Raw genomic sequence first — 57,671 nt, 5'->3', positions numbered from 1 at the left:
GATTCACGGCGCAGGATGGCGACGGTGCCAACAGCCCCTTTACCGTGGCGCTGTCGAAGCATCTGACGACGCCGGGCCTCGACGTCCGCCGCGCCTTCGGCTTCGTGCGCGACGACGTGCTCAAGTCGACAGGTAACAAGCAGGAGCCGTTCGTCTATGGCTCGCTCGGCGGCGAGGACGTGCCGCTGGTGCCGGTCAAGGTGACCGCTGCGGCTGCCGCTGCGCCCGCGCCGAACCCGCAGGCCGATATCCGCCGCGATTACGAGCTCGCGCTCCAGGTTGGCAACAGGCCGGCGTGGGATGCGTTCCTCGCCCAGCATCCCGACGGCTTCTATGCGAGCCTCGCCAAGCTTCAGGTCGAAAAAATCGGCGCCGAGCAGGCTCATGCGGCGGCCACCGAGAAGGCGAAACAGGCCGAGGCCGAGCGCGATCGTCTTGCCGCACTTGGCGCGCAGAAGGATACGCAGGCCAAGGCAGCCGCCGATGCGAAGGCCGCAGAGCAGGTACAGTTTGCCGCGCAAAAGGCCAAGGAGCAGGCGCAGCAGCAGGCGGCCGCCGCCGAGCAGCAGCGCGTCAATCTCGCCGCCGCGGCGCCGGGTGCAGCGCCAGCCAGCACGGCGAGCCCAGCCGGTACCAACGTCGCGTCGCTGACGCCGGCCACCGCGCCGGCCGATCTTAGCCGCTCGGTGCAGACCGAACTCGGCCGCGTCGGCTGCTTCTCCGGCGCCGCCGACGGCAACTGGACGACGTCCGCGCAGCGCTCGTTGTCACAGTTCAACCGTTACGCCGGCACCAAGCTCGACGTGAAGGTGGCGAGCACCGATGCACTCGACACGGTCAAGTCGAAGCAGTCGCGCGTCTGCCCACTGGTTTGCGAGCACGGCTTCAAGGCCGACGGCGACAAATGCACCAGGATCGCCTGCCGTGATGGCTATGCGCTCAATGACGACAACGAGTGCGAGAAGCAACGCGCCGCCAAGCCCGCCAAGCCTTCGACTGCAAAGCGTGAGGACGGTGAGGAACGTCCCGCACGGCAGCGTCGTCAAGCCGGCGGTGAAGCTGCCGGAGCAGCGAGCGGCTTTGGCGGCGCTGCCGGCATTGCGGCTGCCGCTGGCGCTAGCCGTCGCTCGAGTGGCGGACAGCTATTCTGCAATAGCGGCGGCTGCCGTCCGGTCAACCGCGGCTGCCATCTCGAATATCGCGGCGGCGGCGGCCCCGGCAACGATGCCAATGCCGAGGTCTGTAATTAACTCCCAATGTCGTCCTGGCTTTCGCCAGGACGACGACTACGTCGAGATCGCGCTCGCCGCGATGTTGACCGTCAGCGCCAGCAAGGCCGTGTTGTAGATGAATGAGATGATGCCGTGCGCGGTGGCGGTGCGGCGGATGGTCTTGCCGGAGATGCCGACGTCGGAGACCTGCGCGGTCATACCGATCACGAACGAGAAATAGACGAAGTCCCAATAATCCGCGTGGTCTTCCTTGTCGCCGCTGGGAAACTGAAGGCCGCCCGGCGTGGCGTGCCGGTAATAATCATGCGCATAATGCAACGCGAAGATCGTGTGCACGGCGGCCCATGACAATACGATGGTGGTGATTGCGATGCTCAGCTCCAGGACGCCGCGATGCGGCGTTCCAAGCTCGGAGACGATCGCGGCGATGCTGGCGAAGGCGCCGATCGCCGTCACCAGCAGGATCACGAAGCGACCGTCGTCCTGCATCGCTGCGGCGCGGCGGATGTGCTGGTGGTCGTTGCACAGCATCATCGCGTAGACCAGCACCAGATAAACGGCGATCAACGCATCCCAGCCGAACAGAAGCCGGGTGACCAGCCGGTGCGAACCCGGGATGAGCAGGCAGACGATAATACCAACGGCAAGCGACATGAACGTTCGCGGACGCGCATAAATCAGCCGCATCGGCCGCGACATCTTGCGAAAACGGGCGAGGGCGGGGTCTTCCTTGTTGCCGCCCGCCATCGCGCTATCAGCTCTTCCGTTCGGCCACGAACCGCGCAGCCGCTTGCAGCACGGCGGCGCGATCGCCGAAAATCGAGACCGCGCCGTCGGCGCGCGCGAGCAGGTCGCGCACGCGCTGCTTGGCGCCTTCGATGCCGAGCTGGGTGACGAAGGTGGTCTTGCCCAGCGCAGCATCGGCGCCGGCAGGCTTGCCGAGCGCGGCGGCATCGCCTTCGACGTCGAGCAGGTCGTCGGCGATCTGGAAGGCTTCGCCGAGCGCGCGGCCGTAATCGTCGAGCGCCTGATATTCCTTTTGCGAGGCTTGGCCGAGGATCGCGCCGGCGATGCAGCCGTAGCGCAGCAGGGCACCGGTCTTCATCTGCTGAATGCGGGCGACGTCGATCGGCTCGTTGCCGCCAAAGCGGCCTTCGCCGGCGAGGTCGAGAATCTGGCCGCCGACCATGCCGCCGATGCCGGCGCAGCGCGCCAGTGCGCGGGTCAGCAAAAGCCTGACATTGGCGTCGCGATGGATCTCGTCGCGGGTGATGATGTCGAAGGCGAGCGTCAACAGGCCGTCACCGGCGAGGATCGCGGTCGCGTCGTCGGTCTTCTTGTGCAAGGTCGGACGGCCGCGACGCAGGTCCGAATTGTCCATCGCCGGCAGATCGTCATGGATCAGCGAGTAGCAGTGGATGCATTCGAGGGCGGCGCCCACGAGCAGCGCGGCTTCGCGGGGAACACCGAACACCGCCGCACTCTCGACCACTAGGAACGGCCGCAGGCGCTTGCCGCCATTCAGGCTCGAATAGCGCATTGCGTCCATCAGTCGCTTGGGCCGGGCGATCTCATCGGGCAGGATGTCGTCCGACAGCAGGCGCCCGAGCAGCGCCTCGGTGTCATCAGCGGTCTTGTCCAGACGTTTGGCGAAATCGGACGGGGACGTGCCGGTCATCAAGAAGGGCTCCAGAACTAAAATTCGGCGGGACAATCCTTTATGCGCCCGCCTCAGTCAATCGTTTGGAAGGCCTAAAAAGTGCTGGAAAAGGCCCGAATTATCACAGACTTAATGCCGGGCCCGTGGCCGCGTTTCGTTCTGCGCCGGAAAGGTTGATTTGCGCGTCGTCAAAACCCTTCTCCTGGTGCTCGCGGTCGCGGCTCTCGCGCCCTATGTCGTCGCGCCGTTCTACCGCACCGGTCATCCCGTTTCGACGCTGATGATCTGGCGCTCGCTTCGGGGTGCGCCGATGCAGCGGGAATGGATCGATCTGGCGGCGATGTCGCCCTCGCTGCCACGCTCGGTAGTGGCGGCCGAGGACGCCCATTTCTGCAAGCATCACGGTATCGACTGGGGGGCGCTGCGTGAGGCGGTCGACGATGCCCGGGAGGACGGCACCCCGTTCCGGGGCGCTTCCACAATCACCCAGCAGGTGGCGAAAAACCTGTTCCTCTGGCAGGGGCGGGACTTCGTCCGCAAGGCGCTGGAATTCCCGCTGGCGCTGTGGATCGATCTCGTCCTGCCCAAGGCACGGATCCTGGAGATTTACCTCAACATCGCCGAGCTGGGGCCACAGGGCCAGTTTGGGGCCGAGGCGGGCAGCGCCTATGCCTTCGGCAAATCGGCGGCGAACCTCTCCCCCCGGGAGGCGGCGCTTCTGGCCTCGATCCTGCCGAATCCGGTCAAACGCAGCGCCAGGACGCCGGGACCGGGTGTCCGGCGGCTGGCCGGGACCTATGTGGCGAGGGCGCAGGCCAGCTCGCTTTCGACCTGCTGGCGGGAGAATCGCTGATTTCGGGTCCTTTTCGGGCGCATTTTCCGGCCCCAGAGCCCTAGATTTAAGGCAGGCCTTCCTCTATAAGCCCGGCCTTGACCGGCATTCAGCTCGCCTCGGTTTGCGGGTGCTGAGCCGTCCCTCCGCGGACGATGCCCTGATGACACCAATCCCTAGAGGATACTGAAATGGCCGTTCCGAGAAGAAAAACCTCGCCGTCGCGCCGTGGCATGCGCCGCTCGGCTGACGCCATCAAGAAGCCGACCTATGTGGAAGACAAGGATTCCGGCGAACTCCGTCGTCCGCACCATCTCGACCTCAAGACCGGCATGTACAAGGGTCGTCAGGTCCTGAAGAAGAAAGAGTCCTGAGTTCGGGACCTTTCTTTGGGCAGGACGATCGGGCCTGCCTGATTTCGGCCAACCCATGAGATATGACAGTGACGGCGGCGGAGCGAATGCTTCGCCGCCGCATTGTCCTGTCTGGATATCTTGATCGAGAAGGCATTTCGCCGATGGTCGGTTTCCCGCTGCTCCTGATCCCGCTCGCGGTCTACAACATCATCGCCTTCCTGATGCCGAGCGTGTCCTTTACGGACGTGCTGTTCAGGGTGCCGATGATCACGGGGGAGGCCTGGCCGGTCACGCTCGCCGACGTGATGCTCGCGCTAGGTGTCGTGCTGCTGCTGCTCGAGGTGGTCAAGGGCGCGCGGCCCGGCTCGAAATTCCTGATGGATCATTTGCTGTCGCTGATCGTGTTCGGCGCGGCTGCGGCCGAATTCGTGATGTGGCCCAAATTCGGCAACTCCACCTATTTCCTTCTGGTGCTGCTGGCGATGGCCGATTTCCTCGGCGGCATCGCCCAGCGCACCCGCCGCCGCGTCGCTTATGTCGCCGAAACGACGGTGCCAGCGCCGCGCAAGGCCAAGCGCCGGGCCGAGACGCCGGCGGATGAGTTCGAGCCCAAGTTCGAGCCAGTGTCCCCTCCGCAACCAGCTCCGGCAGAGCCGCCCGCGCCCACGGCGCAATCGGTCGCCGAATCCGTGCTGATGGATCACCCGGCGCCGAAGCCTGTGAGTACGCCCTCGCCGGAAATCCCCTCGCCGCATTTGCAGCCGGGCAACGGCACCCAGCCGTCTCCCGACGCGCCGCGCTGATCTACTTCAAGCCAGCTGCCGCGTGCGCGCGGTGACGCTCGGAAGCGTGCGCTTGCTGCCATAGGCGACCTGCGCATCCTCGGAAGACACGCGGCGGAGCCGGCTCGTCTGGGGCAGGTGCTCGGCATTGGCGATGAGCTGGGCGACGAAGCTCGGATCGGGGCGCGGCAGCGGTGCCTTGTGCACCCACTGCAAAACCGGCATCAGCGGCACCAGGGCCGAGCCTGTGCCGTTGTCCGCCACGTCCAGTTGATCCGTACTCAACATCGCAATCACCGTTGACCCGGCCTGGATTGTCGCGTTTCGAGACGCTGGCGCCGGTGCGTGTCATGTACTCGCAAGGCCTATGCCGGGCAGGCCGGTTTGGTTCCTGCGAGTGAGGAAACGTGGTTTCCAAATTGTTTATCAACTTTGCCTAGGGTCAATGGCGAATCTGGCTTTATCCTGTGCCGACTCAGGACTCCCCGCTGTCCCGAAACGAGGCGATTTTGACCCCCGCATTGCCGCAAGCCTCCGACATCCTGGCTGCCCTCGGCCAGGCCGTGTTCGCCTGGGACATCGCCAGCGATGCCATCGTCTGGGGTGAGCAGGTCGGCGCCATCTTCCCCGGGATTCCCACCGAACGGCTGGCCACCGGCGCCGAATTCGCAAAGCTGATCGAGCCCGCGCAATCGCTGCGGACCGCCGCGCTGGCGCAGACCTCGGCCGTGCATGGCGCCGACGGCACGCCCTATCGGGTCGAGTACGGCGTGCGCATGAGCGCCGCCGATCCCGTGGTCTGGATCGAGGAGACCGGCCGGTGGTTCGCCGGCCCCGACGGCCGCCCGGTGCGTGCGATCGGCTCCGTCCGCATCAACAATGAACGCCATGCCCGCGACGAGGAACTGACGAAGCTCGCCCGGCTCGATCCGCTGACCGGCGAGCTCAATCGCTCGCATCTGATCGCCGCGCTGGCCGAGGCTATCGAGGAGACGACCCGTTTCCGCTCGACCGCGGCCTTCATGCTGGTCGGCATCGATCATCTCGCGCGTGTCAACGAGGCCTTCGGCTTCGACGTTGCCGACGCCGTGATCCTCGACGTCGCCACGCGCATTCGCGCGCGCTTGCGCGGCGGCGACGTGCTCGGCCGCTTCTCCGGCAACAAGTTCGGCCTGATCCTGAAGAACTGCACCGTCGACGACATGAACGTCGCCGCCGAGCGCTTCCTCGCCGGCATCCGCGACGAGGTGGTGCCGACCAAATCCGGCCCGGTGTCGGTCACCGCCTCGATCGGCGCGGTCAGCGTGCCGCGCTATGCCCGCAACACCGATGAAGCCGTCAATCGCGCCCACGAGACCCTGGACACCGCGAAACAACGCCGCGTCGGCTCGTTCGCAGCCTGGCGCCCGGATGCCGCGCGCGACGCCCAGCGCCGCGTCAACATCCGCGTCACCGACGAGATCGTCACCGCATTGAATGAGCGCCGCATCAAGCTGGCCTATGAGCCGGTGGTTGCCGCCCTCTCGCGCGAGTGCGCTTTTCACGAATGCCTGGTGCGGATGGACCAGGGCGACGGGCAGGTGCTGCTCGCGCCCGACATCGTGCCGGTCGCGGAACGGCTCGGCCTGATCCGCCTGGTCGATCACCGCGTGCTCGAGCTCGTGGTCGCGGAGCTCGCGGCCGCGCCCGACATCTGCCTCAGCCTCAACATCTCCCCCGACACCACCATGGACCCGGATTGGTGGGCCGGAATCGAATCGCTGATGCGTGCCCATCCCGGCGTCGCCGAGCGGCTGATCGTCGAGATCACCGAAACCGTCGCGATCCAGGACATCGACGACGTGCGCGGCTTCGTCACCCGGCTGAAAAATTTCGGCAGCCGCATCGCCATCGACGACTTCGGCGCCGGCTACACCTCGTTCCGCAATTTGCGCAAGCTCGGCGTCGACATCGTGAAGATCGACGGCGCCTTCGTGCAGAACATCACCCGTTCCGCCGACGACCGCGCCTTCGTGCAGACCTTGATCGACCTCGCCCGCCGCCTCGACATCAAGACGGTGGCCGAATGGGTGCAGGACGAAGAAGCTGCGAACATGCTGCGCGACTGGGGCTGCGACTACATCCAGGGCCGCCTGATCGGGCTCGCCTCAGCCGACCGCCCCTGGGGCGCGCCGCCGGACAGCGCGCTGCCCGCGGCAGGCTAAGACACCCTGCCAACCCCTCACGCGCCCTCATCCAGCGCCACGAGCTCGCGCTTCTTGCGCAACGCGGGTAATAGCGGCGCTATCAGCAGCACCAGCGCGAGCGCAAGACACGCCGCCGAGATCGGGCGCTGCACGAATGTCCAGAGGTCGCCCTGCGACAGGATCAGCGACTTGCGCAGATTGTTCTCCATCATCGGTCCCAGCACGAATGCCAGCACCAGCGGTGCGGGCTCGAAGCCGAGCTTGCGCATGAAATAACCGATGATGCCGAATGCGATCATCACATAGACGTCGAACACGTTGTTGCTTGAGCAGTAGACGCCAAGGATCGTGAACAGGATGATCAACGGAAACAGGATGTTGTAGGGCAGCTTGAGTAGCTGCACCCACATGCCGATCAGTGGCAAATTGAGGATCAGCAGCATGACATTGCCGATATACATGCTGGCAACGATGCCCCAGAACAGGCCGGGGTTTTGCGTGATCAGCAGCGGTCCCGGTTGCAGGCCGTGGATGACAAAGGCGCCGAGCAGCAGCGCCATCACCACGTTCGGGGGGATGCCCAAAGTCATCAGCGGAATGAACGCGCCGCCGGCCGCCGCGTTGTTGGCGGATTCGGGACCCGCTACGCCCTCGATTGCGCCATGGCCGAAGCGCTCGGGCGTTTTCGACAGGCGCTTCTCCAGCGCATAGGACGCGAATGAGGCCACCACTGCGCCGCCGCCCGGGAGAATGCCGAGCAGGAAGCCGAGTAACGTGCCACGCGCCACCGGGCCGGCGCTCGCTTGCCAATCGGCCTTGTTGGGCAACAGCTGGGTGATCTTGGCGTTGATGATGTCGCGTTTGATCGCCTGCTCGGTATTGAGCAGCACCTCGGCGACGCCGAACAGGCCCATCACGACGGGCACGAGTCCGATGCCGTCGATCAGTTCCATGCGGCCGAACGTCAGCCGCGGCTGCGCCGTGATGCTGTCGAGGCCGATCAGTCCGAGCACGACGCCGATACATGCCATCAGAAGCGCCTTCGGCATCGATCCCTGAGTAAGGAAAGTGAGTACGATGAGGCCGAGCACCATCAGGCTGAAATATTCGGCTGGGCCGAACGCGATGGCGATGTTGGCGAGCCGCGGTGCCACCAACATTAGCGCAACGAGCGAAAATGTGCCGGCGATGAAGGAACCGAAAGCGGAGATGCCCAGCGCAGGGCCCGCGCGGCCCCGCTTCGCCATCTGGTGACCGTCGATACAGGTCACGACGGAAGCTGCCTCGCCGGGAATGTTGACCAGGATCGAGGTGGTCGAGCCGCCATACATCGAGCCGTAATAGATCCCCGCCATCATGATGATGCCGGATTCCGGCGTTCCTGACAGTGTCACCGGAAGCAACAACGACATCGCCGAGATCGGTCCGATGCCTGGCAGCACGCCGACTAACGTACCGATGAAGACGCCGATGAAGCAGTAGAGCAGGTTGATCGGTAGGAGCGCGATGCCAAACCCGTGCGCGACGTTGACGAGCGTATCCATGCGATCAACCGATCCCGAACAGGCCCGAGGGCAGCTGGATCAGCAGCAGCCGCTTGAGTACCCACCACATTCCGAGGGGCACCAGCACTGCGACCGGCATCGCCAGTGTCCAGCGCACCGGATCGATCAAGCGCAACAAAAGCAGCATGAGCGGGATCGACGACAGCAGGAATCCCAGCGGCTCGAGGGCAAAGGAGAACGCGGTGAGGCAGGCGATGACGAGAAGCGGCTTGCTCCAGCTCACATTGTCCCAGCGCGAAGCCAGCGTCGGCCCGCCCTCGGTGATGGCCGAAATGATGATGCTGGCCGCGAACACGCACATCAGGATGCCCGTGTAGAACAGCACGTAGCCGGAGCCGGGGTCGTTGATGGTGCCAAGCTTGAGCTTAACGCCCTGCCAGATCACGAAGCCGCCCAGCGCGAGCCCGATCAAGCCGCCCCAGAGTTCGGAGTTGTTGAGACGGAGTTTGACGGTGGTTTGGTCGTTCATCGATACCCTCTCGGCCGTGCCCCGGACGCTACGCAGCGCGACGCGGTGCGCTGCAGATCCGGGACACGAAAGTGGCTCAATCCTACTTCTTCGCAAGCCCGAGCGTGTCGATCACCTTGCGCTCTGACTCCGTGACCTCGACGACGAACTTTTTGTAGTCCTCGGTATTCTTGTAGCTCGGCACCATGTCGTATTTGGCGAGCGTGGCGATCACCGCGGGGTCTTCGACCGCCTTCTTGAAGGCGTCGTGCAATTTGGCGACGATCTTGGGATCCATGCCCTTGGGTCCTCCGATGCCGAACGGGGAATCGTAGACCATGGGATAGCCGAGTTCCTTCAGCGTAGGCACGTCAGGATAGTTCGGCGATCGCGCGCCGGTCCACACCATAAGAAGCTTCAGCTTGCCGGCGTCAACCAAGGGCCGCCAACCGGTGGAGTCGGCTTGCAGCATGGTGTGCTGGCCGAGTACCGCGGCGTTGGTTTCCGCCCCGCCCTTGAACGGCACCTGTGTGAGCTTGATGCCGGACATCGCGGCGATCTGCTCCATGCCGATATGAAGCGAGGTGCCGGTGCCCGGCGTCGCGTAAGTCACCTTGCCGGGATTTGCCTTCGCGAACTCGACCACGTCCTTCCAGGACTTGAACTGCGACTCCGCGCTGGTGGTTACGCCGAAGGTGTAGCCGGTGAGATGAATGATGTAGGTAAAATCCTTTGTCGGATCCCAGGACACCTCCTGCATCAGGGGCAGGCGGAAAACGGTGATCGGAAGCTGTGAAATGGTGTAGCCGTCCGGCTTCGCGGCCGCGGCCATGGTGGCAGGTCCAACCGTGCCGCCGCCGCCGGCCTTGTTGTCGATCACGATCGGCTGCCCCAGGACCTTGGAGGCGCTATCGGAGATCGCGCGCATCGAGATGTCGGTCGACCCGCCGGCCGGCCACGGCACGATCAGCGTCACCGGTTTGGTGGGATAGTCCTGCGCACCGGCGGCAGTCGAGAGCAACGCGCCCACGACATGCATGGCGGCAAAGGCGATTGTCTTCAGCCCGTATCGCGACATCGAAACTCCTCCCTCGCGGTGGCCTCGTGCGGGCCGCCGTTTTCTCATTGTTATGACGGGATTGTCCCCGAATTCATGGGAGAAGAAAAGCGCATTGCGCGGCCGCTCCGCGGAGGCGAGACGGTGATCCCGCCGAAAAACGCACGTGCGACAATTAGTCGTTTGGAAGCGTGCCGAGATACGGAATTTGCCTTCGGCTGAGCCCTTACGCGACGCGGCGGACTGCGCCCAGCGTCTCGATCATGCGTCCGACCTCCGCGGCTGGGCAGGGCTTGCCGAAATAATATCCCTGCACGGCGGTGCAGCCGCATTCGCGGACGAAGTCGAGTTGTTCGATCGTCTCCACGCCTTCTGCCGTGGTCTCGACGTTGAGCACCGAGCCGAGGCTGGCGATGGTGCGGACGATCGCCATACTCTCAGGGCTTTCACCGAGCGTGCCGACGAAGGAGCGGTCGATCTTGATGCGATCGAACGGAAATCTGCGCAAATAGCTCAGCGAAGAATAGCCGACGCCGAAATCGTCGAGGCTGACGCGCACGCCCAACGCACGGAGCTGGTGCAGGATCTCGATCGTCGCTTCGCTGTCGTCGAGCAGCGCCGTCTCGGTGAGCTCGAGCTCGAGCCGATGCGGCGGCAGGCCGGCCTCCGCAAGCGCGCTCGTCACCATCGTCACCAGCCCGCGCGAGCGGAATTGCACCGGCGACAGGTTCACCGCGACGGTGAGATCGGGCCAGGTCGCGGCGGTCGCGCAGGCCGTGCGCAGCACCCACTCGCCGATCGGAACGATCAGGCCGTTCTCTTCCGCAATCGGAATGAATTCCGCCGGTGAGACGAGGCCGCGCGTAGGATGCTTCCAGCGCAGCAGCGCCTCGAAGCCGGTAAGTTCGGTGGTGTCGAGCCGCACCTGCGGCTGGAATGCCAGGTGGAATTCACGGGCCTCCAGCGCGCCGCGCAGATCGTGCTCGAGCGCGTGCCGGCTGCGAGCCTCTTTCTCCATTTCGGGCTCGAACAGCTGATAGGCGCCGCGCCCCTTGGCCTTGGCCTGGTACAGCGCGAGGTCGGCGCATTTCATCAGCTCGTCGGCATCGAGCCCGTGATCGGGCGCGATTGCGATGCCGACGGAGACGCCGACATGCATTGACTGGTGCTCCAGCGGCGGCGGGTGACCGATGATCTCGACCAGGCGGCGCGCGAGCCTTTCCGCCGATTGCGGCTGCGGTCCGCGCTGGAGAATCGCGAACTCGTCGCCACCGAGCCGCGCGACGGTGTCGTGCTCGCCGACATTCTCCTGCAGCCGCGCCGCGACCCAGCGCAACAGCCGGTCGCCGGCCGCGTGGCCGAGGCGGTCGTTGACGGTCTTGAAATTGTCGAGGTCGAAGCACAGCACGGCCATCGCGCCGCCGGCGATCGCGACCTGGTTCAGTCCCTCGCCCATCTTCTCGCGGAACAGCGTGCGATTGGGCAGGTCGGTGAGTGAATCGTGCCGCGCCATGTGCGCCACGCGGGCCTGGGCCTTGTGACGTTCGGTGACATCCTCATAGGTGACGACCCAGCCGCCATGCTCCATTCGCTTGTGATTGAGCTTGATGATGCGGCCGTCGCCCAAATAGCGGTGCAGTGTGTGCTCGCCCTCGCGCAGCCTCTCGACATAGTCGGCATAGAGCCGCGCGGCGGTGGTGTTTGGATGGATGCCGAGCTCGCAGCTGTGCTCCATGATCTCGCGCATCGACACACCCGGCTTCACCAATTCGGGAGATAGTCCGTACATCTCGATATAGCGCCGATTGCAGACGATGACGCGCAAGCTCGAATCGAGCATGCACAAGCCCTGGCTCATGTTGTTCAGGGCCGCGTCGAAGCGCCGATACTGCTCGCTCAGCTCCTCGACTGCGTGCTCGCGCTCGGTGATGTCCTCGTAGGTGGCCACAAAACCACCCTCGGCCAGGGCGCAATAGCGCACCGAAATCGTGGTGTCATTCGACATCCGCCGGCGCATCGGCGAGGAGTTGCGGTCGGCAATCCTTGCGCTGGCGGCTTCCAGGAGTTGTTGCGGACTATACTCGGACGAGAACGCGCCGTTTGCCATCGAGCGTTCGATCAGTTCGCCGAGATGCGTGCCTGGCTTGGCCTCCTCTGGCGACAGCCGATAGATCTTTCGGTAGGTGGTGTTGCAGACGCGCAGGCGCATGTCGCTGTCGTAGAAGGCGAGCCCGTGCGCCATGTTCTCCAGCGCCGCATCGAGCATGAAGTTCTGCTGCCTCAGCATCTCCTCGTATTGCAGCCGCTCGGTGACGTCTTCGTGCACGGTCACCCAGCCGCCGTCGGGCAGAAAGCGGGAAACCACCTGCACCATCCGTCCGTCGTAGCGCATCACCAGCAGGGTTTTCGTCGTCCTGGTGCGCACGTCCTCCAGCCTGGTGTCGTGGAATTCGTCGGCCGACATCCCCGGCAGGTTGCCGCGCGAAAGCCAATGATCGATGGTCGCGCCGTGCGTGACGCCCGGCTTCACGATGTCCGGGTCGAGATTGTAGAGCTTCAGGAAACGTTCGTTGCAGACGACGACGCGGCTGTCGGCATCGTACATGATCAATCCGTGCGCCATGTTGGCGAGCGCGTGCTGGCTGCGCTCGGTCTGCACGCGCAGCTCCGCCTCGACCCGGGCGAGGCGGCTGACGTCATCGCAGATCGTCATCCAGCCGCCGCCGGGAAGCGGCTTTAGCTCCAGCGCCATGACCAGGCCGCTCGCGAGCGTCTGCTGAGTCCGGAACGGCTGGCCGGCTGCGATCCGCGCCATGCGCGCGGCATAGAGTGCGTCGACTTCCCCCGCAGGGATGTTGCCGAGGGCCACGCTGTGGGCGAGCACGTCACGGTAGCTCGTGCCGACCCGCACTTTCTCGGCCGACATGTTGAACAGGCTGAGGTAGCGCTGATTGACCAGCACGATCCGGTTGCCGGCGTCGTAGACGCAGACGCCTTGCTCCATGTGGTCGAGCGCAAGCTGGCTCAGCCCGACCAGGGCCTTCGGGCCCTGCTCGCGGCGTGCATCAAGCTCGTTGTCGCGGATCGACGTCATGGGGCGGCGGGGTCTCGGCGGGTAATAGACCTAACGCAAGGTAATTCGGTCGCCGAGGCTAGCGAAGATGCGGGAAAATTCCCTTAAGCGCCGTAGTTTACGGAGGGTGACCGGCGATGCAGGGATGCTGCCAATGTGAAGGGGGGCAATGTACCGTCGCGCCGGTCGGCCTGCGCAATTGCGCGTCAGGCCCCGGATGACATCGAATGTCTGGCCCAAACGGGGCCTACGGCCCGTACAGCACGAGTTCCGTGTCCGTGAGATCGGCGAGCTGCGGCCGGTGCGGGCCCTTGAAATATTTGCGGCCGCGACGCTCGGTATAGATGCCGACCAGGCCGGGAACCGGGCCGTTGGAATCGACGGCGACCGCGATCTTGCCGAGCCGCAGCAGCAGCCGGCCGATGCGGCCCGCGCATTCGGTGTATTCGGCCGCGTTGCGGCAGTAGATCAGCTTCATCGCGGGTGGCGCAATGATGCCACGGCGGATGCGCACCGGTTGCAGGATGAAGGGGAACGTTCCCTTCGGCGTGCGGCAGACCAGGCTGAGGCAATTGTAGCGCGCATGCCGCGTCAAGAGCTCGGTCTCGGCATCGGAAAGCCCGTCGATCGTCTTGGCGTGCTGCGAGATGACCTCGATCTTGCTCCAGCGTGGGACGCGCGCCAGCGCAGGCACCGAGAAGAATATACCCCTGCAATAGGCGCGAAAGCCCTGCGTCTCGATGATCGGCCAAGTCCACGGCGCCGGGCTGATGTTGAGATAGGTGACGTCCTTGTGGCGCTGCGCGATCTTGGTCAGGAGCGGGGCGTAGTTGCGGTAGGCCGGATCGACGTACCAGCTCGACAAATTGCACTGGATGGCGGTCTCATCGCCGTCCCTGCGCGCCGTGTAGATTAGCAGCAGCACGCCGACCGGCGTGCCGTCATTGTCGAGCATGTAGCCGAAGCGCGGGTAGCCTTCCGGTACGGGCCTGAAGGCCTGCCGGCGCAGGCCCTGGATCCAGTAGCTGTGCGAGCGGCCGACAAAGCCGCGCGTCAGCAAGTCCGCGACCGCATCGACGTCGGCCTCGGTGATCTCGCGGCATCGGACCTTGGTATGGATCACGCTCGTCTTTCCCGTGGAAATGACCGGCCTCGTTCCGTTAGCGCCAGCCTTCGCCGTGGGCATCGGCCGCGATCTGCGGCTGCAGGCCCATGATCTCCTGCACCTTGGCGGGCCAGGCGGAAGGGTCGGTGCCGTGGGTATGGAACATGGCGACGGCCAGGCGGTCCATGCCGAAGGCGACGCAGCCGGTGTGGGCCGGCTCGCCATTGGCGTCCTTGATGTCCCAGGTCGTGCCGAAATGCTCGCGGTGATAATTGAAGCTCATGCAGGCCGTCGGCTGCTCTTCCGAGCGCAGCGGGATCAGCAGTTCGAACTTGAGCTGCTGCTGCTTCTGACTCACCGCCTTCATCTGACCGACGCGGCCGAAGAACGGATCGCTGGCATAATCGACGCGGAAGGTGAGACCGAGATCGGTCGCAATCGCCTGCGCGCGCACCATCCAGCGCTCGCGGAAATCGGCGACGTCATCGGGGCTGCCGATGCAGACATATTCCCGCATCCGGAACGATTGCAGCCGGTCGAGATGTTTTGACGGTTCACGGCGGAAGCAGTCGGCGGCGACGTCGAAGCGCAGGCCGCCCTTCGGCAACTGGCCGCGGCTCGCCGCGATCGGATAGACGGGATAGCAGGCCGCCGGCGACAGCACGAGGTCTGCCGGCGAGAGCGAGCTGGTCCAGTCACCGCCGGCATCGAAGCGGCTGACCGCGGCGTTGATCTCGCGCTCGGTGCCGTGCAGGCCGCAGACGCAACCGAGCAGGTTCGGAAAGCTCTTCAGGTAGCCGGATTTTTCCAGCTGAAACCGGCTCATCACCGGCGGGAAGCGCATCACCTCAGTGCCGGCCTCGCGATGGCTCGTGATCAGCGCAGCGAGCTTTTCGACGATGCCCTCATAAAGCGCGGTCCGGGCATAGACGCCGTCCGAGCCCATGGGGTGGAACAGCTTCTCGGCGAGATGATCCAACGGATCCGCGATCTGCGGCGCGGTCTCGGGCGAGTTGGGGAGAACAGCAATGTTCATGTTCGGCTTCCTGCTATCTGAAATTATTCTTATTGAACGAAGGCACGTCGGTCTCGAAAGCTCGTCAGTCCCGAAGGCTTGTCGGCACGCCGCTCATCAGGGTCGACGTCGCGGCATTGGCCAGAATGCGGTCGTTGTTGATCATGATCGGCGACGACAGTACGTCGCGCAGGTGGCGACCCATGGTGAACTCACCGTCGTTGCGGTAGCCGGAAAGGCCTGCGGTGCGCATCGCATGCATCACGGTCTCGACCGCGAGCTCCGAGGCCTGCACCTTCAGAAGCGTGATCGAAGACTGGAAGTCGAGCGAGCCGAGCGCGCGTTCGTCGTGCTCGGCGCGAGCAAAGGCGTCGATATTGGCTGATATCAGCGCCCGCAGCTTGGCCAGCGACATCTTGGCGGCGGTGAAATGCGCAGCTGCCGGGGGCATCTGGCCTCCTGAGCTGCGGGCCGCCTTGCGGACGAAGGCCTGCGCACGGGTGACGGCGGCTGCAGCGATACCAGCCCAGGCCGAGGACCAGCACAGATGCGCGAACGGCGTCATGGTCTGGGCGTGGATCTTGTCGTAGGATTCCGGGAAGACGCGGTCGGTCGGGCAGTCGACCTTCAGCTCGAAGCCGGTCGAGCAGGTGCCGCGCATGCCGAGCGTTTCCCAGCCCAGCGTCCGCTTCAGCGAATAATCGTCCTTGGCGAGCGCCAGAAGCACCTGGTCGGACGCAGAAGCGTCGGTGGCGCGGCGGGCGATGGTCACGAGGCCGTCGGCCTCGGCGCCGTAGGAGATCACGGTGGCGTCGCGCAGCAGCGAGACAGTGTCGCCGGCGACGTCGACGGCGGCGGCGCTGGCGCGGATGTTGCCGCCGTTCTGGCCTTCGGTGGTGGAGGAGGCGAGCAGCCACTGGTCGCGCGCGACCCGGCGCATCATGGTTTCCATCCATGGGATGCCGTGACCGTGCCTGACGACGCAGGCGACCTTTGTCGTGTGCATCGCGTAGATCATCGCCGTGGAGGCGCAGGCGCGTCCGAGCGTGTAGCAGACGTCGGTGACGTCGTGGATCGAGGCACCGAAGCCGCCGAACTCGGCCGGGATCATGACGCCGAGCAGCTTCTGCTCACGCGCAACCTCGAAAGCCTTGTGAGGGAAGCGGGCATCGCGATCGACCCCGTCGGCGTCGGCTGCCGCCACGGTGGCGGTCCGGGCGGCGCGCTCAATGAGAGAGGGACCATGCTCGAGAAAGCTCGTCTGCGTCTCGTCGACAGTGAGGACTGCTTCACGCACGTTCATACTCGTCCGCCTCCGGTTTGCCGTTCAGGATCGCCGGCATCATTCGCGATGCCGCTTGAGCGATCCTTCGACCATCTTTGCTTATGAGATGAGGCTACGGATTTAATTCAAATTCGTCGATGAAATAGAGGGTAAACAAAGCCCAATTCCGAACGAACAGTTAAGTTCGGGTTGTTTGCATCGCCCGGATTCCCGCGATCGCGTTAGGGATCTGTAAGAAGCCGGAAATCCAGACAATCTGAGTCATCGTTTACTAAGAAACGCGAAGTAATGGTGGCATCCATTGCGGGATCGGCCCGCCGTGCCCATCGTAGCCGGCAACCGGTCCGACCTTTGTCGACAGATGGGAATTTACCGATGCAGGCTTTCGATACCGAGTTGCGCAATCGCATCATCAAGCTGGTGAAGGGCATCCTCGCCCAGAACGCGCTCTCCGCCGAGGTCACGCCGCAGGCCAAGCTCGTCGACGTCGGCCTGACCTCGATGGACATGGTCAATCTGATGCTCGGCGTCGAAGCCGAGTTCGACTTCACGATTCCCCAATCCGAGATCACACCGGAGAACTTCCAGTCGGTCGAGACGCTGGAGCGTATGGTCGCGACCCAGCTGCAGTCGGCCGCAGCGGCTTAGTAGAATCTATTTGGGTCGTCCTGGCGAAAGCCAGGACCCATTACCCCGGGAGCAGTTTGACGAAGACTGCCCGTCCGGGACTAACAGCATTCGCCATCGACAGACCTCGCGGTATGGGTCCTGGCCTTCGCCAGGACGACAGCCAGGCTGTGGTGGACGTGTCGTTTTCCTTACGACATTCCCAGCCCCGCCACCCCGTTTCAAAACGACCGCAAAACTGGCATAGCTTAACCATGTGGCACGTGGCGCACGAGGTGGAGCAGGCATGACGCAGGCTGTATTGGGCATCATCGGCGGCTCCGGCATCTACGATCTGCCGGGGCTGGAGGACGCTCGCGAAGAGGTGATCAAAAGCCCCTGGGGCGAGCCGTCGGCGCCGCTGCGGCGCGGCTCCATTGCCGGCCTGCCGATCGTGTTCCTGCCGCGCCACGACAAGGGCCACCGGCTGTCGCCCTCCGACATCAACTATCGCGCCAATATCGACGTTCTCAAGCGCGCCGGCGTCACCGACCTGATCTCGCTGTCGGCCTGCGGCTCGTTCAGGGAGGAACTGCCGCCGGGAACCTTCGTTCTCGTCGACCAGTTCGTCGATCGTACCCACAAACGCGAGAGCTCGTTCTTCGGGAGGGGATGCGTCGCACATGTCTCGATGGCGCACCCGGTCTCGCCGCGCTTGCGCATCCATCTTGCCACGGCGGCCGAAGCCGAGGGCATCGCGTTTGCGCGCGGCGGCACCTATGTCTGCATGGAGGGACCGCAATTCTCGACCTATGCGGAAAGCATGACCTACAAGACGCTGGGCTATTCCGTGATCGGCATGACCAACATGCCCGAGGCGAAACTCGCGCGTGAGGCGGAGCTTTGCTACGCCACCGTCGCGATGGTGACGGATTTCGATTGCTGGCATCCGGATCACGACGCCGTCACCGTGCAGGACATCATCCGCGTTCTGAGCTCGAATGCCGACAAGGCAAAAGCGCTGGTGGCGCGGCTGGCGAAAGACTTCCCGCGCGAGCATGAGCCGTGCCCGATCGGCTCGGACCGCGCGCTCGATACCGCATTGATCACCGCGCCCGAGGCGCGCGATCCCGAGCTCTTGAACAAGCTCGATGCGGTGGCCGGGCGCATCCTGCGAACGTGATGCGAAAGGCAGAATGCCATGAAGGTCGACGGCAAGCATTTCCGCAGCATCTGGCGTGAGCGCGACGGCTGGTCGGTCGGAGCGATCGACCAGCGCCGGCTGCCGCATGAGTTCATCGTTGCGAAGCTGACCTCATGCGAGGACGCGGCCCTCGCCATCCGCGACATGCTGGTGCGCGGTGCGCCGCTGATCGGCGCGACCGCAGCCTACGGCATGGCGCTGGCGATGCGCGAAGACGCCTCCGACGCCGGCCTGAAGCGCGCCTACGACACGCTCGTGGTGGCGCGGCCGACCGCGATCAATCTGAAATGGGCCCTGGACGAGATGCGCGCGAGCCTCGCGCCGATCGATCCGCTGGAGCGCGCCGAAGCTGCCTACGCGCGCGCCGACGAGATCGTCGAGCAGGACGTCGAGATCAACCGCGGCATCGCCGGCAATGGCCTGAAACTCATCGAGGCGATCGTCGCAAGGAAGAAGCCGGGCGAGACCGTCAATGTGCTGACCCATTGCAATGCAGGCTGGCTTGCGACCGTCGACTGGGGCACGGCGACGGCGCCGATCTATCTCGCGCACGAGCGCGGCATCAAGGTCCATGTCTGGGTCGATGAGACGCGTCCGCGCAATCAGGGCGCCTCGCTCACGGCCTGGGAGCTCGGCCATCACGGCGTGGCGCATACGGTGATTCCGGACAACACCGGCGGGCATCTGATGCAGCACGGCATGGTCGATCTCGCCATTGTCGGCACCGATCGCGTTGCCGCCAATGGCGACGTCTGCAACAAGATCGGCACATATTTGAAGGCGCTCGCCGCTCACGACAACAACGTGCCGTTCTATGTCGCGCTGCCGTCGCCGACGATCGATTTCGCCGTTGATGACGGCGTCCGCGACATCCCGATCGAGCAGCGCAGCGGCACGGAGGTCACCGACATGACCGGCCGCACTGCGGACGGAAGGCTTGAGACGGTACGCATCGTGCCGGAGGGCTCGCCGGTCGCGAATTATGCCTTCGACGTCACCCCGGCGAGGCTCGTCACCGGCCTCATCACCGAGCGAGGCGTGTTGAAAGCCGATCGCGCGTCACTGGCGGCTGCGTTTCCCGAGCGTATTGCCGCCGCTGCGGAATAATCAGTTCGCCATGCGAGATTTTTCACGCCGTCATTGCGAGCGCAGCGAAGCAATCCAGAATCCCACCGCGGAGGCGGTCTGGATTGCTTCGCTGCGCTCGCAATGACGGAGAATGATGTTCTAGCTCAGCTTCAATCCCGTCGCGGCCTCGAGCTCGGCGATCGCCTGGGCGCCGCTGGTCACCTTGATCGTGGTCATGCCCATCTCGCGCGCGGGCTTCAGATTGACGCCGAGATCGTCGAGATAGATGCAATTCTTCGGATCGATGTTCAGCGTCTCGGCCATCAGCTGGTAGATGCGCGGGTCGGGCTTGCGCAGGCCGATCTTGGCGGACTCGATCACATGGTCGAACAGCACCATCACCTCGGCGACATAAAGTGAGCGCCCGGTCATGCTGCCGATCGCATTGGCCGGCAGATTGTTGGTAATGCAGCCGGTCTTGAATTGCGCCTTGATGCGCTTCAGCGCTTCGACCATCTCGGGGCGCAGATCGCCCTGAAGCAGCGGCAGCACATCGCGGCCGCGCACCTCCGCGCCGAGCGCCAGCGACTCCGTCGCGAACAGCTTATCGAACGTGTCGATGTCGACCTCGGCGCGCTCGAACCTGGCCCAGGCATTTTCCAGATGATTGGCGGCATTGGTGCGCCGGATGATGTCGATGGGCAGGCCACGTTCTGTCTCGAACCGCGTGAACGCCTCAAATGGCGAACTCGTCAGCACGCCGCCAAAATCAAAAATCACAGCCTCGATCGTCAAGGTCCCGCCCTCGTCAATTCCTTTCCAAGAGCGCTAGCATGCGCTATCGGCAAGGGCCAGTCCGAAGCCACCCCACCGCCGTCACCGATGCCGAAGCGTGTTCCCATGAAAAAGCTTGCAACCATCATTACAGCCGCGCTGCTGCTGGCCACGCCCGCTTATGCCATCGTTGGCGGCGGCACGCCGCAGACCGATGGCGTCGCGCGCGCCGTCGTCACGATCGTCGGCTCGCGCGGCAATTTCTGTACCGGCACCCTGGTTGCGCCAAGGCTGGTGCTTACCGTCGCCCATTGCGTGCAGCCCGGCGCGGACTACAAGATCGTCGATCGCGGCACTGACGGGCAGCCGCAACTGCTGAATGTCCGCACCGTCGCGATCCATCCGAGTTTCAACATGCAGGCGATGCAAGGGCATCGCGCTACCGCCGACCTGGCACTGCTGCAACTGGAAATTCCATTGAAGGGAAAATCGACGGTGCCGGTCGGTGCGCCCAATATTCCGATCCAGGTCGGCAGCCGCTTCGTCATCGCCGGTATCGGCGTCACCGTGCGTGGCGACGGCAAGAGTGGCGGCGCGACGCGCGTTGCCGGTCTCGTCGCGACCGGTCAGCCCGGCACGCTCCAGATCCGGCTGGTCGACCCCGTAACCAACGGTGTTCGCGACGGAATTGGCGCCTGCACCGGTGATTCCGGCGGTCCCGTGTTCGAGGACAAGCCGACCGGATCCGTGCTCGTCGGCGTGATCAGCTGGTCCACGGGGCCGAACGGAGCCGCCGGCTGCGGCGGGCTGACCGGAGTCACGCCGCTCACGCTCTATCGCGACTGGATCTTGCAGACCGCGCGGAGCTGGGGTGCGGCGCTGTGATTTGACCGCGTCCCGATCTATGTCATCTTGAAGCGGAAGCGCGATGGGCAACCATGTCCGTCGCGGGGGAAACGCGTCGCCCAACCAAGGGCGGCCATAAAAACAAGCAAGGCATAGAAGCAACAATGAATGTCGCTGTTCGCAGTCACGCCACGGCCAAACAGGCTTCTGAACATTTCGACGTGCTGATCGTCGGCGCCGGTATCTCGGGCATCGGTAGCGCCTATCACATGACCAAGCAGCTTCCGGGTGCGAGCTTCGTCATCCTGGAAACGCAGGCGACGTTCGGCGGCACGTGGACGACGCATCGCTATCCCGGCATCCGCTCCGACAGCGACCTCCACACCTTCGGCTATAGTTTCAAGCCCTGGGTCGGGCCGCCGATCGCGACCGCCGACGAAATCCTCGCCTACATGAATGAGGTGATCGACGAAAACGATATCGCGCGGCATATCCGCTACAAGCACAAGATCAATTCGGCGAGCTGGTCGAGCGAGCAAAACCTCTGGACCATCGAGGCGGTGACGACCGACACTGGCGAGCCGAGAACCTTTACGGCGAACTTTCTCTGGATGTGCCAGGGCTACTACCGCCATTCGGAAGGCTATACGCCGGAATGGAAGGGGACGGATCGCTTCAAGGGCCGCATCGTTCATCCGCAGACCTGGCCTGATGATATCGACCTCGCGAACAAGAAGGTCGTCGTGATCGGCTCCGGCGCGACGGCGGCGACGCTGGTGCCGAACATCGCCGACAAATGCGCGCATGTCACGATGCTGCAGCGTTCGCCGACCTATTTTCGCCTTGGCCGCAACGCCATCGAGATCGCGGAGGAGCTGCGCAGGCTTCAGGTCGACGAAGCCTGGATCCACGAGATCGTTCGACGCAAGATCCTGTTCGAGCAGGACGCGTTCACCAAGCTTTGCTTGTCAAAACCCGAGCAGGTGAAGCAAGAGCTGATCGGCCAGATCAGCGCGGTGCTCGGTCCGGAGTACGATGTCGACACCCATTTCACGCCGAGCTATCGGCCGTGGCGGCAGCGCATCGCCTTCGTGCCCGATGCCGATCTGTTCAAGGGCATCGCCAGCGGCAAGGCGTCCGTCGTCACCGATGAGATCGAGTGCTTCGTCGAGAACGGCATCCAGCTCAAATCCGGCAAGCTGCTCGAAGCCGACATCATCGTCACCGCAACCGGCTTCAATCTCGCGGCGCTCGGCGACATCGCCTTCGAGGTTGACGGCAAGCCGCTCGCCTTCGGCGACACCGTCACCTATCGCGGCATGATGTTCACGGGCGTGCCGAACATGGTCTGGGTGTTCGGCTATTTCCGCGCCAGCTGGACGCTGCGCGTCGACCTCGTCGCCGACTTCGTCTGCCGTCTGCTCGGTCACATGAAGGCCAAAGGCAAGAAGAAGGTCGAGGTGAGCTTGCGCGCCGAAGACCACAACATGCCGATCCTGCCCTGGATCGATCCGGAGAACTTCAACCCCGGCTACATGATGCGCAACATGGACCTGCTGCCCAAGCGCGGCGACAAGCCGGAATGGCAGCACAGCCAGGATTACTGGACCGAAAAGGACGAGATCCCGAAGACGGATCTGGATGGCGGGGAGTTTGTGTATGGGTGAGGCGCGGCAGGAGGCGCTACAAACTTCTCCGTCGTCCTGGCGAAAGCCAGGACCCATTACCCCAGGGAGAAGTTGCGACGCTAGCTTGTGATCCAGAGTCTTCGCCAAACCACGTACTGTGGTAATGGGTCCTGGATCGGCGCTCCGCTTCGCTGCGCTTGTCCAGGACGACGGCGGTGGGGGCGTCAGGAATTCCTTCTTGTCGCATTCGTTGCAATCGCCGCAGCCGCAGTCCGGTTCTCGACCCCGAGCTTGGAGTAGATCTGCTCGAGATGCTTGTCGACCGTGCGCGGGCTCAAGCCCAAAATCTGCGCGATGTCACGGTTGGTTTTGCCCTTGCTGAGCCAGGCCAGCACCTCGCCTTCGCGGGTGGTGAGGCCGAGCTCGCTGGTGAATTCGGGTGGCGGCGCGGTGCCGGATTCCCTGGACAGCCGCAGCAGGAACTCGTTCGGCGCGGTCTCGCCCATGTAGTACAGCCGGAGTTGAGGATTGTCCGGCAAGGACGCTGCCTGAGACTTCGAGCTGCCCTTGCCCTTCGCCTGCTCCAGCCATTGCAGCAATGGTACTGGCAGGACGAAGTCGTCGTCGGCCTGCGCGCCGTGGTGATCCGCCAGCAGCTTCTGCGCCTGCGGGGTCGCCCACAACAATTTGCCCTGGCGGTTGACCGCGAACAGGAATCGGCCGGAGACGTCGAGCGCGGCGCGCGCGCTCTGCGTCAGCCGCGCATTGCCGAGATGAACACGGATGCGCGCCAGCATCTCCTCGATCACGATCGGCTTGGTCACGTAGTCGACGCCGCCGGCCTCCAGCCCGCGCACGATGTGCTCGGTCTCGGCGAGCCCCGTCATGAATATCACCGGGACATTGGCAAGGCCCGCATCGCGCTTGAGGCGGCGGCAGGTTTCGAACCCGTCCATGCCCGGCATCACCGCGTCGAGCAGCACGATATCAGGCGTGATCTGGTCGACGATGCGCATCGCGGCCGCGCCGTCGAGCGCCACCATCACCGTCATCCCTGCGCTGTCGAGCGCATCGGTGAGCAGCCGCAGCGTCTCCGGAGAGTCGTCGACAACGAGCGCGACGTCGCGCTTTTTCGACTCAGTGCTCATACGCATGCAACGTCTTCAATGTGGCCATGTACTGGTCGAGATCGAAGCGGTCGATCAGCGACCGCATTTCGGCGACGAAGTCGGCATGTTCAGGATGCTCGCTGCCGATCTCGTCCAGCTTCAACTCGATAGCCTTAACGTAGCCGATCTGACCGAGCCCGATCAGCGCCTCGATGTGTCGTACAGGTGGCCGCGAGCCGCTCTCCGGCCGCCATAGCGGCACGGCGATCTCCTCCGAGCCGTATTGCCATTCGATCTTGAGAAGCTGGCGGATGCTTTCCAAAAGCCTGGGAATGTCGATCGGCTTCATCAGATAGCCGTCGTGGAAGGGCTGCGCCAGCGGTGTGCCGTGCGCCTCGAGCGCGCTGGCCGACACCATCAGGATGCGCGCCTGGTGGTGGCCGCTGGCGCGTAGCGTCTCCGCGACCGTCCAGCCATCCATGCCAGGCATGGAGATATCGAGCAAAAACAGATCGGGCCGGCAGTGCTGGGCCAACGCCAGGCAACCAGGTCCGTCGGGCGCGCTGAGCAGGATGAAGCCGAGTGGTGTCAACACCTCACGCAGGAGGTCGCGATGCACGGGATCATCGTCGGTGATGAGGATGGTCTTGCGCGCGCCGTGATAGCCGGAGATCGGGGCCTCCACCGGCGCAATACGCTGCGGATTGGTGACTTCCGATAGCAGCATCTTGACCTTGAACGTGCTGCCGCTGCCGACCGTGCTCAAGACCTTGATGTCGCCGCCCATGACGCCGGCGAGCAGCCGGCTGATGGTCAGGCCCAGCCCGGTGCCGGTCTGCGGCTGCGAGACACCGAGCGCGCCGCGTTCGAAGGGTGCGAAGATGCGTTCGAGATCGTCGCCCTGGATACCGGGGCCGGTGTCGATCACCTCGAACTCCGCGACCGAGCTGCGATAGTGCACCACGAACTGCACACTGCCGGTCTGGGTGAATTTGATCGCGTTGGACAGCAGATTGATCAGCACCTGGCGCAGCCGCTTCTCGTCGGCATAGACCACGACCGGCAAATGCGCCGGCCGCCTGAACACGAAGTCGATGCTCTTGGCCGCGGCCTGAAGGCGGAACATGCCGACGAGCTGGTCGAGGAATTCGCTCAAGCGCACCTCGTCGCGCGACAGGTACAGCCGCCCCGCCTCGATCTTGGAGATGTCCAGAATGCCGTCGATCAGGCCGGAGAGGTGATCGGCGCTGCGGCGGACGACGCGGACCTGGTCGCGCGGCTTGGTGTTGAGCGTCGTATCCTGCTCCAGGAGTTGGGCATAGCCGCTGATCGCATTCAGCGGCGAGCGCAGCTCGTGGCTCAGGCCCACCACGTAGCGGCTCTTGGCGAGATTGGCGGATTCGGCGATTTCCTTGGCGCGCTGGAGCTCGGCGTCGGTGCGCTTGTGGGCGTCGATCTCCTGGATCAGCAGCGTGGTCTGGCGCCGGGTCTCGGCCTCGGCGGCCCGTCGGCTCTGCTGCGCCAGCACGAACAGCCAGGCCACCACGCCGATGATGATGCTGAGCGAGAAGAACACCTTCCAGAGCACGTTGGAGACGAGCATGTTCTCGCCGGGCACGCTGACCGAGGTCTGGAGGTAGATCAGCCCCAGTACCAGCGCGACGAGGCCCGCGGAGACCACGAACACACCGATGTAGTGGCCGAACTGCGAGTTGATCCGCTGATAGATCGCCTGCGGCAAGATCCTGACAAGCGCGTCGGCGAACTGCACCTGCGCGCGCGCATGCGGTTTGCACAGATCGTGGCAGCGTGCATCGAGCGAGCAGCATAGCGAGCAGATCGGGCCCGCATAGGCGGGGCAGGAGGTCATGTCCTCCGGCTCGAAATGGTGCTCGCAGATGCAGCACTGGATCGATTCGATATTGGCCCAGCTCTTCTTCGGCTTGCGCGCGATGTAGTATTTTCCGTCGGTGAGCCAGGCGATGACGGGTGCGGTGACGAAGGCGACCGTCAGCGCGACAAAGGCCGCGAGCGCTTTCATGGTCGAGCCGAACAGGCCGTAGAAGGCCGCGATCGAGACGATGGTCGCGATCGTCATTGCGCCGACGCCGACCGGATTGATGTCGTAAAGATGGGCGCGCTTGAACTCCATCTGCGGTGGGCGCAGGCCGAGCGGCTTGTTGACCACGAGATCGGACACCAGCGCACCGACCCAGGCGATCGCGACATTTGAGTAGAGCGCGAGCGTCTGCTCCAGCGCCTTGTAGACGCCGATCTCCATCAGCAGCAGCGCCACCATCACGTTGAACACCAGCCAGACGACCCGGCCGGGATGGCTATGCGTCAGACGCGAGAAGAAGTTCGACCAGGCGATCGAGCCTGCATAGGCGTTGGTGACGTTGATCTTGAGCTGCGACAGGATCACGAACGCGCCGGTGAGTGCCAACGCCATGTCCGGCTGCGACAGCACGTAGCGAAACGCTTCGAGATACATGTGCGCAGGCTCGGCCGCCAGCTCGCTGGAGAGACCGTGGCTCAGCGCGAAGAAGGCGAGAAACGAGCCCAGCAGCAGTTTCAGCGCGCCGAAGATGATCCACCCGGGCCCCGCGATCAGCAGGGCGGCCCACCACGACGTTCGCGACGTGCGGCGGTCGCGCGGCAGAAACCTGAGGAAGTCGACCTGCTCGCCGATCTGGGCCACCAGCGAAAACACCACGGAGGATGCGACACCGAACAGCAGCAGATCGAAATGTCCGCTGGGGTCGCCGTGCTCGCCGGCGAATTTGCGCCACTCCGTGAAAGAGTAAGGATTGGCCCAGGCGATCGCCGCGAAGGGCAGGATATGCAGGATGATCCAGATCGGCTGCGTCCAGAGCTGGAAGCGGCTGATCAGCGTGATGCCGTAGGTGACAAGTGGGATGATCGCGACCGCGCTGATGAGGTAGCCGATCGGGCGGGGAATGCCAAAGCACATCTCGAGCGCCGTGGCCAGGATCACCGCCTCGATGGCGAAGAAGATGAAGGTGAAGGAGGCGTAGATCAGCGAGGTGACGGTCGAGCCGATATAACCGAAACCGGCGCCGCGGGTGAGCAGGTCAATGTCGATGCCGCATTTGGCGGCATAATAGGCAATCGGGACGCCGCAGCAGAAGATGATGGTGGAGACGACGAGGATCGCGGCGGTGGCGTTGGTAACCCCGTAGTTCAGGGTGATGGTGCCGCCGATCGCCTCCAGCGCGAGAAAGGAGATGGCGCCCAGTGCAGTGTTGGCGACGCGGGCGGCGGACCACCGGCGCGCGCTCTTGGCGGTGAAGCGCAGCGCGTAGTCTTCCAGCGTCTGGTTGGCGACCCATTGGTTGTACTGGCGCCTGACGCGATCTATTCGCTGCCGCCCTGCCACTTCAGCCCCACTCCTACTCCCGAACGCGCCGGACCCCTCGCAAAACCCGTACCAAAAGCCTACGTCGTCATTTTGCGGTGCAGTATACGCGATCTTGCGTATGCTTGCAGTGCACAAATTCGAGCCATCCTCACGGCACCAATCGCGTGTCCTCGAACAACAGTGGGGTGCTCATGTCAGACGAAGCGAACAAGGGCCTGTTATCGCCGCTCCGGCGCAAATTATTGATGGGAATGGCGGCCGTGCCGGCCATCACCATGCTGCCGCGAGCATCTTTTGCGCAGGCCCCGGCGACCTCGGCGGTCAATACCACGGGCCTCGCAGTCACCGACACCGAGGTGACGGTCGGCATCCTGCATTCGGCGACCGGCACCATGGCGATCTCCGAGACCGGCTCGATCGAAGCCGAAAAGCTCGCCATCGAGCAGATCAATGCCATGGGCGGCGTGCTCGGGCGCAAGATCAAGTTCATCCAGGAAGACGGCGCCAGCGACTGGCCGACCTTTGCCGAAAAGGCCAAGAAATTGCTGGTCAACGACAAGGTCGCGGCGATCATGGGCTGCTGGACCTCGGCGTCCCGCAAGGCCGTGCTGCCCGTCATGGAGCAGTACAACGGCATGCTCTACTACCCGACCTTCTACGAAGGTCTCGAGCAGTCCAAGAACGTGATCTATACCGGCCAGGAAGCCACTCAGCAGATCCTCGCCGGCCTGAACTGGATCGCCAAGGAGAAGGGCGCGAAGTCGTTCTTCTTCATCGGCTCTGACTACATCTGGCCGCGCACCTCGAACAAGATCGCGCGCAAGCACGTCGAGAACGTGCTGAAGGGCAAGGTCGTCGGCGAAGAATATTATCCGCTCGGCAACACCCAGTTCAATTCGGTCATCAACAAGATCAAGCTGACCAAGCCCGACGTGATCTTCACCGACGTCGTCGGCGGCTCGAACGTCGCGTTCTACAAGCAGCTCAAGGCGGCCGGCATCGACCTCTCCAAGCAGGCGCTGCTGACGATCTCGGTGACCGAAGACGAGATCGACGGCATCGGCGGCGAGAACATCGCGGGCGCCTATGCCTGCATGAAGTACTTCCAGTCGCTCGACAATCCGAACAACAAGACCTTCGTCCCGGCGTTCAAGAAGATGTGGGGCGAGAAGACCGTGATCGGAGACGTCACCCAGGCTGCCTATCTCGGCCCGTGGCTGTGGAAGTTGACGGTGGAGAAGGCGGGCTCCTTCGACATCGACAAGATCGCGGCGGCATCGCCAGGCATCGAGTTCAAGGGCGCTCCGGAAGGCTATGTGCGCATTCACGAAAATCATCACCTCTGGTCGAAGACCCGGGTGGGACGCGCCAAGCTCGATGGCCAGTTCGAACTGATCTACGAGACCGCCGACCTGGTCGAGCCGGATCCGTTCCCCAAGGGCTATCAGTAAGACGAGAGCTATCAGTAAGTCACGGCGTTCGTCGCCGTTTCCCTTCCAGACAAAACCTCTCCCTGGCGTGGACCGCAATCCACGCCCAAGACCCCCGCGTCGCGAACCTGCTCGCGACGCGGGACCCTTTCCCGACGGAGGACATCGATGTTCGGCGACTACTCGCTTGGTGACCTTGGCTCCATCTTCGTCATGCAGGGCTTTGCAGGACTGATCCTGTTCTCCGTCTACGTCCTGATGGCGCTGGGTCTTGCGATCATCTTCGGCCAGATGGGCGTCATCAACATGGCCCATGGCGAATTCATGATCCTTGGAGCCTACGTCACCTGGATGACCTCGAGCTTCTTCCAGTCCTATTTGCCGAGCCTGTTCAGCGGCTACTTCTTCCTTGCGATGATCCTGGCCTTTGTCGCATCCGGTGCGCTGGGGATGCTGGTGGAGTGGGTGCTGATACGGCATCTCTACAAGCGCCCGCTCGACACCCTGCTTGCGACCTGGGGCCTCAGCCTGATCCTGCAACAGGCCTATCGCTCCGTGTTCGGCGCGCGCGAGGTCGGCGTCGAGCTGCCGCAATGGATGCTTGGCTCGCTGCACGTCACCGACAGCATCGAAGTGCCGATCAACGGCGTCTTCGTGATGTGCCTCACCGTCCTGATCACCGTGGGCGTCGCCTACGTGATGTACAAATCGCGCTGGGGTCGGCAGGTGCGCGCCGTCGTGCAGAACCGCATCATGGCCGGAGCCGTCGGCATCAACACCGAAAAGGTGGATCGCTACACTTTCGGCCTCGGCTGCGGCATTGCCGGTGTCGCCGGAAGCGCCTTCACGATGATCGGCTCGACCGGGCCGACCTCCGGACAGCTCTACATTGTCGATACGTTCCTCGTGGTCGTGTTCGGCGGCGCGGCAAGCCTGCTCGGCACCATCGCATCGGCCTTCTCGATCTCGCAGACCCAATCAACCCTCGAGTTCTTCCTGTCGGGCTCGATGGCCAAGGTGCTGACGCTGCTTGCCGTTGTCGGAATCCTGATGCTGCGGCCGCAGGGTCTCTTCGCCCTCAAGGTCCGCAAATAACAAGAAGCAGGCAAGTCATGGTCATCAACTCACGCTTCTTCAATCGATCCGAGCTCATGGGCTTCCTCGTGCTGGCCGCCGTACTGTTCGTGATCCTGCCGCTCTCGCTGGATGTGTTCCGTCTCAACCTCGTGGCGAAATATCTGACCTATGCCTTCGTCGCGCTCGGCCTGGTGCTGTGCTGGGGCTACGGCGGCATTCTCAGTCTGGGGCAAGGCGTGTTCTTCGGCCTCGGCGGCTATTGCATGGCGATGTTCCTCAAGCTGGAGGCCTCCAGCGTCGAGAATACCAAGATCCAGTCGACGCCAGGCATCCCGGACTTCATGGACTGGAATCAGATCACGTCACTGCCACTGTTCTGGCAGCCGTTTCACAGTCTCACCTTCACCATCCTCGCGATCATCCTCGTCCCCGGCATCTTCGCGCTGATCATCGGCACTGCGATGTTCAAGCGCCGTGTGGGCGGCACCTACTTTGCCATCATCACCCAGGCGGTGGCGGCCATCCTCACCATCCTGATCGTGGGCCAGCAGGGCTACACCGGCGGGATCAACGGGATGACCGACCTGCGCACCCTGAAGGGTTGGGACATCCGGCCCGACCACGCCAAGGTCATCCTGTACTTCGTCGAAGTGGTGCTGCTGTTCGCCTGCATCGGCATCGCGCAGTTCATCCGCCTGACCAAACTCGGCCGCATCCTGGTGGCTATGCGCGAACAGGAAGACCGCGTCCGCTTCTCCGGCTACAGCGTCGCCAACTTCAAGATCTTTGCGTTCTGTATGGCCGCAGTTTTCGCCGCGATCGGCGGGGCCATGTTCGCGCTCAATGTCGGTTTCATGTCGCCGTCCTTTGTCGGCATCGTGCCGTCGATCGAGATGGTGATCTACACCGCGGTCGGCGGACGGATGTCGATCTTCGGCGCGATATGGGGGGCCATTCTGGTGAACTTCGCCAAGACCAGCCTGTCGGAATCCTTCCCGCAACTCTGGCTGTTCGGTCTCGGCGCGCTGTTCATCGCGGTCGTGCTCGCTTTCCCGAACGGCCTGTCGGGGCTCTGGGCCGACTATGTGCAGCCGCGCATCGACCGCCTGTTCACCTCGCGCAAGAAGCCGGGCTGGACCGACAATTCGGTTGCCGACGGCGCACCGGCAGAGTGAGGAGATCATCATGCTTGTTGGACATCAGCCGAAGGAATTCCTGCTCGCGGTCTCCGGGCTGACGGTTTCCTTCGACGGCTTCAAGGCGGTCAACGATCTCTCGTTTTACGTCGAGGAGAACGAGATCCGCGTCATCATCGGCCCCAACGGCGCCGGCAAGACCACGGTGCTCGACCTGATCTGCGGCAAGACCAAGGCGACCGAAGGCTCGATCCAGTTTCGCGGCACCGAGCTGACCAAGCTCAAGGAGAACGAGATCGTCAAGGCCGGCGTCGGCCGCAAGTTCCAGACGCCGTCGGTGTTCGAAGACCTCACCGTGTTCGAAAATCTCGAGATCTCGTTTCCGCGCGGTCGCACCGTATTCGGCTCGCTCACGTTCCAGCGTGACCAGCCGGTGAGGTCACGCGTCGGAGAGGTCGCCGAGATGATCTTCCTCAAGGACAAGCTCAACACCTATGCCTCCGAGCTCAGTCATGGCCAGAAGCAATGGCTCGAGATCGGCATGCTGCTGATCCAGGACCCGGACCTCTTGATGCTGGACGAGCCTGTCGCCGGCATGAGCGTGTCCGAGCGCGCCAAGACCGCCGAGCTGCTCAACCGCATCATCAAGAACCGTTCGGTGCTGGTGATCGAGCACGACATGAAGTTTGTCGAGGACATCGCGCACAAGGTCACCGTGCTTCACCAGGGCCAGATCCTCTCGGAAGGGACCATGGAGAAGGTGAAGAACGACCCCAAGGTCGTCGAAGTCTATCTCGGTCACTAAGGAGCGCGACGATGCTGGCTATTTCTGATCTTCACGTCGCCTACGGCCAGAGCGAGGTGCTGCACGGGCTCAACGTCAAGGTCGCGCCCAACGAGATCGTGGCGATCATGGGCCGCAACGGCATGGGCAAGACCACGCTGATGAAATCGCTGATGGGCATTTTGCCTACGAAGAGCGGCTCGGTGACCATGGACGGCGCCGAGCTCGGTGCCTTGCCGAGCTACGCGCGCGTCGCCAAGGGCCTCGCCTATGTGCCGCAGGGCCGCATGATCTTCTCCACCATGACGGTGAAGGAGAACATCGAGACGGGCCTCGTGGTCTCCGGCGGAACCGAGGTGCCCGGCGACATCTACGAACTGTTTCCGGTGCTGCTGGAGATGAAGGATCGCCGTGGCGGCAATCTCTCCGGCGGCCAGCAGCAGCAGCTCGCGATCGCTCGCGCGCTGGCGACTAAGCCAAAAGTGCTGCTGCTGGACGAGCCGACCGAAGGCATCCAGCCGTCGATCATCAAGGAGATGGCGCGCACGCTCAAGCGCATCCGCGACGAGAAGGGGCTTTCGATCGTCGTGTCCGAGCAGGTCCTGAGCTTCGCGCTCGATATCGCCGACCGTGTGCTGGTGATCGAGAACGGCGAGATTGTCCGCGACGATCCGCGCGACGCCGTCGATGCCGCGCAGGTCTCGAAATATCTGTCCGTCTAACCAACCGTGTAAAAGGGGAGCATCTCGATGCCAGAGACACTGATCAAGGTCGATCTCACCAAGTCGGCCTATGAAAATGACATGGTGCATAACCGCTGGCACCCCGACATTCCGATCGTAGCCTGGGTCAATCCCGGCGACGACTTCATCATCGAGACCTATGACTGGACCGGCGGTTTCATCAAGAACAACGATTCCGCCGACGACGTGCGCGACATCGATCTGTCGATCGTGCACTTCCTCTCCGGCCCGATCGGCGTCAAGGGCGCCGAGCCCGGCGACCTGCTCGTCGTCGACCTGCTCGACGTCGGCCCGATGAAGGAGAGCATGTGGGGCTTCAACGGCTTCTTCTCCAAGCAGAATGGCGGCGGCTTCCTGACCGACCATTTCCCGCTGGCGCAGAAGTCGATCTGGGACATCAAGGGCCTCTACACCTCGTCGCGGCATATTCCGGGCGTCAACTTCGCCGGCCTGATCCATCCCGGCCTGATCGGCTGTCTGCCTGATCCGAAGATGCTGGACACCTGGAACAAGCGCGAGGCCGAGCTGATCGCGACCAACCCGACCCGTGTGCCGGGCCTTGCCAATCCGCCGTTCGCGCCGACCGCTCATGGCGGCCGCGCCAAGGGCGACGTCAAGGACAAGATTGGCGCTGAAGGCGCGCGCACCGTGCCGCCGCGTGAGCATGGCGGCAATTGCGACATCAAGGATCTTTCGCGCGGCTCCAAGATCTACTTCCCGGTCTATGTGCCGGGCGCCGGTCTCTCGATGGGCGATCTGCACTTCAGCCAGGGCGACGGCGAGATCACCTTCTGCGGCGCGATCGAGATGGCCGGCTGGCTGCATCTGAAGGTCGAGGTGATCAAGGACGGCATGGCGAAGTACGGCGTCAAGAATCCGATCTTCAAGCCGTCGCCAATCACACCGAACTACAAGGACTATCTGATCTTCGAAGGCATCTCGGTCGACGAGGCCGGCAAGCAGCACTATCTCGACGTCACCATTGCCTATCGCCAGGCCTGCCTGAATGCGATCGAGTATCTGAAGAAGTTCGGTTACTCCGGCGCCCAGGCCTATTCGATCCTCGGCACAGCACCGGTTCAGGGCCACATCTCCGGCGTGGTCGACGTGCCCAACGCCTGCGCCACGCTATGGCTGCCGACGGAAATCTTCGACTTCGACGTGATGCCGTCGTCGGCCGGACCGATCAAGCACATCAAGGGCGATATCCAGATGCCGATCTCGCCGGACAAGTAATCCCTGCGCGACCGGATGCGGGACGGCGTATCTGCCGCCCCGCATCCGCCGCGGCAGTTCTCTCACAGACAACAGCGTAGGGATGATGCGATGCCGGTCTATGAATATCTCTGTGACGATTGCGGCCCGTTCAAGGATATGCGCCCGATGGCCGAATTCGACGATCCGCAGGTCTGTCCGCAGTGTGAAATCATGGCGCCGCGGGTGATCCTGACCGCGCCGAATTTCTTCTGCATGCCCTCGGAAAAACGAAAAGCTCACGCCGTCAATGAGCGCAGCACCCACGCGCCGCAGACGCTGGCGCAATACAAGGCGTCGCACGGTCCCGGTTGCGGCTGCTGCTCCACGGGAAAGAACTCGTCGGACAAGAGCTCATCGGACAAGAAGAAGCCGGCGCGCCTGGTGACCAAGACCAGAAGCGGCGCCAAGGGTTTTCCAACCGCGCGGCCCTGGATGATCAGTCACTGATTCACGCGGCAATCTCAAACAGGGTAGAGGAGCAATTCAAATGCTTCACGGTGACATCTCCAGCAGCAACGACACCGTCGGCGTCGCGGTGGTCAACTACAAGATGCCCCGCCTGCACACCAAGGCCGAGGTGCTCGATAACGCCCGCAAGATCGCCGACATGGTGGTGGGCATGAAGACCGGTCTTCCCGGCATGGATCTGGTGATCTTCCCGGAATACTCCACCCAGGGCATCATGTACGACTCCAAGGAAATGTATGAGACCGCTTGCGCGGTGCCGGGTGAGGAGACCGCGATTTTTGCGGAGGCCTGCCGCAAGGCCAAGGTATGGGGCGTGTTCTCGCTCACCGGCGAGCGCCACGAGGAGCATCCGAACAAGGCGCCGTACAACACCCTGATCCTGATGAACGACAAGGGTGAGATCGTGCAGAAGTACCGCAAGATCATGCCGTGGGTGCCGATCGAAGGCTGGTATCCCGGCAACTGCACCTATGTTTCCGACGGCCCGAAGGGGATGAAGGTCAGCCTGATCATCTGCGATGACGGCAACTTTCCGGAGATCTGGCGCGACTGCGCCATGAAGGGGGCCGAGCTGATCGTACGCTGCCAGGGCTACATGTATCCGGCCAAGGAGCAGCAGATTCTGATTTCAAAGGCGATGGCGTGGGCCAACAACGTCTATGTCGCGGTCGCCAACGCTGCCGGCTTCGACGGGGTCTATTCCTATTTCGGTCACTCCGCGATCATCGGCTTCGACGGCCGCACCCTCGGCGAGTGTGGCGAGGAGGACTACGGCATCCAATATGCTCAGCTGTCGAAGCATCTGATCCGCGATGCACGCCGCAACGGCCAGTCGCAGAACCATCTCTACAAGCTGGTCCATCGCGGCTACACCGGCATGATCAATTCCGGCGAAAGCCCGCGCGGCGTCGCCGCCTGTCCCTATGATTTCTACAAGAACTGGATCGCCGATCCCGAGGGCACAAGGGACATGGTCGAGGCGATGACGCGCGCGACGCCCGGGACCGCCGAATGCCCGATCGACGGCATCCCGAATGAAGCGGCGCCGAGCAACTACTGAGCCATGGCTGGCATCAGCCATCCGCTCCTGCACCGGCAAGGGCGTCGTGCACTACGCGTGATAAGGGTCTAGCGTTTCTGCTGCGCCGGCTTGCGCGGCGGGCGCGGAGCGGCGGCCGGGGTGGGTGTCCCGCTCATCTTGTTGGCGGCCTCGCTGACGTCGAGCAGCGAGCGACGGATGTCTTCGAGGAAGTTCGCCGATTTCTTCCTCATGGTGTCGGCGAGCTCGTGCAAACCCTGAATCTTTTCGAACAGCTCATCCGCCTTGCCGTCGGCAAAGCCGGGCACGACGCCTTCGATCTTTGTGACCGCCTTGTCGAAGCCCGCGAAGGCGCTGTCGACCTTGGCCATGACGGAATCGATTTCGCCGCCCTTGCTCCGGAGATCGGCGGTGTAGTTCTCGAACGTGCGCAGGCCCTCCTTGATCGCCGGGGCGTTGCTGACGATGGTGCGGTCGACACTATGCAGGGTGTCGACGATGGATTCGGCGTCACTGAGATCGGCGGTCAGCACGGGGACGCCGTCCGAGTCCAGCGGCACTGGCGGCGCCGAGGGGGCGCCGCCGATCAGCGAGACCGCGGCGACGCCGGTGAGACCCTGAAACTCGATGCCCGCGACGGTGTCCTTGCGGATTGGCGCGGAGTTGTCGAGCATCACCAGGGCCACGACCTTGCGCGGATTGTCCAGCTTGATCGACAGGATCTGGCCTGCGGGGACGCCGTCGAAATTGACCGGTCCGCCGCGGCGCAATCCGCTGGCCGAGCCGCCCTCGAATACCACGCGCAACTGGCTGCGGCTCTGGAGGGTGCGCCATTTCTGCACGCCGAGCACGCCGCCGAACGCCACGGCGATCACCGCCAGCGTCGCCGTTCCGATCACCAGATTGCTCGCGCGTGCCATGCCGGGTGATTTTACGGCCAATCGAGGGAAGTTGGAAGGAGCTGCAATGGTACGTAGGGCGGGTTAGCGAAGCGTAACCCGCCAACGCCTCGTGCGGCCATGGACCGATTTGGCGGATTACGCTGCGCTAATCCGCCCTCAGCGACATCAATGTCCGGCGGCGCGTTTTGCCGCAGCATTGTTCAGCACAATGAGGGCATCGACGGCAACGCCTGTTTTGGCATTGATCAGGAACGGATTGACGTCGATCGAGGCGATCCGGTCGCCGGCATCGGCGATCAAGTTGGACAGGCCGACCAGGGCCTTCACCGCGGAGGCCTCGTGCAAAGCCGGCTTGCCGCGATAGCCGCGCATCTTGATGCCGGCCTTGGTGCGGCCGATCAGAAGTCGCGCCTCCGCCTCGTCCAGCGGCGCACCGGCGAGCGCGACGTCCTTCATCAGCTCGATGTCGATGCCGCCGGTGCCGAACAGCACGACCGGGCCCATCTCGGCATCGAGGGAGGCGCCGACCACGAGCTCCAGATCGGCCTTGACCTGTTGCGCGATCAGGATCCCATCGAGCTTCGGCTTGCCCTTCAGCTTACTCACCCGCGCGGTGATGTCGGCGATCGCCTTTTTCACTTCGGCTGCGCTGGTGAGATTCAGCACCACGCCGCCGATATCTGATTTGTGCAGGATCTCGGCGCTGACGACTTTGGCCACGACAGGGAAGCCGATCTGCTTGGCGATCTTCACGGCCTCGGCTGCCGTCTGTGCGATTGCCTCCTTCGAGGTCGGGATGCCATAAGCCTTCAGGAGCTTCTTCGAGGCGACCTCGTCGAGCGCGGCGCCGGTTGCCGATTTCAGCGCCTTCTCCAGCACGGCACGCGCGCCAGGCTTCGAGCTCGAGACGATATCGGGCACTTCCTTGCGCAGCTTGGCGTAGTCGAGCAGCGACTTGATCGCAGTTACCGCGCGATCCATGCCCTGCATGACCGCAAGATGCGGCAGCGACTTGCGCAAGGTCTTGGTGAACTCCGTGAAGCCGATCGACATCGCGCTGATATAGATCACCGGCTTGCCGGCCCGGCTCGCCATCTCGTCGACGATGCGCAGATTGCGCTCGCGCAGCTCGTGCGGCGCTTTCGGCAGCTCGGCATCGATGATGACGATGTCGATATCGGGGTCGTCGATCATCAGCCCGATCGTTTTCATGTAGACGGAGGGATCGACCACCGCGGCAAAGCCAGCGTCGAGCGGGTTGCCGACGATCGAGCCCGGCCCGAGCATCCTTGCCAGCTCCGAGCCGACATGCGAGCTGAGTGGTGCAAAATTCAGGCCCTCTGCATCGAAGGCGTCGATCAGCATGCCGCGCTTGCCGCCGGATAGCGTCACCGCGGCGAGCCGGTCGCCCCTGGGCACAGCGGCGTGGACGAAGCATTCGGTGGTCTCGATCAGTTCGTCGAGCCCGCCGACCCTGATGACCCCTTCGCGCGTAGCAATGGCGTCGAATGTCTCGATCGAGCCCGCGAGCGCGCCGGTGTGCGCCATCGCCGCCGCGCGGCCACCCTCGGACGCCCCGAGCTTGAGCGCGATCACCGGTTTGCTCGCGGCGCGCGCCGCCTTGCAGGCGTCCCGGAATGCCTTGGTGTTGCGCACGCCTTCGAGGTACACCACGATCACCTTGATGCTCGGATCCTCGGCGAAATAGCGCATCAGGTCCGGCGTCTCGAGCCCGGCCTCGTTGCCGGTCGTCACCATGTAGCCGACCCCGACGCCGCGATCTTCCAAAGCCTGGCGGATCGCCATGACGATGGCACCGGATTGTCCGGCAATCGCCACCGCGCCCTGTTCCATGGTGACGATACGGTCGTCGATATTGGTGAAGAGCTTTTCGCCGGCGCTCAAATTGCCGAGGCAGTTCGGGCCGGTGACCGCCAATCCCGTCTCGCGGACGGCCGCTTGCAGTTCGGCGGCGAGCTTCTGGCTCTCCTCGTCCTGCAATTCGCTGAAGCCCGAGGTGACGATGGTGGCCGAGCGCGCGCCGGCCGCGGCGGCATCGCGGATCACCTGCACGGCAAAGCGCGCCGGGACCAGCACCAGCACGTGGTCGGGTTTTTCCGGGAGGCTTGCAAAGTCTTTGTAGCAGGGGACACCCCAGACGGTGTCGCGTTTGGCATTGACCGGATAGAGCCCGCCTTCGTAGCCGTATTTGACCAGATTGTTCCAGATGCGCTCGGCATAGTTGCCGGGCTTGTCGGTCGCGCCCACCAGCACGATGTTGCGCGGATGCAGCATGGCGTGGATGCCCTTGACGATGTCGCTGGCATCGGGCGGCGGAGACCATGGGCGCGATGAAGCGGAGGCGGTAGATACGCGAGCTTCCATGGTGTGACCTCACCTGTTGTTCTTGTTGGCGGTGCGTCGCTCTGTTCTATGGCGAGTTCTTCGGACTGGCAACCACGTGGGCGGGCATGCCGTGCGGTGGAATGAGCGCGCATCAAACCCTGGTGATCCGGGATCTCCGGATCACTGCTCGCGCGGTCGTTCAATATCTCAGCATGCCGAGCTTGTAGGCGTAGTGATAGGCCAACTGCTTCGCCAGATAAGGAGCGACGGCGCGCCGGATCTGCATCTGTGTCGGTTCGAAGCCGAGAATGCGTCGCCGCAGGACGCCCATCTCCCTGACGCCGACCGCATAGGTGGACGCCGTCTTTTGTGCGTCATGGATTCGGAAGCAGGCGAGAAATCGCGGCAGGCGTGCGAATTTGAATCCCGCGGCTTGCGCTCGCAGGATGAAGTCCCAGTCCATCGCGTAGTGCAAGCTCTCGTCGATCGGCCCGATCCTGTCCCACACGCGCTTGCGCCAGAACATCGTCTCTTGCGGAATGTAGTCGGCATATCGCAACGCCTTGCCGTCATGGGGCGGCAGCACGGCGCGGCCGACCTCGAGTCCCTCGCGATCGATGAAGACACGATGGCCATAGACGACGTCGACACGCGGATGTGCGATGAAGTAATTTGCGACATAGGCAAGCGTCCCGGGCAGCAGGATGTCGTCGCTGTTGAGATAGGCCATGATCTCGCTCTCGATGCCGGCGAAGCCGAGATTGATGGCGCTGGATTGCCCCTTGTCCGGTTCGCTGCTCCAGCTGAGGCTATCGCCGCGCCTCTTCAAGAGATCGAGCGTGCCGTCGATCGAGCCGCCGTCCTGCACGTGATAATACAGGTCCGGATAGTTCTGGCTGACGACGCTGTCGATCGTGGCGCCGAGATATTGCGCATGGTTGTAGCTCGGCGTGACCATCGCGATTCGGGGCGCGCCCGGATGGATCGCAGGTGCTGGCGGGAAAGCCGTCAGGTTGAGCAGGCGCGGCGGATATTGCTCGAAGGTCCACATCGGCGGTCGGCGCCAGAGGCTCCGAAGCGAGGAGCGTCTTTGCCCGGCGGCAATAAGATCCTGGTTCCTCTCCAGGAGCGCGACGCGGTTCTCGAGCTGTTCGAGACGCTGCCTGAACTCCTCATCCATCACCGTTATTCTCGCAAATTGCAGCGAAAATGCTCAATGGGCCGTTCTGATAGGTCTCCGGTCGACGGCGCCGGTTCAGCGGTTCCATCAAGCGGGATTGTCCCTACAGGTCGGGCGGATTCAAGTGGGGGGTGCGGATCGATTGCGAACCGCTATTCATCGGTTCCGATCAGGGTGGCATGCAGGATGTAGCGCTCGGGGCCGGACGCGAGCGCGTCGAACGGCCAGCAGGTCGCGAGCACGAGTTCGGCAGCCCGTGCCGCAGGATCGATGCCGGAGGCATCGAAGCGAACCACAGCGGAGGAATCCGCGCGAAAACGAAAGTGCTTGCCATCACTGCGTGTGACATCGATCAGGTCACCAATGGCGACATTCCGCAGGAAGCGGAAATGAGTGTCGCGGTGCGCTGCATATACGGCAACACCCCGCTCGCCCGCGTCAGCCGTTTGGCGGATATGGCCGGGCCCGAAAGCGAGCGCCTGGCCGCTTGCGCCTTCCAGCACGATCGCGCTGGCGCCGATCCGCTTCACCTCGATTCGCGCGACCGGCCAGGTATCGGCCCATGACCATGGCCTGACCACTTCACCGGTCGCAACGCTTCGGTCGAACGCGCGCTCCAGCAGCACCTGCGCGAGCCACGCTTTGGCATGGATGTAGGCGCCGTCGCCGAACAGGATGATGCCGATCAGGGCGAGAGCCAGGGGAGAGATGAAGCGGGGCATTGTTTCCACACTCGTCATTGCGAGCGAAGCGAAGCAATCCAGAATCTTTCCGCGGAGGCAGCCTGGATTGCTTCGCTGCGCTCGCAATGACAACAAAAAAGGCGCGCGCGGCCGTTGGTGTGGGACGGGCAGCCGCGCGCGCTAACAGAGGAGTTCGGGGGACTCCTCTCTCAAGCGGCGTCAGTGAGCAAGGTCTGACGCCGGTTGAACACGAACAGGATCAGGGCGAGCACGATCAGGATCAGACCTGCGGTCATTTTCAGCTCCGCCGAGGTCGCGGTCTTGGGCAGGCGGATCGCATCCGGTGCAGCGGGCGTCGGCCGCCTCGTGGCCGGCTGGTTGCGCGCATCGGCGTGACGCTCGCGGAGCTGCGCCGGGACCTGCTGTCGTTCGCCAAAGACCTTCGCGAAATCCCAACCGGCCGGCAGGTTGATCGGCAATTCGCTGGGCTTGAGCGGCTCGCCTTCGGGACGGCTCGGCGTCTTGTCGACCGCGACGAGGCTGGTGAGCCGGGTGACGATCTGATGGTCGAGTGCCAGTGCCAGGATCGCCTTGTCGGAGTCTTCGGGCGTCATCTCGCGCAGGGTGCGCGCCACCTCGGCATCATCGATCTTGCGCTTGGCCCAAAGCTTCGACAGACCTTTGCCTTCGGCCGCATTTTGCAGCGGCAGCGTCACCGACCATGGGCGGTCGCCGACGCGGCCCTTGATCTCGACCGAGCCCGCAAGCGTGTCGAGCTTTGCCGCCAGCACCAGCGGCTCGTCGCGATAGACGTCGGGAATGATCGTCGGTGTGACGTCGGCCTTGGCTTCGGAGAACTTTGCGCTCAGGCCGGTCACGGCCGGGTTCTCGAGCTTGGCAAACAGGCCGCGCATGCGCTCCTCGACCTGCTCGACGGAGCCGATATGGGTGAAGGCGCCGCGGCCGAGCTCGGCGGCGCGCGTCATCAGATAGGTATTGGGCGCCGAGCCGATGCCGACCATGAACACGCGCGAGCGGCCGCGCATCGCCGTGATCGTTTCGAACAATTGCTGCTCGTTGCCGATCGCGCCATCGGTCAGGAATACGACCTGGCGAACCATGCTGGCGTCGCCAAGCTTGTCGGTCAGCGCGGCCCGCATCGCCGGCACCATCTCGGTGCCGCCACGCGCCTGCAGCGCGCTGACGAACGAGGTGGCTTCACCGACACGCTCGGTATCCGCCGCCACGGAAGCCGGAAACAGCACGTCCATGGTGTCGTCGAAGCGGATGACGTTGAAACGGTCGGTCGGCTGCAGACGGGAGAGCGCGTAGGTGAGGCTCGCCTTGGCCTGGACGATCGACGTGCCGCCCATCGAGCCGGAATTGTCGATCACGAACACCACCTCGCGCGGCCGTGGCTTCTGCGTCGCCTGCTCGGCGGCGGGCGGGGTGACGAAGGCGAGCAGATAATCGGCGTCGCCGACGCGCTCGCGGAACAAGCCGACCGACGGCGCCTTCACGGCAGCCGGCTTCCAGGTCAGTTCGAAATCGCGGTCGGCTGGCACGGCACCCTCGGCAAGCGTGACGATTCGCGTCGTATTGTCCGGGCTCTCGACCTTGAAGTTATGATGGGGGCTCTTGACCTCGCCGAGCGCAAAGCCGGCGTTCAGGCGCACCGTGATGCTGGTCGGATTGACCGGCGCATTCCGGGCAGGATCCAGCACGGGCGGCGAGATGCGGTCGCGGTCCGGCACCGGGTCCGAATTCGTCGCGCCCCAGCCGGAACCGTCGTTGCGGAAATCGACGCTCTGGACGATCGGCGCCGGATTGTAGCGCGGCCCGACCACCAGCGGCAGGCGCAGCGAATATTCGTTGCCGGATTGGTGCACCGGTTCCTGATATTCGATCTGCACCAGCACCGTTTCGCCGGGACCGATATTGGCGACCGAGTTGGTGAAGATGTTCGGCCGCTCCTGCTCGGTGAGCGCGGCCTTCTGGCCGGCCCGGCGCGCCTCTTCGTAGATCACGCGCGCCTGCTGCCGCTCCTTGATGTCGCCGACGATGACGCGGTTGCCGACCACCATCTTCAGCGAATCGACGGCACCGCCGGCGGGAAGCGGATAGACATAGGTCGCCTCGACCCAGTCCCTGGTCGGATTGCGGAAGATCTGGGTGACGCGGGCGCGCAGCGTCGGGCCTGATACCGTGATGTCGACGTCGATGCCGAGGCGGATCGCTTCCGTGTAGGCCCCGTCCTCCTTGAGGAGAAGAGACCCGGATTTGGCATCGCCGGGCTGGAGCAGGCTGGCCTGCTCCGTCGTAGCCGACCAGCCCGGCTCCAAGCTCACCAGCAGGGCCACGAAGGCGACCAGCATCACCGCGATGCCCTGCGCCAGAAGGAAAAGTCCGACCACGATCAGTCTGCCCAGCCAAGGGTGTTCGTTGCTATCCGTCGTGTCGTAGGTATCCATTTGGCCTGCTCCCGAGGATGTTTGCTGGCTCTGAGCATCCGCCGGGACGGCCCGAGTTCGCGAGCAGAATGATCGGCAATGATCCGTCGCGGCCGGCCCGCGCGGGCCGCCGTGGGGGGGACGAAGTGCGGTTTTGTGCTGGTTTGTCCGCCCTGCTAGGATGTCGTCCTGGAGCAGGGCCACGATGCAGACGCAGGACAAATTCACCGACAAGCAGCTTTCGGACGAGCAGAGTCGCGAGATCGCGGAGACCATTCGCGAGGAGCTCGCCAGACGCCGGATCTCCCGGCAGGCGCTGGCCGAGCAGGCCAAGCTCAGCCTGTCGACGCTGGAGAAGGTGCTCGGCGGCCGACGGCCGTTCACGCTGGCGACCACGGTGCGGCTGGAGCAGGCGCTGGGCGTCTCCCTGCGCAGAAGCGCCGCCGTGGTGACGCCTCCGGCAGCAAGCGATGTCGCGCCCGACAGCCTTGGCTCCTATGCGCATCGCGCGGTGACCTGGCTCGAGGACGTCTACGTCACGCTGCGACCGTCGTTCGGCGACAAGGACGCGATCTTCGCCTACCGCACCGAGATCGTCTGGGAGCCGAAGGTCTCTTCACTGGTGTTCCGCGAGGGGGAGCGGACCGATGCCGCCTATGAACACACCGGCGAGGTCGCCGTGCCGCATCAGTCTGGCTTCATCTATCTCGTCATCATCAAGCACGGCCAGCATCGCGTGATCACGGTGTCGCGGCCGACGGTCGCCGGCGAAATGTACGGGATCATCTCGACGCTCCGCGCCGGCCCCGGCTCGCAGCTGACGCCGATCGCAGCGCCGATCGCCTATGTGCCGCTCCGAAACTTCGCGAAGCCCTCGCTGGGTCGGGTCGCGCCCGGCGATGCCAACCACGAACTGTACCAAAAGCATCTGCGCCGAACGGTGGAAGAATCGTTCGCGCTGTTTCTGTCGGTATAGTCCGCAAGAAATAGTCTGGAATGACGCAGCATGCGTCTATAAGGGGACATGCAGGACGCGCCCGCACTCGACGACGGCGAATCTCCGCTGTTCTCAATCATTATCCCGCTCGAATCTCACCGCGGGCAGTGGGAGCTGTCCTGGCTCGGCTGGACGTCGCAGACTGCCGACAAATCGCTCTACGAGATTATTCTGGTCGTGCCGCCGGATTTCACGGCACGCGAGCAGTTGAAGGCGTTGGCCGGCAACAGGGCTCGCCTCGAGTTCAGCGATTCCGAACACGACATCGGGCTCTGCGCATTCGGCGCGACGAAGGCGCGCGGCAGCTATCTGTTCTTCACGGAATCGCACTGCCGGCCCGAAGCCGACGTGATCGAACTCTGCATTCGCGCGATCGATGCTCATCCCGACTGGGCCGGCTTTTCCTGCCGTTCGATCCCGATCTGCCATAACCGGCTATCCGTGGCAGAGGCAGCCATGTACCAGGCCGACATCGAGTTCGGTATGAAGCAGCATTCCTGGCGCAAGGTCCTGGATCAGTGTTTCGTGACGCGGCGCGACGTCTACCGGGAATGCGGCGGCCTGCGCGAAGAGTTCGGTCATTTCGCCGAATGGGTGCTTGCCGCCGCCTATCACGCGAGAGGCTATTCCCTCGGCTATCTCGAGGAGGCGCGCTTCCATCACTACTATGTCGGCGAGCTCGACGAGCTGAAGCAATTCACGCTCGACTTCGTGCAAGGCGAGATTCGCTATCTGAGCGAGTCCCGCAACGATCCCGGCAGCGAGCTGCTCGACGTTCCGATCGAGTGGAGCTCGCGGAGCGAGGCCGGCACGTCGCTCGCCCGCAATGCACTGAACGCGCTCCTGCGCTATAGCCTCGTTGGCGGCGCCTGGGGACGGCCTGACGAGAAATTGCTGGCGTTGTGGCGTTGGGCCGTGCCGGCGCTGCTCGGCGATCTCGGCGCACGCGGCTTTGCGCGGCTGGGGGCATGGCACGCGCGGGCCGTTCTGGTCGTTCTGACGGCCGTCGGATCGAGCGAGGCGATCTCGCGATGGATGCGGCGATACATCGCCGCGCTGATCCGGCATCAGAGACTCGATTGCATTCATCGTCTCGGGCGAGATGCGCGGTCTGCCGGCGGGCTTCTTGGGGAGCAGATTATCGCGCAGACCGGATTCCATGCCGAGGAGTTCTCCGCCGGTTACACGTTCCGCTGGAGCGAACCGGAGGCCGCCGTGCGGATCAAGGGGATGCCCGGCCGCACCATCGTCCGCGTTCGAAGCCCGCCGCTTCGCGCGCCGCTGCATACGATCGGCACGCGATTCTATCTCGACGGCAAGCCCGTCGCCCCCGAAGCGGTCGGGACCGGTTATGACAGTTACACACTGGGCCTCGATCTGCCGCCGTCAGGCATCGCCACCCTCGCCTGGGCATGCCCCGGGTTCAGAGGCGTCGGCGATTCGCGTCGTCTCGGTCTATCCGTCGCGGGCATCGACGTCGGCCACGACATGATCGACGTCGAAAGCGCGGGAATAGCGTCGTCGCTCGCTTGAAAAGAATAGCGGCCCTTCGGCCGCTATTCGGTAGTTTTTCGGTCGAACTAGCCGCCGGTTTCGGCGCTGATGATGTCGCCGAACAGCTCCCACTGGCCCTTCTTGAACCGCCACATCTTGAGCTGCTCGATCGGCGCAAAGTCGGTCGCCGAGGTGTTGATCTTGATGCCCGGGATCAGGGTGTCGGGGACGAAGTCCTTGAGGCTCGCTGCCTGCTTCATCACGTTCTCACGGGTCAGATTGTCGCCCGCCTGCTTCAGCACCTGCACCATGGTCTGGGCTGCGGCATAGGCGTAAACCAGATTGGCGTCCGAAATATTTGCGCCGGGTATGTATTTGTCGACGAAGACGATGAACTTCTTCATGCCCTCATCATCCTTCCACTGCGGATCCGACGCATCCTTCAGATAGCCGGCGGACAGCACGCCTTCGGATGCCTCGAGGCCGGCCGGTTTCATCACCGCGCCGATCGATACCGAGACATCAGTCATGAGATGCATCGGCTTCCACTCCAGCTCGGCAATCTTCTTGATCGCCTGCGCCGCAAACTTCGGCGTCGCGATGTTGACGAAGACGTCGGCGCCGGTCCCCTTGAGCTTGACGATATGGGCGTCGATCGAAGGCTCCGACGTTTCGTAGCTCTCTTCCGCCACGATCATTTTAGATGCCCTGTCGCCGAACACGTCCTTGATGCCGGCGAGGTAGTCCTTGCCGAAATCATCGTTGGCATAGAAGATCGCAACCTTCCCGTCCGGCTTCTCCTTCAAAATATACTTGGCGAAGATCTGTGCCTCGACGCGGTAGCTGGGCTGGAAGCCCATGGTCCAGGGAAAATTCTTCGGGTCGTTCCACTTGCTGGCGCCTGTGGCGAGGAACAGCTGCGGCACCTTCTTGGAATTGTGATACTTCTGCACGGCGGTCTGGGTCGGGGTGCCCAGCGCGTTGAACACCAGGAAGACCTCGTCGCTCTCGATCAGCTTGCGGATCTGTTCAACGGTCTTCGGCGGCGAGTAGCCGTCATCGTAGGAGATCCAGTTGATCTTGCGGCCGTTGATGCCGCCCTGGTCGTTGATCATCTTGAAATAGGCTTCCTCGGTCTTGCCGATGACGCCGTAGGCCGAAGCCGGGCCGGAATAGGCCTCGACATTGCCGATCTTGATCTCGGTGTCGGTGACGCCGGTGTCGTACGCTTTTTGGGCATACGCGGAGTGGGTCGCAAACAGCGTCATTGCTGTTGCCGCGGCAAGCAGGGCGAGTTTCTTGTTCATGAAAATTCCTTGGGGCTTCTTTGGGGTTTCTTCTGACTTTGGCACTTCAAAAAAGAAAAGCGCCCGCGAGAGGGGCGCTTTGATCAGGCGTTGGCGGCTTTCTTGTCGACTTCGGAAGTGACCGAGAATTCCTTGCGCAATGTCGGCTTGTGGATCTTGCCGGTGGCGTTGCGGGGTAACGCTTCGACAAAGCGGACCTGGCGCGGACATTTGAAACGCGCGAGATTCGCCGCGCAATGCGCGAAGACCGCTGCCTCGGTCAATCGCTGGCCGGGCTTGGCCGCGACGATAGCGAGACCAACCTCGCCCCATTGCGGATCGGGAATGCCGATCACGGCGGCTTCCGCGATGGCGTCGAGTTGGTGCAGGACGTTCTCGACCTCGGCCGGATAGACGTTCTCGCCGCCGGAGATGTACATGTCCTTCCAGCGGTCGACTATGTAGTAAAAGCCTTCCTCATCGACGCGTGTCGCGTCGCCCGTGTGCAGCCATCCGTCGGTGAACGACGTCTTGTTCGCCTCCGGCCTGTTCCAGTAGCCGGGCGTGATGTTCGGCCCCCGAACCCAGAGCTCGCCGAGCTCGCCGACATCGGCGTCGCTGCCATCGGGCCGCACGATCCGCACTTCGGTGTGCAGCACCGGCTTGCCGGCCGAGCCGGCCTTGCGTGCCGCATCCTCGCGGTCGAGCACCAGCACCGCCGGCGAGGTCTCGGTCATGCCGTAGCCCTGCTGAAGCGCCACGCCACGCGCCTCCCACACCTTGAGCAGCGGCACTGGCATTGGTGCGCCGCCGACACCGCCGACGATCAGCCGGCTGAGGTCGGTGGTCGCGAAGGCCGGATGCTGGGCCATAAACTGGTAGATCGCGGGCACGCCGAAGAACACGTTGATACCCTGCGCGGGATCGTTGATCAGGCCGAGCGCCGTGCCGGGATCGAAGGCGCGCATGATCATCACGGTGCCACCGGCGTGCAGCACCGGGTTGGTGTAGCAGTTCAGTCCGCCGGTGTGGAACAGCGGCAGCACGGTGAGCAGCACCGAGGAGGGCCCGATGCAGGCAGGGCCGCCGAGATTGACGCAATTCCAGAAGGTCATGCCATGTGTGATGGTGGCGCCCTTCGGGTGACCCGTCGTGCCCGAGGTGTACATGATGGTCGAGACGTCATCGAGGGTGACCTCCTCGATTTTCTCGAGCGGCTTTGCGGCGGCGATGCCGGCCTCATAAGTCCCGCCCGGGCCAAGCAGCAGGCTCGTCTCAATGCCGCAGAGCTTTGCGACGGCAAGCGCCGTTTCGGCAAGCTCGGTGTCGTGGATCATTACCTTCGGCGCGCAATCGCTGGTGATGAACTGCAGTTCGGGAACGGTGAGGCGGGTGTTCAGCGGCACGAAGATCGCACCTAATCGGCCGCAGGCGAATTGCACGTCCAGCGTATCGGTCGTGTTCAGCGCCAGCACCGCGACGCGCTCGCCGCGCGAGACTTTCAGCGTATGACGCAGAAATGAAGCGAGACGCGAGATGCGCGCGTCGAGCTGCGCATAGCTGAAGCGGCGCTCGCTCGCGAGGTCGATCACCGCGACCTTGTTCGGCGTGCGGCGGCCATGGTGGGCGATCCAGTCGTAGTAACGAACGGCCAAAAATTCCTCCCTCGGCGGTCTGGTGCCGCCCGCGTCCCTATTGCCATGCACCATGCCCGGCATGGCCCAGGGGCCAGCCGGAGTTTGTGCACCATCCTTTTTTGATCCGGAGTTGGCGCGCGAGCGGTGAAAATCGTCTTGCGTTGAGTTGCTAGAGCGAGCCTGCTCGGAGGGGAGCCCCGGCCAGCCACTCCGCGCAAGTGAGCCGCCAAGGTTCCGGCCATGGTGCACGAGACGAATCCGCCAGCAAGGCGAGAGTGCGATGATGAGCCCGTTCTATACCGCCGAGCATGACGCCTTTCGCGACGTGATGCGCCGCTTCGTCGACAAGGAGATTGCGCCCTTCGCCCACGAGTGGGACGAGGCCGGCGAATTCCCCCGCGCGCTCTATCGCAAGGCGGCCGATATCGGGCTGTTGGGGCTCGGTTTCCCCGAGGAATATGGCGGGATCGCCGCCGACCAGTTCATGAAGATCGTCGCCAGCCAGGAATTGGCGCGTGCTGGCGCCGGCGGCGTCAGCGCCAGTTTGATGAGCCATACCATCGGTTCGCCGCCGGTCGCGCGGGCCGCGCGGCCCGAGGTCAGGGCGCGCGTGCTGCCCCAGGTGCTCGCGGGTGAGAAAATCTCCGCGCTTGCGATCACCGAGCCGGGCGGCGGTTCTGATGTTGCGAGCCTCCGGACCAAGGCGCGGCGCGATGGCGATCACTACGTCGTGAGCGGCGAGAAGACCTTCATCACCTCGGGGATGCGCGCCGACTATCTGACCGTTGCGGTGCGCACCGGGGGTGAGGGCGCCGGCGGCGTCAGCCTGCTCCTGATCGAGGGGGATACGCCGGGCCTGTCCCGGACAAAGCTGAAGAAGATGGGCTGGTGGGCCTCTGACACCGCGACTCTGCATTTTGACGAGTGCCGCGTACCGGCGGAAAACCTGATCGGCGAGGAGGGCCAGGGCTTCAAGATCATCATGCGGAATTTCAACAGCGAGCGCATGGGCATGGCGGCGGGCTGCACCGCGTTCGCGCGCGTCTGCCTCGACGAAGCCATTGCCTACGCCAAGGAGCGCAAGACCTTCGGCAAGCCGCTCGCGCAGCACCAGGTGATCCGCCACAAGATCGTCGACATGGCGCAGAAGGTCGCCGCGTCGCAAGCGATGCTGGAGATGCTGGCCTGGCGGCTGGAGCAGGGTGAAAGCCCGGTCGCCGAAATCTGCATGATGAAGAACCAGGCGACCCAGACCATGGCATTCTGCGCCTCTGAAGCCGTGCAGATTTTTGGCGGCGCCGGCTTCATGCGCGGCATCAAGGCCGAGCGCATCTACCGCGAGGTCAAGGTCAACGCCATCGGCGGCGGCACCGAGGAGATCATGAAGGATCTGGCGTCGCGGCAGATGGGGTTGTGAACGCCCCCTCCGTCATGCCCGGGCTTGTCCCGGGCATCCACGTTCTTGATGGCGGGTGGCGAAGGCGTGGATGGCCGGGACAAGCCCGGCCATGACGAGCACATCAGAGATACCGAGAGCTGAGCCGACAAATGCTGTTTACCGCCGACCACGACGAGATCCGCCGTTCCTTGCAGAAATTCATCGCCAACGAGATCAATCCGCACGTCGATGAATGGGAGAAGGCCGATATCTTTCCGGCGCATGAGCTGTTCAGGAAGATGGGCAGCCTCGGCTTTCTCGGATTGAACAAGCCGGTCGAATTCGGCGGCTCCGGGCTCGACTATTCCTATGCGCTGATGATGGCGGAGGAACTCGGCGCCATCAGTTGCGGCGGGGTGCCGATGGCGATCGGGGTGCAGACCGACATGGCGACGCCGGCGCTGGCGCGGTTCGGCTCCGATGAAGTGCGGCGCGAATTCCTGGCGCCCTCGATCTCTGGCGACTATGTGGCCTGCATCGGCGTCTCCGAGCCCGGCGCGGGCTCCGACGTCGCCTCGATCAAGACCAATGCGCGCTCCGATGGCGACGATTACGTCATCGATGGCGGCAAAATGTGGATTACCAACGGCACCCAGGCCGACTGGATCTGCCTGCTCGCCAACACCGGCGACGGGCCCGTTCACCGCAACAAGTCGCTGATCTGCGTCCCCATGAAGACCAAGGGCGTCACCGTCGCGAGAAAACTCGACAAGATGGGGATGCGCTCGTCGGATACCGCACAAATCTTCTTCGACAATGTCCGCGTGCCCAAGCGCAACCGGATCGGCGAGGAGGGCAAGGGCTTTACCTATCAGATGATCCAGTTCCAGGAGGAGCGCCTCTGGGGCGCGGCCGCCTGCCTGAAGGCGCATGAATACATCATCAACGAGACCATCGAATACACCCGCAACCGAAAAGCCTTCGGGAAGTCGATCCTCGACAACCAGGTCGTTCACTTCAAGCTGGCCGAGATGCAGACCGAGGTCGAGCTGTTGCGCGCGCTGATCTACCGTGCCGGCGAGGCGCTGGTGGCGGGCGAGGATGTCACGAAATTGGCGACCATGGCCAAGCTGAAGGCCGGGCGGCTCGGCCGCGAGCTTACCGACGCCTGCTTGCAATATTGGGGCGGAATGGGCTTTACCAACGAGACGCCGGTCAGCCGAGCCTATCGCGACAGCCGCCTGACATCGATTGGCGGCGGCGCCGACGAGGTCATGCTGATGGTCCTGTGCAAGATGATGGGCACGCTGCCCGGCAGCAAAGGAAGTTCCTGATGATCACGCTCTATCACTGCGACGGCGCGCGCTCGTTCCGTCCGCTCTGGATGCTGGAGGAAATGGGGCTTCCCTACGAATTGAAGATGCTGCCGTTCCCGCCGCGGGTCTTCGCCAAGGAATACCTCGCGCTCAATCCGCTGGGCACGATTCCCTTCATGGTCGATGGCGAGACCAGGATGACGGAATCGTCCGGCATCTGCCACTATCTCGGCATCAAGCATGGACCGACGCCACTGATGGTCGGGCCGGAGGATCCCGCCTATGGCGCGTTCTTGAACTGGATGTATTTCAGCGACGCCACGTTAACCTTCCCGCAGACGCTGGTGCTCCGATACACCCAGCTCGAGCCGGAAGAGCGCCGCAATCCGCAGGTCGCTGGCGACTATGCCAAATGGTTTTTGGGTCGGCTGCGCGCCGTCGAGGCAGCCACCGCAAATACCGAGACCTTGTGCGCCGGCCGCTTCACCGCCGCCGACATCGTGATCGGATACGCGCTCCGCCTCGCCGATACTATTGGGCTTGCCAAGGATTTTGGGCCAAATGTCGCAGCCTATTGGGCGCGCTTGCAGCAGCGCGATGGTCTCAAGCGCGCGGTTGCTGCGGAGCAACAGGCCGGCGTGGAGCAGAACGTGGCGCCGAGGGTAAGGGCCTGATCGTCGTCCTGGCGAAAGCCAGGACCCATTACCCCAGGGATTTGTTTGGCGACGACTCGCGGTTGTCGCCCTGGCGCCGCAACTTCCCCCTGGGGTAATGGGTCCTGGATCGGCGCTCCGCTCCGCTGCGCTTGTCCAGGACGATGTTGGCACGAGTTCCGGGGGCGTCCACCACCCCTCCCGGACTGCTGCCGTTTTGCGCTTCATGATAGCGCTATCCCGCCGTGACAGCGCCCAGATTTCCGCTAAGGTGACCTCCGTCCGCAGCGGCCAAAGAGCCGCGCGAGGAGGATCCCAATGGAAGATAACGGTCGCGAATCCGACCATTTGATGCTGATCACGCCGGAGCGGGTATTCTATGCCGGCCTGCTCGGCCGCCCCCGCAAGCGGACTCCCGGCTGCTGTCACGTCTATGTCGCGGTCAAGGGCAGCCTGCATCTGACGATCGATGATGCCCTCGCCACCGGCGAGCTGTTCGTCACCCTGCCGAACCAGCGGCATTCCATTGCCAGCGACTATCGCACCGCGATCAGCGTCACGCTGGAGCCGGAGAGCATGCCCGATGGCGTGATCGAGGTCCTGGCCGACCGGCTCACCGGACCCGACAAGGCCGTCTATGCCCGCAAGATCCTCGCCGCCTACACGCTGCTGCGCCAGCGCCGCTACGGCGACATCACCACCGCCGAATTCGACGAGATGTGTTTTGGCGAAGCGCTGCCGCGCCGGGTGCTCGACCCCCGCGTGACGCGTGCGGTCGCCCGTATCGGCCGCTTCACGGGTGAGCCCGTGACGGCGGACACATGCGCGGCGGACGCCGGACTTTCCGCTTCGCGTTTCCTGCATCTGTTCAAGGAAGAGACCGGCATCTCGTTCCGCTCCTTCCGCGCCTGGAAGCGCGCGCGGCATCTGCTGCACTTCGCCAACCAGGACCTCAACCTCGCCCATCTCGCGCAGGACATCGGCTATCCCGATTCCACCCATTTCAGCCACTCGATCCGCCGCTTCTACGGCTTGAAGCCGCGCGCGATCTTCGTCGGTTCGCGCGATCTTGCGATTTATCGCAGCAGCGAGACGGTGAGGCTGGCGGAGGCGAGTTAGCGCCGCTCTTGTAGGGTGGGCAAAGCGCAAGCGTGCCCACCACCTTCGTAAGGTGTGGAGACATGGTGGGCACGGCGCAAGAGCGCCTTTGCCCACCCTACGATAGCCGTTCTTTCCAGCTTCTCCGCGCAAGAAGCCGCATGCCGCCCATCACATGATCGCAAGCGTTGAATTATCAACGTGCGAGACATTCAAGGCATGAGCGATAAGGCCGTCATCACCTGCGCGCTGAACGGCGTGCTCACCGACCCGAAGCAGCACAACGTGCCCGTGACGCCCGAGCAGATGGCGCGCGAGGCCAAGGCTGCGTTCGACGCCGGCGCGTCCATCATGCACATCCATTTGCGTCAGCAGGCGCCGGACAAGGGGCATCTGCCGTCCTGGGAGGTCAGCGTCAGCAAGGAGATCCAGCAGGCGATCCGCGAAGCCTGCCCCGGCGTGATCATCAACCACACCTCCGGCGTCTCAGGGCCGAACTACAGCGGTGCGCTGGATTGCATCCGTGAGACCAGGCCGGAGATCGCCGCCTGCAATGCCGGCTCGCTGAACTATCTGAAGGTGAAGGCCGACAACAGCTGGGCCTGGCCGCCGATGATGTTCGACAATGCGGTCGAGAAGGTGAAGGACTATCTCGACGTCATGAACGCGGTCGGTACCATCCCCGAATTCGAATGTTTTGACGTCGGCATCGTCCGCTGCGTCGGCATGTACCGCCAGGTCGGCATGTACAAGGGCCCGCTCGAATATAACTTTGTGATGGGCGTCGCCTCCGGCATGCCGTCGGATCCCGATCTGCTGCCGATCCTGATCAAGCTGAAGCGTCCCGAGGCGCAATTTCAGGTCACCGCGATCGGCCGCGAAGAAATCTGGCCGCTGCACCAGCGCTGTGCGGAGCTCGGCGGTCATCTGCGCACCGGTCTCGAAGATGCCTTCTATCTCGCCGACGGCAAGAAGGTGACGTCGAACGGCCAGCTGATCGAGGCCATCGCCGCCTGCGCCCGCCGTGCGGGCCGCGAGGTCGCGAGCCCGGCGGAAGCGCGAAAGATTTTTGGGACGAATCGCTGAATGTAGCCCCAGCCGTCATTGCGAGCGAAGCGAAGCAATCCAGAATCTTTCTGTTGAGGCAGTCTGGATTGCTTCGTCGCTCCGCTCCTCGCAATGACGGGTAGGAAATAATCATGTCCGTTCTCGAAAACACGATTTCCCCCGGCAGCGCCGCCTACCGCGCCAATCGCGACGGCATGCTTGGCCTGATTGACCGCATGCGCGCGCTGGAAGAGCGCACGCGTGCGGCGTCGGCGGCGGCGAAAGACCGCTTCCACAAGCGCGGCCAGCTGTTGCCGCGCGAGCGCGTCGCGCTGGTGCTCGATCCCGGCGCGCCCTTCATCGAGCTGTCCACGCTCGCCGGCTTCATGTTCGACGTATCGGATCCGGACAAGAGTGTCCCCGGCGGCGGCGTCATCGCCGGCATCGGTTTCGTCTCGGGCATCCGTTGCATGGTCAGCGCCAATGATTCCGGCATCGATGCCGGCGCTCTTCAGCCCTACGGTCTCGACAAGACGCTGCGGGTGCAGGAGCTCGCGCTGGAGAACAAGCTGCCCTATGTCCAGCTGGTCGAAAGCGCCGGTGCCAATCTGTTGCGCTATCGCGTCGAAGATTTTGTTCGCGGCGGCAATATCTTCCGCAATCTCGCGCGGCTCTCGGCGGCGGGGCTGCCCGTCGTCACCGTGACGCATGGCTCCTCGACCGCCGGCGGCGCCTATCAGACCGGCCTGTCCGACTACATCGTCATGGTCCGTGGCCGCACTCGCGCCTTCCTCGCCGGCCCGCCGCTGCTGAAGGCCGCCACCGGCGAGATCGCGACGGAGGAGGAACTTGGCGGCGCCGAGATGCACACGCAGGTGTCGGGACTTGGCGACTATCTCGCCGAGGATGACCGCGACGCCCTGCGTATCGCGCGCGAGATCATGGCGGCGCTGGAATGGGAGCGGCCCGGCAGGGCGAGCGCGGAATATAAGCCGCCGCGCTACGACCAGGACGAGCTGCTCGGCATCATGCCGATGGACCACAAGCGCGCCGTGGACATGAAGCAGGTCATCGCGCGCATCGTCGACGATTCCGACTTCACCGAGATGGCGCCGAATTACGGCCCGGCCACCGTCTGCGGCCATGCCCGCATCGAGGGCCAGGCCATCGGCATCATCACCAACAACGGTCCGCTCGATCCGGCCGGTGCCAACAAGGCGACGCATTTCATCCAGGCGTGCTGCCAGACTCGTACGCCATTGCTGTATCTGAACAACACCACCGGCTACATGGTGGGCAAAGCTTACGAAGAAGCCGGTATGATCAAGCACGGCTCCAAGATGATCCAGGCGGTGACGTCGGCGACGGTGCCGCAGATCACCATCTATTGCGGCGCCTCGTTCGGCGCCGGCAATTACGGTATGTGCGGGCGCGGCTTCCATCCGCGCTTCTGCTTCTCCTGGCCCAATGCCAAGACTGCCGTGATGGGCGGTGAGCAGGCCGCCGAGACCATGGCGATCGTCACCGAAGCCGCAGCAGCCCGCCGCGGCAAGCCGGTGGAGAAAGAAAAGCTCGAGGCCATGAAGGCGCAGATCATCGGCGTGTTCGACGGCCAGATGGACGTGTTCTCGACCAGCGCGCGCGTGCTCGACGACGGCGTGATCGATCCGCGCGACACCCGCGCGCTGCTGTCGGAAGTGCTCGCGATTTGCCGCGAGGGCGATGCGCGCACGCCCCAGCGCATGCAGTTTTCGGTGGCTCGCCCATGAGGAACGGATCAACGCAGCACCGGCCGTTCTTCAAGGTCTTGATTGCCAATCGCGGCGAGATCGCGTTGCGCGTGATGCGCAGTGCGCGGAAGCTCGGCCTCGGTGTCGTCGCGGTCTATTCGGATGCGGATCGCGACGCGCTTCATGTGCAACACGCCGACCAGGCCGTGCGCATCGGCGAGCCGCTGCCGGCGCAATCCTACCTCAACATTCCCGCGATCATTGCGGCCGCAAAGGCCAGCGGCGCGGATGCCGTTCATCCCGGCTATGGCTTCCTCGCCGAGAACGAGGAGTTTGCACAGGCCTGCAAGGATGCTGGGCTCGTCTTCATCGGCCCGTCGCCCCAGGCGATCGAGTCGATGGGCAACAAGGCCGGCGCCAAGGAGATCATGAAAAAGGCAGGCGTGCCCGTCGTGCCCGGCTATCAGGGCGCCGATCAGGGCGATGAGGTCATGCTCGCGGAGGCGAGAGAGATCGGCTTTCCCGTGATGATCAAGGCGGTCGCCGGTGGCGGTGGACGCGGCATGCGGCTCGTGACGGACGCGGCGTCGTTTCCAGATGCACTGCGTAGCGCGCGGTCCGAGGCGAAGGCGGCGTTTGGCGATCCGACGGTGATCCTCGAACGCGCCATCCAGAATCCCCGTCACATTGAAATTCAGGTGTTCGGCGACAGCCATGGCAACGCCATCCATCTCGGCGAACGCGATTGCTCGGTGCAGCGGCGCCACCAGAAGCTGATCGAGGAGGCACCGTCGCCCGCAGTGACGCCGGAACTGCGCGCGAAGATCGGCGACGTCGCGGTCGCCGCGGTGAAGGCGCTGCGCTACGAGGGCGCCGGCACGCTCGAATTTCTGCTCGATGCGAGCGGCGAATTCTACTTCATGGAAATGAACACGCGCCTCCAGGTCGAGCATCCCGTCACCGAGGCCATCACCGGGCTCGATCTCGTCGAATTGCAGCTGCGGGTCGCGCGCGGCGAGCCGCTGCCGGTCAAGCAGCAGGACATTCGCTTCACAGGCCACGCCATCGAGGTGCGGCTGTGCTCCGAGGATGCCGCGCAAGATTTCATGCCGCAGTCCGGGCGCATGGCGCGCTGGCAGGTGCCGGATGGCATCCGCGTCGAGCATGCGCTGCAATCGGGCTCCGAGATTCCGCCGTTCTACGATTCCATGATCGCCAAGGTGATCAGCCATGGCGCGACACGCGAGGAGGCGAGGGGGCGGCTGATCGTCGGCCTCGAACAGCTCACCGCTTTCGGCGTCACCACCAACCAGGCGTTCTTGATGTCGTGCCTGCGTCATCCCGGCTTTGCCAAGGGCGAGGCGACCACGGCATTCATTGGTGCGTATCGCGACGAATTGCTGGCGCCGCGCACGGACGCTGCATTCGATATCGCTTTGGCCGGCCTGCTGCTCTACGTCACGAACCCGCAGGCACCGTCGTGGCGCTGCGGACGGAGCCTCGCGGCAACGTTCCCGCTACCGGCGAAGATCGAGATCGCAGGCCACGCGTATGAGCTCGAAGTCACGCGCGAGCGCGATGGCAGCTACATCGTTGCCAGCGACGGCCGGCACGACAAGTTCGAGATCGATCAGCTCGATCTCGACATGATCCGCTTCCGCCATGACGGTGTGATGGACAGTGCCAAATTCCTGCGCGATGGTGACCGGCTCCACCTCCAGCGCCGCGGCATCCCGCTCGCGGCGACCGATCTCACGCTGGCGGCGCCGAAGGCCGCCGCAAGCAACGGCGGCGATGGCAAGGTTCGCGCTGCCATGAACGGCCGCGTCGTTGCCGTCCTGGTCAAGCCGGGCGACCGCGTCAGTGCCGGCCAGCCGGTGATGACCCTGGAAGCGATGAAGATGGAGCACGTCCACAAGGCCGGCATCGACGGCGTCGTCGCCGCGATCGACGTCGCCGAGGGCGAGCAGGTGATCACGGGCCGGATCGTGGCCGAGATCGGGGCTGGGTAGGGCACGACAGCGGAGCTACTGGCTCCGCCCCGTCCCGTCGTTGAGCAAACACGCCACCTGGTGCAGCTCGCCCGCGTCCACCAGCGCCGGCCGCTCCGTCCTGCATCGCTCCATCGCAAACCGGCAGCGGGTGTGAAACGCGCATCCCGGCGGCGGATTGACCGGGCTTGGCACGTCGCCGTCGACCAGCGGCACGAGCTTTTTGGCAAGCGGATTGGCGACTGGCACCGAGGCGAGCAGGGCCTGCGTGTAGGGATGGCGCGGATTTGCAAACAGCTCGTCCTTGTCGGCGATCTCGACGATGCGGCCGAGATA

48 protein-coding genes (2 of these 48 only partly in view) are annotated in these 57,671 nt (G+C 63.9%); 27 read left to right on the top strand and 21 right to left on the bottom strand.

Annotated elements, in window-relative coordinates:
* Window positions 1-1,250, top strand: the 3' portion of a protein-coding gene (locus AC0L3J_RS02170; protein WP_473345747.1) for a caspase family protein. The gene continues 577 nt to the left of window position 1, outside the view; 1,250 of the gene's 1,827 nt are visible here — the last part of the coding sequence; the start codon falls outside the window, past its left edge; the stop codon is at window positions 1,248-1,250.
* A 36-nt stretch (window positions 1,251-1,286) separates the two neighbouring features.
* Here AC0L3J_RS02170 and AC0L3J_RS02165 read toward each other — a convergent pair whose 3' ends face one another.
* Together AC0L3J_RS02165 and AC0L3J_RS02160 are read right to left on the bottom strand one after the other, a co-directional pair.
* The gene (locus AC0L3J_RS02165) at window positions 1,287-1,979 is read right to left on the bottom strand and encodes a DUF1345 domain-containing protein (RefSeq protein ID WP_473345746.1); all 693 of its coding nucleotides are present in this window, start codon (window positions 1,977-1,979) and stop codon (window positions 1,287-1,289) included.
* Window positions 1,980-1,986: 7 nt separating this feature from the next.
* Entirely contained in the window at window positions 1,987-2,910 is a 924-nt protein-coding gene (locus tag AC0L3J_RS02160; RefSeq protein WP_456767119.1) for a polyprenyl synthetase family protein, read from the bottom strand.
* A 160-nt stretch (window positions 2,911-3,070) separates the two neighbouring features.
* Here AC0L3J_RS02160 and mtgA point away from each other — a divergent pair, with 160 nt between their 5' ends.
* The 3 genes from mtgA to AC0L3J_RS02145 all read left to right on the top strand — a co-directional run bounded on the left by mtgA (window position 3,071) and on the right by AC0L3J_RS02145 (window position 4,883).
* The gene (gene mtgA / locus AC0L3J_RS02155) at window positions 3,071-3,745 is read left to right on the top strand and encodes a monofunctional biosynthetic peptidoglycan transglycosylase (protein WP_473288412.1); all 675 of its coding nucleotides are present in this window, start codon (window positions 3,071-3,073) and stop codon (window positions 3,743-3,745) included.
* A 170-nt stretch (window positions 3,746-3,915) separates the two neighbouring features.
* Window positions 3,916-4,098: a 50S ribosomal protein L32 gene (rpmF, locus tag AC0L3J_RS02150; RefSeq protein WP_007598106.1), complete on the top strand. Its 183-nt coding sequence runs from the start codon at window positions 3,916-3,918 to the stop codon at window positions 4,096-4,098.
* A gap of 143 nt (window positions 4,099-4,241) precedes the next feature.
* A complete protein-coding gene (locus AC0L3J_RS02145) occupies window positions 4,242-4,883 on the top strand; it encodes a hypothetical protein (protein WP_456767121.1) in 642 nt (213 codons plus the stop codon).
* 6 nt (window positions 4,884-4,889) lie between these two features.
* Here the strand turns inward: AC0L3J_RS02145 and AC0L3J_RS02140 are convergent, their stop codons facing one another.
* Window positions 4,890-5,150: a hypothetical protein gene (locus AC0L3J_RS02140; protein ID WP_473345744.1), complete on the bottom strand. Its 261-nt coding sequence runs from the start codon at window positions 5,148-5,150 to the stop codon at window positions 4,890-4,892.
* A 221-nt stretch (window positions 5,151-5,371) separates the two neighbouring features.
* Here AC0L3J_RS02140 and AC0L3J_RS02135 point away from each other — a divergent pair, with 221 nt between their 5' ends.
* The gene (locus AC0L3J_RS02135) at window positions 5,372-7,066 is read left to right on the top strand and encodes an EAL domain-containing protein (RefSeq protein ID WP_473345742.1); all 1,695 of its coding nucleotides are present in this window, start codon (window positions 5,372-5,374) and stop codon (window positions 7,064-7,066) included.
* A gap of 17 nt (window positions 7,067-7,083) precedes the next feature.
* Here the strand turns inward: AC0L3J_RS02135 and AC0L3J_RS02130 are convergent, their stop codons facing one another.
* The 7 genes from AC0L3J_RS02130 to AC0L3J_RS02100 form a co-directional block, all read right to left on the bottom strand.
* A complete protein-coding gene (locus tag AC0L3J_RS02130) occupies window positions 7,084-8,592 on the bottom strand; it encodes a tripartite tricarboxylate transporter permease (protein WP_473288416.1) in 1,509 nt (502 codons plus the stop codon).
* 4 nt (window positions 8,593-8,596) lie between these two features.
* Window positions 8,597-9,082, bottom strand: a complete 486-nt coding sequence (locus tag AC0L3J_RS02125; protein ID WP_473345740.1) for a tripartite tricarboxylate transporter TctB family protein — start codon at window positions 9,080-9,082, stop codon at window positions 8,597-8,599.
* A gap of 82 nt (window positions 9,083-9,164) precedes the next feature.
* Window positions 9,165-10,139 (bottom strand): tripartite tricarboxylate transporter substrate binding protein, encoded by a 975-nt coding sequence (locus AC0L3J_RS02120; RefSeq protein WP_473345739.1) that lies wholly within the window; start codon window positions 10,137-10,139, stop codon window positions 9,165-9,167.
* Window positions 10,140-10,344: 205 nt separating this feature from the next.
* The gene (locus AC0L3J_RS02115) at window positions 10,345-13,212 is read right to left on the bottom strand and encodes a PAS-domain containing protein (protein ID WP_473345738.1); all 2,868 of its coding nucleotides are present in this window, start codon (window positions 13,210-13,212) and stop codon (window positions 10,345-10,347) included.
* Between the two features lie 226 nt (window positions 13,213-13,438).
* Window positions 13,439-14,314 carry an acyl-CoA acyltransferase gene (locus AC0L3J_RS02110; protein WP_473345737.1) on the bottom strand — a complete coding sequence of 292 codons (876 nt, stop codon included), beginning with the start codon at window positions 14,312-14,314 and terminating at the stop codon, window positions 13,439-13,441.
* A 37-nt stretch (window positions 14,315-14,351) separates the two neighbouring features.
* A complete protein-coding gene (locus tag AC0L3J_RS02105) occupies window positions 14,352-15,332 on the bottom strand; it encodes an amino acid--[acyl-carrier-protein] ligase (RefSeq protein ID WP_473345735.1) in 981 nt (326 codons plus the stop codon).
* A 64-nt stretch (window positions 15,333-15,396) separates the two neighbouring features.
* Window positions 15,397-16,614 carry an acyl-CoA dehydrogenase family protein gene (locus AC0L3J_RS02100; RefSeq protein ID WP_473345733.1) on the bottom strand — a complete coding sequence of 406 codons (1,218 nt, stop codon included), beginning with the start codon at window positions 16,612-16,614 and terminating at the stop codon, window positions 15,397-15,399.
* Window positions 16,615-16,971: 357 nt separating this feature from the next.
* Here AC0L3J_RS02100 and AC0L3J_RS02095 point away from each other — a divergent pair, with 357 nt between their 5' ends.
* The 3 genes from AC0L3J_RS02095 (at window position 16,972) to mtnA (ending at window position 19,513) form a co-directional block, all read left to right on the top strand.
* Window positions 16,972-17,244, top strand: a complete 273-nt coding sequence (locus AC0L3J_RS02095; RefSeq protein ID WP_473262169.1) for a phosphopantetheine-binding protein — start codon at window positions 16,972-16,974, stop codon at window positions 17,242-17,244.
* 265 nt (window positions 17,245-17,509) lie between these two features.
* The gene (locus AC0L3J_RS02090) at window positions 17,510-18,385 is read left to right on the top strand and encodes an S-methyl-5'-thioadenosine phosphorylase (RefSeq protein ID WP_473345732.1); all 876 of its coding nucleotides are present in this window, start codon (window positions 17,510-17,512) and stop codon (window positions 18,383-18,385) included.
* A gap of 18 nt (window positions 18,386-18,403) precedes the next feature.
* Window positions 18,404-19,513, top strand: coding sequence for an S-methyl-5-thioribose-1-phosphate isomerase (gene mtnA / locus AC0L3J_RS02085; protein WP_247357529.1), 1,110 nt, complete (start codon window positions 18,404-18,406; stop codon window positions 19,511-19,513).
* Between the two features lie 120 nt (window positions 19,514-19,633).
* Here mtnA and AC0L3J_RS02080 read toward each other — a convergent pair whose 3' ends face one another.
* A complete protein-coding gene (locus AC0L3J_RS02080; protein ID WP_473345730.1) occupies window positions 19,634-20,269 on the bottom strand; it encodes an HAD-IA family hydrolase in 636 nt (211 codons plus the stop codon).
* A gap of 105 nt (window positions 20,270-20,374) precedes the next feature.
* Here AC0L3J_RS02080 and AC0L3J_RS02075 point away from each other — a divergent pair, with 105 nt between their 5' ends.
* Together AC0L3J_RS02075 and AC0L3J_RS02070 are read left to right on the top strand one after the other, a co-directional pair.
* Complete coding sequence (locus AC0L3J_RS02075; protein WP_473345728.1) at window positions 20,375-21,133, top strand: S1 family peptidase; 759 nt, start codon at window positions 20,375-20,377, stop codon at window positions 21,131-21,133.
* Window positions 21,134-21,258: 125 nt separating this feature from the next.
* The gene (locus AC0L3J_RS02070) at window positions 21,259-22,761 is read left to right on the top strand and encodes a flavin-containing monooxygenase (protein ID WP_473345727.1); all 1,503 of its coding nucleotides are present in this window, start codon (window positions 21,259-21,261) and stop codon (window positions 22,759-22,761) included.
* A gap of 185 nt (window positions 22,762-22,946) precedes the next feature.
* Here the strand turns inward: AC0L3J_RS02070 and AC0L3J_RS02065 are convergent, their stop codons facing one another.
* On the bottom strand, window positions 22,947-23,876 hold the full coding sequence (locus AC0L3J_RS02065) for a response regulator (RefSeq protein WP_473345726.1): 930 nt from the start codon (window positions 23,874-23,876) through the stop codon (window positions 22,947-22,949).
* Window positions 23,860-27,231, bottom strand: a complete 3,372-nt coding sequence (locus AC0L3J_RS02060) for a hybrid sensor histidine kinase/response regulator (RefSeq protein ID WP_473345724.1) — start codon at window positions 27,229-27,231, stop codon at window positions 23,860-23,862. Before AC0L3J_RS02060 ends, AC0L3J_RS02065 begins: the two co-directional genes overlap by 17 nt.
* Window positions 27,232-27,404: 173 nt before the next feature.
* Here AC0L3J_RS02060 and urtA point away from each other — a divergent pair, with 173 nt between their 5' ends.
* From urtA to AC0L3J_RS02020, 8 genes are all read left to right on the top strand, one after another.
* A complete protein-coding gene (gene urtA / locus AC0L3J_RS02055; protein ID WP_018455941.1) occupies window positions 27,405-28,664 on the top strand; it encodes an urea ABC transporter substrate-binding protein in 1,260 nt (419 codons plus the stop codon).
* 147 nt (window positions 28,665-28,811) lie between these two features.
* Window positions 28,812-29,738, top strand: a complete 927-nt coding sequence (gene urtB, locus AC0L3J_RS02050; RefSeq protein WP_018455942.1) for an urea ABC transporter permease subunit UrtB — start codon at window positions 28,812-28,814, stop codon at window positions 29,736-29,738.
* Between the two features lie 17 nt (window positions 29,739-29,755).
* Complete coding sequence (urtC, locus tag AC0L3J_RS02045) at window positions 29,756-30,895, top strand: urea ABC transporter permease subunit UrtC (protein WP_473345723.1); 1,140 nt, start codon at window positions 29,756-29,758, stop codon at window positions 30,893-30,895.
* A 10-nt stretch (window positions 30,896-30,905) separates the two neighbouring features.
* The gene (gene urtD / locus AC0L3J_RS02040) at window positions 30,906-31,661 is read left to right on the top strand and encodes an urea ABC transporter ATP-binding protein UrtD (protein WP_027514533.1); all 756 of its coding nucleotides are present in this window, start codon (window positions 30,906-30,908) and stop codon (window positions 31,659-31,661) included.
* 11 nt (window positions 31,662-31,672) lie between these two features.
* Window positions 31,673-32,362 (top strand): urea ABC transporter ATP-binding subunit UrtE, encoded by a 690-nt coding sequence (urtE, locus tag AC0L3J_RS02035; protein WP_219679705.1) that lies wholly within the window; start codon window positions 31,673-31,675, stop codon window positions 32,360-32,362.
* A gap of 27 nt (window positions 32,363-32,389) precedes the next feature.
* On the top strand, window positions 32,390-33,619 hold the full coding sequence (gene fmdA / locus AC0L3J_RS02030; RefSeq protein WP_007615916.1) for a formamidase: 1,230 nt from the start codon (window positions 32,390-32,392) through the stop codon (window positions 33,617-33,619).
* A 90-nt stretch (window positions 33,620-33,709) separates the two neighbouring features.
* Window positions 33,710-34,087 carry an FmdB family zinc ribbon protein gene (locus AC0L3J_RS02025; RefSeq protein WP_473345721.1) on the top strand — a complete coding sequence of 126 codons (378 nt, stop codon included), beginning with the start codon at window positions 33,710-33,712 and terminating at the stop codon, window positions 34,085-34,087.
* Between the two features lie 40 nt (window positions 34,088-34,127).
* Window positions 34,128-35,168 (top strand): aliphatic amidase, encoded by a 1,041-nt coding sequence (locus tag AC0L3J_RS02020; protein ID WP_247285232.1) that lies wholly within the window; start codon window positions 34,128-34,130, stop codon window positions 35,166-35,168.
* Window positions 35,169-35,236: 68 nt separating this feature from the next.
* Here AC0L3J_RS02020 and AC0L3J_RS02015 read toward each other — a convergent pair whose 3' ends face one another.
* The 5 genes from AC0L3J_RS02015 to AC0L3J_RS01995 all read right to left on the bottom strand — a co-directional run bounded on the left by AC0L3J_RS02015 (window position 35,237) and on the right by AC0L3J_RS01995 (window position 42,729).
* A complete protein-coding gene (locus AC0L3J_RS02015) occupies window positions 35,237-36,067 on the bottom strand; it encodes an MlaD family protein (protein WP_247285234.1) in 831 nt (276 codons plus the stop codon).
* A gap of 147 nt (window positions 36,068-36,214) precedes the next feature.
* A complete protein-coding gene (locus AC0L3J_RS02010; protein ID WP_473345719.1) occupies window positions 36,215-38,434 on the bottom strand; it encodes an acetate--CoA ligase family protein in 2,220 nt (739 codons plus the stop codon).
* 160 nt (window positions 38,435-38,594) lie between these two features.
* The gene (locus tag AC0L3J_RS02005; protein WP_473345716.1) at window positions 38,595-39,575 is read right to left on the bottom strand and encodes a glycosyltransferase family 2 protein; all 981 of its coding nucleotides are present in this window, start codon (window positions 39,573-39,575) and stop codon (window positions 38,595-38,597) included.
* 152 nt (window positions 39,576-39,727) lie between these two features.
* Window positions 39,728-40,297 (bottom strand): class GN sortase, encoded by a 570-nt coding sequence (locus AC0L3J_RS02000; RefSeq protein ID WP_473345715.1) that lies wholly within the window; start codon window positions 40,295-40,297, stop codon window positions 39,728-39,730.
* 170 nt (window positions 40,298-40,467) lie between these two features.
* Window positions 40,468-42,729 carry a marine proteobacterial sortase target protein gene (locus AC0L3J_RS01995; RefSeq protein WP_473345714.1) on the bottom strand — a complete coding sequence of 754 codons (2,262 nt, stop codon included), beginning with the start codon at window positions 42,727-42,729 and terminating at the stop codon, window positions 40,468-40,470.
* A gap of 184 nt (window positions 42,730-42,913) precedes the next feature.
* Between AC0L3J_RS01995 and AC0L3J_RS01990 the strand changes: the two genes are divergently transcribed.
* Entirely contained in the window at window positions 42,914-43,684 is a 771-nt protein-coding gene (locus tag AC0L3J_RS01990; protein WP_473345713.1) for a helix-turn-helix transcriptional regulator, read from the top strand.
* A gap of 48 nt (window positions 43,685-43,732) precedes the next feature.
* Window positions 43,733-45,238 carry a glycosyltransferase family 2 protein gene (locus tag AC0L3J_RS01985; RefSeq protein ID WP_473345712.1) on the top strand — a complete coding sequence of 502 codons (1,506 nt, stop codon included), beginning with the start codon at window positions 43,733-43,735 and terminating at the stop codon, window positions 45,236-45,238.
* Between the two features lie 47 nt (window positions 45,239-45,285).
* Here the strand turns inward: AC0L3J_RS01985 and AC0L3J_RS01980 are convergent, their stop codons facing one another.
* Both AC0L3J_RS01980 and AC0L3J_RS01975 read right to left on the bottom strand, forming a co-directional pair.
* Window positions 45,286-46,506, bottom strand: coding sequence for an ABC transporter substrate-binding protein (locus AC0L3J_RS01980; RefSeq protein ID WP_473345711.1), 1,221 nt, complete (start codon window positions 46,504-46,506; stop codon window positions 45,286-45,288).
* A gap of 83 nt (window positions 46,507-46,589) precedes the next feature.
* A complete protein-coding gene (locus AC0L3J_RS01975; protein WP_473345710.1) occupies window positions 46,590-48,140 on the bottom strand; it encodes an acyl-CoA synthetase in 1,551 nt (516 codons plus the stop codon).
* A 262-nt stretch (window positions 48,141-48,402) separates the two neighbouring features.
* Between AC0L3J_RS01975 and AC0L3J_RS01970 the strand changes: the two genes are divergently transcribed.
* From AC0L3J_RS01970 to AC0L3J_RS01940, 7 genes are all read left to right on the top strand, one after another.
* Entirely contained in the window at window positions 48,403-49,539 is a 1,137-nt protein-coding gene (locus tag AC0L3J_RS01970) for an acyl-CoA dehydrogenase family protein (protein ID WP_473345709.1), read from the top strand.
* A 131-nt stretch (window positions 49,540-49,670) separates the two neighbouring features.
* Window positions 49,671-50,834 (top strand): acyl-CoA dehydrogenase family protein, encoded by a 1,164-nt coding sequence (locus tag AC0L3J_RS01965; protein ID WP_473345708.1) that lies wholly within the window; start codon window positions 49,671-49,673, stop codon window positions 50,832-50,834.
* Window positions 50,834-51,490, top strand: a complete 657-nt coding sequence (locus tag AC0L3J_RS01960; protein ID WP_473345707.1) for a glutathione S-transferase family protein — start codon at window positions 50,834-50,836, stop codon at window positions 51,488-51,490. The genes AC0L3J_RS01965 and AC0L3J_RS01960 overlap by 1 nt, the downstream gene beginning before the upstream one ends.
* Window positions 51,491-51,787: 297 nt before the next feature.
* Window positions 51,788-52,588 carry a helix-turn-helix domain-containing protein gene (locus AC0L3J_RS01955; RefSeq protein ID WP_473345706.1) on the top strand — a complete coding sequence of 267 codons (801 nt, stop codon included), beginning with the start codon at window positions 51,788-51,790 and terminating at the stop codon, window positions 52,586-52,588.
* Between the two features lie 198 nt (window positions 52,589-52,786).
* Entirely contained in the window at window positions 52,787-53,653 is an 867-nt protein-coding gene (locus AC0L3J_RS01950) for a beta-keto acid cleavage family enzyme (protein ID WP_473345705.1), read from the top strand.
* 113 nt (window positions 53,654-53,766) lie between these two features.
* The gene (locus AC0L3J_RS01945) at window positions 53,767-55,383 is read left to right on the top strand and encodes an acyl-CoA carboxylase subunit beta (protein ID WP_473345704.1); all 1,617 of its coding nucleotides are present in this window, start codon (window positions 53,767-53,769) and stop codon (window positions 55,381-55,383) included.
* Window positions 55,380-57,356 carry an acetyl-CoA carboxylase biotin carboxylase subunit gene (locus tag AC0L3J_RS01940; RefSeq protein WP_473345703.1) on the top strand — a complete coding sequence of 659 codons (1,977 nt, stop codon included), beginning with the start codon at window positions 55,380-55,382 and terminating at the stop codon, window positions 57,354-57,356. The genes AC0L3J_RS01945 and AC0L3J_RS01940 overlap by 4 nt, the downstream gene beginning before the upstream one ends.
* Before the next feature lie 15 nt (window positions 57,357-57,371).
* Here the strand turns inward: AC0L3J_RS01940 and AC0L3J_RS01935 are convergent, their stop codons facing one another.
* Window positions 57,372-57,671, bottom strand: partial view of an ABC transporter ATP-binding protein gene (locus AC0L3J_RS01935; protein ID WP_473345702.1) — the 3' portion only. 687 nt of this gene lie beyond the right edge of the window; 300 of the gene's 987 nt are visible here — the last part of the coding sequence; its start codon lies off the right edge, out of view — the gene reads right to left on this strand; it ends in the stop codon at window positions 57,372-57,374.

Source organism: Bradyrhizobium sp. Kon37, from assembly GCF_055807535.1.
Note: the sequence above shows the minus strand (reverse complement) of the source record. Positions and strands in the feature narration are given on the sequence as shown.

Coding starts and splice junctions, on each gene's coding strand:
- AC0L3J_RS01955 (WP_473345706.1), top strand. CDS start 51,788: ATGGAAGATAACGGTCGCGAATCCGACCATTTGATGCTGATCACGCCG.
- AC0L3J_RS02130 (WP_473288416.1), bottom strand. CDS start 8,592: ATGGATACGCTCGTCAACGTCGCGCACGGGTTTGGCATCGCGCTCCTA.
- mtnA (WP_247357529.1), top strand. CDS start 18,404: ATGAAGGTCGACGGCAAGCATTTCCGCAGCATCTGGCGTGAGCGCGAC.
- AC0L3J_RS02025 (WP_473345721.1), top strand. CDS start 33,710: ATGCCGGTCTATGAATATCTCTGTGACGATTGCGGCCCGTTCAAGGAT.
- urtE (WP_219679705.1), top strand. CDS start 31,673: ATGCTGGCTATTTCTGATCTTCACGTCGCCTACGGCCAGAGCGAGGTG.
- AC0L3J_RS01945 (WP_473345704.1), top strand. CDS start 53,767: ATGTCCGTTCTCGAAAACACGATTTCCCCCGGCAGCGCCGCCTACCGC.
- AC0L3J_RS01990 (WP_473345713.1), top strand. CDS start 42,914: ATGCAGACGCAGGACAAATTCACCGACAAGCAGCTTTCGGACGAGCAG.
- rpmF (WP_007598106.1), top strand. CDS start 3,916: ATGGCCGTTCCGAGAAGAAAAACCTCGCCGTCGCGCCGTGGCATGCGC.
- AC0L3J_RS02105 (WP_473345735.1), bottom strand. CDS start 15,332: ATGAACATTGCTGTTCTCCCCAACTCGCCCGAGACCGCGCCGCAGATC.
- AC0L3J_RS01970 (WP_473345709.1), top strand. CDS start 48,403: ATGATGAGCCCGTTCTATACCGCCGAGCATGACGCCTTTCGCGACGTG.
- AC0L3J_RS02145 (WP_456767121.1), top strand. CDS start 4,242: ATGGTCGGTTTCCCGCTGCTCCTGATCCCGCTCGCGGTCTACAACATC.
- urtC (WP_473345723.1), top strand. CDS start 29,756: ATGGTCATCAACTCACGCTTCTTCAATCGATCCGAGCTCATGGGCTTC.
- AC0L3J_RS02160 (WP_456767119.1), bottom strand. CDS start 2,910: ATGACCGGCACGTCCCCGTCCGATTTCGCCAAACGTCTGGACAAGACC.
- AC0L3J_RS02115 (WP_473345738.1), bottom strand. CDS start 13,212: ATGACGTCGATCCGCGACAACGAGCTTGATGCACGCCGCGAGCAGGGC.
- AC0L3J_RS02075 (WP_473345728.1), top strand. CDS start 20,375: ATGAAAAAGCTTGCAACCATCATTACAGCCGCGCTGCTGCTGGCCACG.
- AC0L3J_RS02010 (WP_473345719.1), bottom strand. CDS start 38,434: ATGGAAGCTCGCGTATCTACCGCCTCCGCTTCATCGCGCCCATGGTCT.
- urtD (WP_027514533.1), top strand. CDS start 30,906: ATGCTTGTTGGACATCAGCCGAAGGAATTCCTGCTCGCGGTCTCCGGG.
- AC0L3J_RS01985 (WP_473345712.1), top strand. CDS start 43,733: ATGCAGGACGCGCCCGCACTCGACGACGGCGAATCTCCGCTGTTCTCA.
- AC0L3J_RS01960 (WP_473345707.1), top strand. CDS start 50,834: ATGATCACGCTCTATCACTGCGACGGCGCGCGCTCGTTCCGTCCGCTC.
- AC0L3J_RS02120 (WP_473345739.1), bottom strand. CDS start 10,139: ATGTCGCGATACGGGCTGAAGACAATCGCCTTTGCCGCCATGCATGTC.
- AC0L3J_RS02020 (WP_247285232.1), top strand. CDS start 34,128: ATGCTTCACGGTGACATCTCCAGCAGCAACGACACCGTCGGCGTCGCG.
- AC0L3J_RS01940 (WP_473345703.1), top strand. CDS start 55,380: ATGAGGAACGGATCAACGCAGCACCGGCCGTTCTTCAAGGTCTTGATT.
- AC0L3J_RS01965 (WP_473345708.1), top strand. CDS start 49,671: ATGCTGTTTACCGCCGACCACGACGAGATCCGCCGTTCCTTGCAGAAA.
- AC0L3J_RS02095 (WP_473262169.1), top strand. CDS start 16,972: ATGCAGGCTTTCGATACCGAGTTGCGCAATCGCATCATCAAGCTGGTG.
- fmdA (WP_007615916.1), top strand. CDS start 32,390: ATGCCAGAGACACTGATCAAGGTCGATCTCACCAAGTCGGCCTATGAA.
- AC0L3J_RS02140 (WP_473345744.1), bottom strand. CDS start 5,150: ATGTTGAGTACGGATCAACTGGACGTGGCGGACAACGGCACAGGCTCG.
- urtA (WP_018455941.1), top strand. CDS start 27,405: ATGTCAGACGAAGCGAACAAGGGCCTGTTATCGCCGCTCCGGCGCAAA.
- AC0L3J_RS02070 (WP_473345727.1), top strand. CDS start 21,259: ATGAATGTCGCTGTTCGCAGTCACGCCACGGCCAAACAGGCTTCTGAA.
- AC0L3J_RS02005 (WP_473345716.1), bottom strand. CDS start 39,575: ATGGATGAGGAGTTCAGGCAGCGTCTCGAACAGCTCGAGAACCGCGTC.
- AC0L3J_RS02125 (WP_473345740.1), bottom strand. CDS start 9,082: ATGAACGACCAAACCACCGTCAAACTCCGTCTCAACAACTCCGAACTC.
- AC0L3J_RS01950 (WP_473345705.1), top strand. CDS start 52,787: ATGAGCGATAAGGCCGTCATCACCTGCGCGCTGAACGGCGTGCTCACC.
- AC0L3J_RS02065 (WP_473345726.1), bottom strand. CDS start 23,876: ATGCGTATGAGCACTGAGTCGAAAAAGCGCGACGTCGCGCTCGTTGTC.
- AC0L3J_RS02015 (WP_247285234.1), bottom strand. CDS start 36,067: ATGGCACGCGCGAGCAATCTGGTGATCGGAACGGCGACGCTGGCGGTG.
- AC0L3J_RS01995 (WP_473345714.1), bottom strand. CDS start 42,729: ATGGATACCTACGACACGACGGATAGCAACGAACACCCTTGGCTGGGC.
- urtB (WP_018455942.1), top strand. CDS start 28,812: ATGTTCGGCGACTACTCGCTTGGTGACCTTGGCTCCATCTTCGTCATG.
- AC0L3J_RS02165 (WP_473345746.1), bottom strand. CDS start 1,979: ATGGCGGGCGGCAACAAGGAAGACCCCGCCCTCGCCCGTTTTCGCAAG.
- AC0L3J_RS02090 (WP_473345732.1), top strand. CDS start 17,510: ATGACGCAGGCTGTATTGGGCATCATCGGCGGCTCCGGCATCTACGAT.
- AC0L3J_RS02000 (WP_473345715.1), bottom strand. CDS start 40,297: ATGCCCCGCTTCATCTCTCCCCTGGCTCTCGCCCTGATCGGCATCATC.
- AC0L3J_RS02100 (WP_473345733.1), bottom strand. CDS start 16,614: ATGAACGTGCGTGAAGCAGTCCTCACTGTCGACGAGACGCAGACGAGC.
- AC0L3J_RS01980 (WP_473345711.1), bottom strand. CDS start 46,506: ATGAACAAGAAACTCGCCCTGCTTGCCGCGGCAACAGCAATGACGCTG.